The organism is Ruegeria sp. HU-ET01832 (genome assembly GCF_040371315.1).
Classification (GTDB): domain Bacteria; phylum Pseudomonadota; class Alphaproteobacteria; order Rhodobacterales; family Rhodobacteraceae; genus Ruegeria; species Ruegeria lacuscaerulensis_A.
The window spans coordinates 402255-458367 of the sequence record NZ_BAABWL010000003.1 but is presented as its reverse complement, the minus strand read 5'-3'; the positions used below and the strand labels follow the sequence as shown (position 1 = coordinate 458367).

Sequence of the window (56113 nt, the reverse complement as noted above, 5' to 3'; positions counted from 1 at the left end):
AATTGCGTTGGGGGTTGGTTCAGTCGGTGCAATCACAGATTGATTTTACAGGGGCGCATCATGCCGATTGAAGCCGTGGTCTTCGACATAGGAAATGTTTTGATCGAGTGGCAACCGGAGCGGTATTACGACAAGATCATTGGCGAGGATCGCCGTCGCGCCATGTTTGCCGAAGTGGACCTGCACGGCATGAACGATCTTGTCGATCAGGGGCATCATTTCACGGACACGATCTATGACTGGGCCGAGAAATACCCGGAATGGCGCGATGAGATCCGTATGTGGCATGACAAATGGATCGAACTGGCGGCCCCTGAAATTCCGCACTCGGTCCGGCTGCAGCGGGCGTTGCGGGCAAAAGGTGTTCCGGTCTTTGCGCTGACCAATTTTGGGGTGCAGAATTTTGACTATGCCACCACGGTTTATCCGTTTCTGAATGAATTTGACCGGCAGTATGTCTCGGGGCGGATGAAGGCGGTCAAACCTCATGCGCCGATCTATGAAATGGTCGAGGCCGATTGCGGTTTGCCACCTGCATCGCTGCTGTTTGCCGATGACCGGCTGGAAAATCTCGAAACAGCACGTGCGCGCGGCTGGCAGACGCATCATTTTGACGGACCGCAGGGTTGGGCCGAACGGCTTGTGGCCGAAGGGTTACTCGAACCCGAAGAGGCGCTCTAGCTCAGGCGGCGACTGCACTGCGGTTTTCGCGGATCGGTAGGTTGACGATGGCGCTGAACGCGCCGATGGCGACGCCGATCCACCACACCATCGTGTAATCTCCGTAAACGTCGTACATGCGCCCGCCCAGCCAGACACCCAGAAAGCTACCAAGCTGATGGCTGAAGAAGATGATGCCATAAAGCGTGCCCATATAGCGCAGCCCATAAAGATGCGCGACCAACCCCGAGGTCAGGGGCACCGTTGCCAGCCACAGCGACCCCATCACCAGCGAAAAGACGATGACCGAGATCGGTGTGATAGGAAAGATGATGAACGTCGCCGCCGCGAATGTGCGCGCGGTGTAGACCCCTGCCAGCAGGTATTTCTTGGGAAAGTGGTTGCCCGCCCAGCCGGCCAGCAAGGTGCCGCCGATATTGGCCAGACCGATCAATGAGATCGAGATGGCCCCCAGCGCAGATGTCGAGGTGATTCCGATGGAATGCAGGACGCCGCCGGGCTGAATGGGGCCGCACATCTCGGTCACGAAGGCAGGGAAATGGGCGGTGATAAAGCCCAGCTGATAACCGCAGCTGAAAAATCCCAGAAAGATCAACGCATAGGACGGATCACGAAAGGCGCGCCCGAGGATCTGACCCATGCTCTCTTCCAGTTGCGCACGTGTCGCGGGTTGCGGCGCGCGCATGAAGGGTAAGGTCAGAACAAGGGCCAGAATCGCCACGGCAAAGACGATGAATACCTGTTGCCAGGGCAGAAAGCTCAGCATCCACTCGGCAGCGGGCGCGCCCAGTACCTGTCCGAAACTGCCCGCTGCCGTGACGATGGCCAGCGACATCGAACGGTTTTCGTCTGACGAGGCCCTGCCTACGACGGCCAGAACCACGCCAAATCCGGTGCCTGCGATGCCAAACCCCACCAACCACGCATAGGTCTGATGTTCAAACGGGGTCACGGACCAGGCAGACAAGACCATCCCAGCCGCATAAGTCAGCGCACCCAGTATGATCGCGCGTCTGTCACCCACTTTTTCGGCAATCGCACCAAAAATCGGTTGGCCGATACCCCAGGCCAGGTTCTGGATGGCAATGGCCATCGAGAAATCGGTACGTAACCAGCCGAACTCCTCGGCAATGGGGATCTGAAACACGCCGAACGAGGCGCGTACGGCAAAGCTGACTGTGATGATGATGCAGCCCACGATCAGGATCGGATTAAAAAGACGCGCAGCGTGGGGCATTCAGACCTCGAATTTCCTTTTGCCAGAACGCTAGAGGTTTTTGGCTATTGGTCAAATCAGCAGATTTGCCGCTTCAGTTAAGGAAATTTGATGCGTCAGGAAAATGCCCGCTTTTCAAGCGGCAACCCGGCGGTTAAGGCTCGGGCCTATGACGGATTTGATTTCGCTGTACGAGGCCCGCGTCGCCGATGGCACTTTGACGCGAGATGACGCGCAAGAGGCTGTGCTGCCCCATTTCGAACGCATCCGCGCGGCCCTGTCCGTGCCGGTCAAGCGGGGGTTTTTCCGCAAGGCCCCGCCCGCGCCGCAGGGGCTTTATCTGTGGGGTGGTGTCGGGCGCGGTAAGTCGATGCTGATGGATATGTTCGTGGACGCGCTGGACGATATCCCGGCGCGGCGGGTGCATTTTCACGCCTTCATGCAGGAAATCCACGCCGGGATGCATAAGGCGCGGCAGGAGGGCGTCGAGGATGCGCTGGCCCCGGTCGCGCAGGAGGTGATCAAATCGGTGCGCCTGCTGGCTTTTGATGAGATGCAGATCACCGATATCACCGATGCGATGATCGTGGGGCGGTTGTTCGACCTGCTGCATGCGGGAGGCGTTGTGGTCGTCACCACGTCGAACCGGCACCCGGATGAACTATATAAGGACGGCTTGAACCGGCAGCTGTTTCTGCCCTTCATCGCGCATATCAAAGAGCAGTTGCAGGTGTGGGAGCTGGTCTCGCCCACCGATTATCGCCAGAACCGGCTGGAGGGCGTTCCGGTCTATTTCACACCGATTGGCCCCGAGGCGCGGCAGAAAGTGCGCAGCGTGTGGAATGACCTGTCGGGTGGGACGGCAGAACCGCTTGTGCTGCGGGTCAAAGGGCGTGCGGTTGAGTTACCGGCCTTCCGCAACGGCGTGGCGCGGGCTTCGTTTTATGATCTGTGCGGGCGGATGCTGGGTCCAGCGGATTATCTGGCCATTGCCGAAGAGTTGAAGGTGTTGGTGCTGGAGGATATCCCCCGCCTGTCGCGCAACAATTTCAACGAGGCCAAGCGGTTTGTGACGTTGATCGACGCGCTGTACGAGGCAAAGGTCCGGTTGATTTGCTCGGCTGCCGCAGAGCCCGAGATGCTGTATGTCGAAGGCGAAGGGACGTTTGAATTTGAACGCACCGCGTCACGCCTGCGGGAGATGCAAGATCGGGACTGGGGGGAATAGGGGGCTCTGCCCCCGTCGCGCTGCGCGCGCCTCCCCCGAGGTATTTTTAGCCAGATGAAGCTACGCGGATTTGGTTCATCCGTTTTCGCGCAGGATGTGACCGGCCAGATAGAGTGAGCCACAGATCAGGACGCGGGCCTGCGGGTCTTTGGTGGTGATGGCGTTGACGGCATCAGCGACGCTGTGTGCGGTGGTGGCTGGCAGGTTGACTTTGGCAGCAGCGGATGCGGTGTCTTCCGCGCTGAGTGTTGCGGCCTCACCGGGGATGGACACGGCGGTCAGGCTTTGGGCCTGTTGGGCCAGCGGGGCCAGATAGCCGGTGACGTCTTTAGTGTTGAGCATCCCGCAGATCATATGCGTGGGGCGTTGCGGCAGTTTCGCCAGCACATCGGCCAGAGCAATCCCGGCGGCGGCGTTGTGCCCTCCGTCCAACCACAGTTCGGCCTGGGCGGCGGCCTCGACCAGCGGACCTGTTTTCAGGCGCTGCATTCGTGCGGGCCATTCGGCACGGGTCACGGCAGCCTCATAGGCGTCATCGCCCATATTCAGGTGGCGCAGAACTGCGACTGCAGCGCCTGCATTCTGATTCTGGTGTGCGCCCAACAGGTTCGGCAGCGGCAAATCGCGCAACCCGGTTTCGTCCTGATAGATCAGGCGTCCGTTTTCCTCATGGACATGCCAGTGTTGGCCGTGGATCAGCAGCGGAGCGCCCAGACGAGCGGCGGTGTACTCGATAACCTCGAGCGCCTCATCCTGCTGCGGCCCGACGATACAGGGCACGCCGGGTTTGATGATGCCTGCCTTTTCTGCGGCAATCTTGCCAAGCGTGTTGCCAAGGAACTGTTCGTGGTCAATGGACACGGGCGTGATCACCGTCACAGCGGGCTCATGTATCACGTTGGTGGCGTCCAGACGGCCACCCAAGCCCACCTCGAGCAATGTGTAGTCCGCTTGCGTTCTGGCAAAAGCCAGCAGGGCGGCGCAGGTCGTGATTTCGAAATAGGTGATGTTTTCGCCATTATTCGAGGCGTAGCATTCGTCCAGTACCTCGGTCAGAGCGGGTTCCGAAATCAACTGTCCGGCAAGACGGATGCGTTCATGAAAACGAGCCAAATGCGGTGAGGTATAGGCATGAGCCGATAGCCCTGCCCCTTCAAGACCGGCTCGGATCATGGCCTGTGTCGAGCCCTTGCCATTGGTGCCCGCGACATGGATCACCGGTGGCAGTTTGGTCTGCGGATTGTCCAGTGCGGCCAGCAAACGCCAGACGCGGTCCAAGGTCAGGTCAATGATCTTGGGGTGCAGCGCCATCATCCGGTCAAGGATGACGTCAGAAGAGGAGGATATCATTTTTCAGCCGAGGGTGCGGCCGCTTCGGCCTCTTGGGGTGTGGGTGCAGGCAGATCGCCTTTGACCGCGGGCGGCTCGTTCATCAGCATACGGGTGATGGTGATCAGTTCGTCGCGCATTTCGGTCCGTTTGGTCACACGGTCCAGCATTCCGTGATCCAGAAGGTATTCGGCCCGCTGGAACCCTTCGGGCAGTTTTTCACGAATAGTCTGCTCGATCACGCGGGGGCCGGCGAAACAGATCAGCGCGTTGGGCTCGGAAATATGCACGTCGCCCAGCATCGCATAAGACGCGGTCACACCCCCGGTAGTCGGGTGGGTAAGGACGACGATATAAGGCAGGTTCGCTTCTTTTAGCATCTCAACCGCGACCGTGGTGCGGGGCATCTGCATCAGGCTCAGTATGCCTTCCTGCATCCGCGCTCCACCGGCTGCAGAAAACAGGATCAGCGGGCGTTTCAGCTTTACCGCCTCTTGCGCGGCAGCGATGATGGCATTGCCTACGTACATGCCCATCGAACCGCCCATGAACGAGAAGTCCTGAGCAGCGGCAATGATCGGGGTGCGGCCAATTTCGCCAGCGGCGACCAGCATCGCCTCTTTTTCGCCGGTCTTTTTCTGCGCCGCCTTCATGCGATCGGGGTATTTTTTCTGATCGCGGAACTGAAGCGGATCATCCTTTGGGGCAGGTACGTCGACTTCGGTGAAAATGCCGCCATCAAAGAGATGCGCAAAGCGGTCGCGCGGGGTGATTGCCATGTGATGGTCGCACTGGGTGCAGACATTCTGGTTTTCTGCCAATTCGCGGTGAAACAACATGGTTCCGCATTCGTCGCACTTGTGCCAGAGATTTTCTGGCACTTCCCGGCGAGAGAAAATCGAGTTGATCCGGGGGCGGACGTAGTTTGTGATCCAGTTCATATCGGAACCTTGCTGATGCGGCTTTGACGTCAAATAAGACGCTACGGAAAGAAATGCAATCAACGCCTGAGTGCAAGTCGTGCAGCGAGCCATCCGACAATCATCACAGCGAAATCGACAAGTAGCCACTGCCGCAGAACATCGGTATCCGACATGTCGTATGGCAGCACGTAAAGCGCAAGACTGCTGAGGCTATCAGGCAGCGAGATAAGCAATAACGCAATGATGTTATTAAAGAAGTGTAGCGCGATTGCGGGCCCCAATGTGCCTGCTCGGGCCGTTAGGTCCGCAGCCAAAACGCCAAACATGCAGGACCACAGCGCAATAAGACCAGCATTGGAACCTGCGGTTCCGGGTGCGTAGTGACCAGCTGCAAATAAAATGGACGGCACACCGATCCAAATAAGTGGCGACCTGAATCGCGCCGCCAAAGACTGTTGTATGTAACCGCGGAACAGGATCTCTTCGGCGCTGGTTTGAATCAGGACAGCTGCAAGCGACAAAGGTAAAAACATCAGCCATGTCGCAAGTGGTGTATTGGAGATCAATTCGGGGCCCATGTCGTAAGGTGGCAAAACGGCAACGACCGCTCCAAGCAAGAGCAATGTTCTGAAAACGCGCCAGAATTGGACAAGGGTTTCCGGAAACGGGCCCAAGACCGATCGCAAGTTTCTGTGGTGTACTTGCCGTACGGCCATTCTTACTCCGACAGTCACGAATGCAAAGCTGGCCAGCAACACAAGCAGCGCGAATGGTGTCGATCCGGTCAAAAGCCCAGCGGCCCAAGCGGAGGATCCCACCCAAGCCGCGAAAGCGAAAATCACAAGGTTCAATGCGATAACGACCGCTACGATCAACCCTAGACCCGCAAAAAGCCTCCACAATTCAGGGTTTGATCTGGCCTGTGCCACCAGTACTTCATGGGCCGCATAAGTCGGACGTGTTCGCTTGCCCATGTTCAAGTTTCCGGACCTGCAGCGTCGGTGCCTTCAAAGAAGATGGTCGAGTCCTTTTCGTTTACACGGACGGCGAGTGATGTCAGGTACCCGGCCACTGTTTGCAAAAGCTGCGTTGCGACTTTTGCGTCGCTATCAACAACAGCGCGTAGTTCTTCGGCCCCTATCCGCAAAAAAGAACAATCGCTAACAGCCACGAGGTCCAATTGGCGCGGATCGCCTGTGATGACGGACAGATCCCCAATCAATCGACCAGGTTCGACATCTGAGATCGGCCGCGCTTCTCCGCCTTCTTCGGGCCATTCCAGCCTCGCTTGACCAGAGATACACAAATAGGCGGCATCTGGAGCCTGTCCGCGTGAAAATATCACCTGACCGGCGGTTGCGTCATACCATTGTGCAGAAAAGGCCAGCAGTCTTTGGTTGCGGCCATCGACGCCCGAAAACAGCTCGGTCGAGGAAATGATCTTGAGCTTGCGGCTCAAATCGGCCGTGGCGTCCGGCTCGTCTTCAACGCGAGCTTTAGATACGCCGTCAATCCGACCGTCCTTGATTTCCACAAAAAGGTCATAGGCTTCGGGATGGTCAAACCGGTTTTCCATGAAAATCATGATTGAGTCGGGCAGCAATTCACGCAGCTTAAGACGTGTACGCAAACGGCTTTCCGAATCGTGGCTTGCCAATGCTGTGTCCAGAATCAGAACGTCGGGCCGCTTGATCCCTGCACGGGAAAAGGCCGCACGTTCCTGGAATACTGTCGGCAGATTGTTCCCGCCCAGACCCGATGGCAGGTCATAGATGATGGCCGCTGCGCGGCGGCGCAGACCCGCTTCGTTCATCGCTTCGGCGACTACATCTTCGATGTCGTCGGCGTGGGCACCCGCTGTAAGAGAAATCCGTCCGAACAATGCGTTTTCCATAACGGTCATGCGGTCGATATAGGTGTCTAGGGCGACAGGAATGAACATGCCATTCATTGAGGCGCGCAACCTTTCGGCCTGACCGCTGCGGATGGAAAGAATCTTTTCCTTATATTCATCGGGAAAGTCGGGGCCAATTTGCTCGGCAGTCAACAAAAACGGAACGGTTAGCAGCAATGCACGTTCACGTTCGTTGATGGCATCGTCGCCCTTGGCCTTACGGCGATCTTCGATGTCCAGCAGACGGTAGTACATGTCCTTTGTCATGCCCAGCCGCAGGAACAGAGGGTGATCTGTTCCATCGCGCCCGAAAGTCTGGTTCAGCGTGTGCAGAACGGCCCGGGCTATAGCCATTGCTTCGTCATCCAGATCATGTGCCCGCAGCATTGCCAGAAACCGCCCGTCACCGGCCAGAATGTCCGGAGAAATATCGCGGGACGGGGCAGCGTACAGCAGGTTGCCGCCCAACGGCACAGCCGGGTTAAACCGGTCGGGATCGAACCGGTACACATATCGGTCCAGGTTCTTTTCGCGCAGCCGCTGCGCGACGCTCTCGCGAAGCGCTACAACGTCGCGCGCCAGCGCCGGATGTTGCGCTGGATCAAACTGTGTACGCAAAGTGCGGCGGAACATGAACTCGTCGATCCCCATCGCTTCGACCAGCTCGAACCACCAGTCGCGAATCTGGTCAGCGTTTTCCAGCCCCGCTAGGCCTGGATCAATCCATTCCGCGGAAAGTGAGTCGGTTGGGTTCCCGGATCGCTCGGCTTCTATTTTCCACCGTGTTGGGGCATTCGCTTCATCATCTGATTGTTGCGGATGGGTGCGCAGCGGCATCAAGAGGTTGTCGCCCAATGTCCCGTCAAACAAGTAAGGGCGTGAATAGGCGTATCCGATACGGGCGGCAATGACGGCTTGATGCAGGCTCGCAAGGTTATGGCCTGCGATCTTGATATCGCCCTGAACTGGTAACAACTCGCGTGTCAGCACCTGTGCCAGAGCACTTCGTTCTGCTGCGCTCGACGACTTGATGGCGACCCGAGCGCCACTTGGTATCGTCAGGTCGATGTCTTCGAGGATCGTTTTGCCGTCATCGTCGCGGACAGTCACATTGTGCAACTTGATGTCGCCTGTAAGGCGCGGGATCGTTTCAGGCTCACCTACGAACAGCTCTTCCGGGATCATGTTGTCCGGCGCAAAACGCTCGGTCACGATTTCCCAGCGCAATGACATGTCCTGAACCTGATTATAGTAGGTCAGAAGATCCTTCCAAGGGCCACTCAGATCTTTATACGCGCCCAGAGCCGCAACAAGCGCGCCGACCGTGACCTCTCCGGTGATCGCAAGATAACCGCCGACCGAATAAAACAGAAAGGGCGTCATCTGAGTGATCAGATTGTTGAGGAACTTCATGAAGAACTTTTTGTTGTAAATCTTGAAGCGGATCTCGAACAAAGTCCCAAGTCGAGAACTGAACTGCGCTAGGCGATAGCGCCATCCACCGTTCGCGCGCAGATCACTGATGCCAGCTGCACTTTCGCCAATCTCCGAGCTCAGCTGTCGCACCTGCTGAATACGATCCTTGTTCAACAGGTTAATCTGGCGCTGTAGTTTTGGGATCAGCCACGCCTGCAATGGGATCAGGGCGATACTGGCAAGGCCGAACCACACACTTTGCATGAACAAAAAGGTCACGATGGTCATCATCTGGCCGAATTGGAACACTGGCTGTGCGATGGCGTCACCCATTAGCCCGCCCATCGGTTCGGCCTCAGATGTGATCATCGACACCAACTCACCCTGACTGGTAGTGGCAAAGTACGATTTTGGGAACCGCATGGTGCGGTGGATCAAGGTGAATCGCAGACGCCGCAGCATCCGCTCGGCCAGCACGCCCTTCATCGTGTTGATGCGCATCTTCATCAACCCGCTGGCGATGACCGTGGCCAGAAATGCCACACATAAGATCAGCAGGTACTGAACTTGTGTGACCGTTATTCCGAACACTGTGACGGTATCTGCCGGCGCGCCAATCGCGTCATTGATGATCTGTTTCGGCAACTCCAATGAGGCGTAGAGAAACGGAAAAGACAAGACGGTGAGCACCAACAGAATTAGCTGCTGTTTCTTGGAATATTTCCAAATGAATGAAAAAAGAGTGGGTTCCATGCCCCGGCCCTGCCTCACGGTTTTGGTACGTAGTATTCGGATGATCCACGGCAATCAGGTGCCGGACGGTACGCATTGGCCCGACCGATTGCAAGAACGGTGGACCGCCTATCAGACAACAAAGCGCCTGCCCACTAGAAAGCGTTAGCTAAAAATCAAAATTTAATCCCCGCTACACCGTTTGCGGCTTATCTTTGACCCGGTCTTTGATTAAAGAAAGGCAATTTCAGGCGATGGGACCATGGGCAAACTTCTGGATCGCTATATTCACCAACGGGTTCTTGCCCGTTGGCGCCAAGCTGCGCAGGATGCGTCGGCTACAAAAACGCTGCAGTTGAGAAAACAACGTGATGAAGCCCGCAAACTGCGCTCTCATCTGGACAGTTTGATTTCTCAAGCCGACAGTAGGTTAAGGTGGCCGTCGGTCGGGTCCGAGCAGTTTCCCAAACCTCTTGGAACGGATTGGTCCTGGCGTCCGGATTTGTGGCGTCGGCCCTTGCCCCGCCGAGGCGTCGCGTCGGCCCCGCGCAAAGCAGAGTTGGACGGTCAGGTGACATTGTTCCATGACTGCGCCCTGTGTGAGATAGCCGCGCGACAAATTAGAAATACCGGGGATAAAGACCTCGCTCCATTCGGCCTAAGCACAGAGGTATTTGCGTTCAGCGGGTCGTTCCTGTCGGTATCAGTGGAACTTCCACCTGAAGCGACCCGGAATCTGACCAAAGAGCATCTTTTCCGGGTCGATCTCGGTTTGCAGACGGAACGCGAGATAAGCGCCATGGCCCGGCTGAACATACAGCACGGACCGAACACAGATCAGGTGCTGCGCGGGTTAGAGCGATGTGATATGTCCCACGCGATCGATTTTGACCTGGCGCATCTGCCTTTGAATGAACAGCGGATTCAGAAGGTCTGGTTGGACGTGATTTTTGACCGTCCTTCTATGAACAGCGTTGTGCTGCACGATCTGACCTTCTGCCGACACCACCGAGCCGATTTGTGAGGCCCCGTCAATGAAACAGCTTTCTCTCACGCCTCTATTTCTGGAAAACGGCATTTGGCAAGCTCATCTGACCGCAGACGAAGAACCTTGCGTCAAGGTCAGATACCGAGATCAGGAAATCGTGGACACCGAACTGACAGAGGTGGATGACGGATGGCGTTTAACTGTGCCGGTCCCCAATTCAGCTTTATCGGATGGGGTGCACACATTTTTAGTTGTCGATGAAGCGACCTCTGAAAAACTAGGCGATTTCTCGATCATAGCAGGTTCACCGGTTGAAAATGATCTGCGGGTCGAGGTGGAGCTGCTGCGTGCCGAGTTAGATATGTTGAAGCAAGCGTTCCGCAGGTCACACAGCGCTTCGGACTAACCTTCTGCGAATACGTTCCCTCTTTTTCCTATCTTAAAAACCAATTTCATGCATCACTGGTTCCATTTTTTAGACTCAGGATGTTTACATGGATCGCACCAGCATAATCAAAGTCATCGCGTTGATGGTGACTGGGTTTGGCATCGGAATAGATTTTACCGGTGCATTGATCCTGGTACCGGCGATCGAAAACAGCTTTGACGCGGATATCACCAGTACTCAATGGGTTTTGAACATCTATGCTCTGTTCTTTGCGATGACGATGGTCGCCGGAGGGCGGATGGGAGATATGTTTGGCCATCGTCGTATGATGCTGAACGGCCTTGTTATTTTTCTGTTTGCGTCCCTTATGTGCTTTTTTGCGCCTAGTTTGGATTTTCTGATCGTGTCTCGGGCGTTACAGGGCATCGGTGCGGGCTGTGTCTGGCCGTGTACATTGGCCTTTGGTGCGACCAAAATATCGAAGCCTGAACATCGCGCGATGATTATGGGGATGATCCTCGCTGGCGTCACGACCGGGAACGTCATCGGACCGCTGATCAGTGGCGCGGCGGTCAGTTTTGGTGACTGGCGTTTGTTTTTCTTGGCTAACGTGGTGTTCTCAACCATTTCAATGGTCACCGCGCTGGTGCTGATGGAGCGGGAAACCCAACACAAACAGGGCGAACATTTGGATTTTGCCGGGATGGCCGTTTTGTCTTTTGCCGTTTTGCTTTTACTCTACGGGCTGGACGTTGGTGCGGATTGGGGATGGGTGTCGCCGCCGATTCTGATGCTGTTCTTCGTTAGCGCTGCTTTGTTCGTTGCCTTTCCAAAGGTCGAAAAGCGCGTGAAAGAACCGTTGCTGTTGCCTCAAATGATGCAAAATCGCGAGTTTCGGATCACGTTGGGTCTGAATATGTTCAATGTGTCGGCGGTTTTTGTAGGGTTACTTTATTTCCCTCAATACATGCAAAAGGTTCTGGGCTGGTCCGTCTTTCACTCGGCGCTGGGATTGGCGCCCCTCACCATATTGCTGGCAGTCGGATCTATTGTATCCGGTACTCTGTACAACGACTTCGGTCCCAAACGCCTGTTGCTATGGGGGTATCTGTTCGCCACGTTTGGAGCAATCAGCATCGTGGTGATGCCAACTGGGCTTGGATATTTCCAGATATTGCCAGGCATGGCCATGATCGGGCTTGGTGCAACATTAACGGTCGGGCCTTCGGGTACAGCCGCCGTCAGCGCAGTCAAGCCTGAACGCGCCGGACTTGTAGGCGGGTTGAGCTTTATGGCCCATCTCGTGTACGGGGCGATCTCGGTCGCGATTGCCACTGCCATTATGTACGTCACCAGCTTGTCCAGCCTTGCCAGACAGCTTGGCGCGGACGGGATTCAGATGTCTGAGACCGATCAGAGGGCCATAAACGGCGGCACGCTCACCACGGACTCTGCAAAAGCTGTCATGGCTAAACTCAGCTCGGCCGAAGGTGAAAAGGTTAAAGCCGCGATCGCTTCGGCGTTTGATGCTGGAATGAATATGGCGTTTGTTTTTGCCGCCCTCTCCGTCTCGGTCGGAGTAATTCTTGCCCTACGGTTGAACGAAGAAAAATTACGAAAGATCGAGGAGTAGAAAAGGGCCGCCTTTTGAGCGGCCCTTTCTTGTTATTGGGATGGGCCGTTCGGGTTGAAGGCTGACAAACCCTTGAGGATATCTATTGCGTAGGCCAACTGATAATCCTCTTCGCGCAACTCCGCTGTTGCTTCGGCTTTCTCGCGATCTTCTTCGATTTGCCGGATTTCATCTTCGCTGAGGCTGTCATTGTTCAGGCTTCCACGCAGGTCAGCTTCGGAGCGTGAGGGACGGTTGTCTTCCTCTTCTTCGGTCGCTGGCGCGGGGCGTGGCTGTTCCACGATGATATCCGGGCTGACCCCAAGTGCCTGAATCGAACGTCCTGATGGAGTGTAGTAACGCGATGTGGTCAGACGCATCGCTCCATCGCCACGCAACGGCATGACCGTTTGGACCGAGCCTTTGCCAAAGCTTTTGGTGCCGACAACGATAGCGCGGCGGTGATCCTGCAGTGCGCCGGCCACAATCTCGGAGGCCGAGGCAGAACCGCCGTTGATCAGAACCACGATCGGCTTGCCCTCAGCCAGATCGCCAGCGGTGGCGTTGAACCGTTCGCCCTCGCCCGGATCGCGACCACGGGTCGAGACGATTTCGCCTTCGTTCAGGAAGGCGTCCGAAACCTTGATGGCTTGTGTCAGCAACCCGCCAGGGTTGTTTCGAAGGTCCAGTACGACCCCGTTAACTTTGTCGATTCCACCGATCTCTTTGATCTGTTCGTCCAGACCGGCCTGCAGGTTCGGGAAGGTCTGATCATTAAACGTGGTCACTCGCAGCACAACGCTAGTGCCCTCAGTCCGCGCGCGTACGGCGGTCAGTTTGATGGTATCGCGAACAATTGTCACGTCGAATGGTTCCTGCTCGCCTTCGCGCACTACGGTGATCACGATCTCGGACCCAACTGGGCCACGCATCAGATCAACGGCCTTGTCTAGCGTCAGGCCCAGAATGCTTTCACCATCGACATGCGTGATGAAATCGCCTGCCTCGATTCCAGCTTCGTCCGCCGGAGTGCCATCTATAGGCGAGACGACTTTCACAAACCCTTCTTCTTGGGTGACTTCGATTCCCAACCCGCCAAATTCGCCTCGGGTCTGCACGCGCATCTGTTCCGCGTCATTCGGGGACAGGTAACTGGAATGCGGGTCCAACGATGTCAGCATCCCGTCAATGGCAGCTTCGATCAAATCTTCCGAGTCGACCTCTTCCACGTACTGAGCGCGAATGCGTTCAAAAATGTCGCCAAACAGATCAAGCTGTTCGTAGACACTGGCCTTGCTTTCGGCCTCTTGCGCTAGCAACGGCCCAGCAATCTGAGTTGTTGCAATTACGCCTGCCAGGGTTCCGGCCAGACCGGCCATCACAAATTTCTTCATACTCGTTTATCCATCCTTGTCGGTCCGAAACCAAGATTCCGGGTCCACGGGGCTATTATCCTGTCTTACCTCTATATAGAGCGTTTCTGACCGATCAGTTCCAGTGCCATCACCGCTTGTTGACAAAATAGCGCCTATTTCGGGTGTCTCACCGGGCATCAAGCCAACCGGAGAGCCTTCGGGGATGACCTGCCCGGTCTCACCGTAAACCTCCTGCAGGCCCGAAAACACAAACAAAAGCCCAGGTTGAGGTTCGAGAATTACCAGATTCCCTAAATCCAGCAGTGGTCCGCGGTATCGGATCGTTGCCGCTGTCGGAGATGTAACAATTGCCCGAGGCCGCGTTGCAAGCACAATACCGGGACGTGTTACGCCCGCAGCATCTGTTTCGTCCGCGTGATGCAGAATGACACCCTGAGTTGGCAGCTGTATCTGCCCTTTCTTACCAGAGACATCCGCGTTTGTGGTTGCAATCTCACCCTCGGAAATCTGAGACAACCCGCTGGCGAACCCGTCCAGAGTTTCGGTGGACGAGATCAGGATCGCTGTGCGGATCGGATCTTCGACAAAGCGGCGAGGCAAGTCGGTGCGGTCGGCGATGGCTTCGCTTAAACGGGTGCGCGCGGTTTGTACGCCAGCCAACCCCTCGACCAGTGTCTCGGATGCATTTTGCTGCAGCAAACGTAGTGTTTGTACTTCTTGCAGGTCTCGCGCAAGCGACTGCGCGCGGGCGTTCAAGCCGGGTGTGACCTCGGACAGCATCATCCCGGCGCGCGCCGACCCGAGCGGGCCGGACGGGTGCAGCATCAAAACAGGCGGGCTTGTTGTTTCTATGGTTTGTAAAACACCAAGTAGCTGCGCGACGTCCTTTTCGCGCGCCCGCAGCTCGGCGGACAGTTGCGCTTCACGTGTTGCCGCTTGTCGAAGCCCGTCACGCATGGCGGTCAATCCAGCCTCATAGGCCTGAATGGTTGCTGTCAGGGCGCGAACCCTGTCACGGGCGCTGTCTGCCTCGGTTAGGGTGATTGACGCTTGCTCCAGTTGCCGGGCTGCATTCAAGGCCGCCGTAGCAGGATCTGTCTGCGCGTAAACAGGTGATCCAAGAATGACAAAAGCAAGAGCCGCACGTAGCCTCATGACAGCAGGCTCTGCCCAGTCATTTCCGGCGGTTGGTCCAACCCCATCAGGTCTAGCAAAGTGGGGGCCAAATCGGACAGGCGTCCGTCGCGCAAAGTTGCGCCCTCAGGGCCACCAACCAGGGCCACTGGCACCGGATTCAGCGTATGCGCCGTGTGCGGTCCGCCGGTTTCGGGGTCGACCATCATCTCACAGTTGCCGTGGTCGGCGGTCACGATCATCGCACCCCCTGCCTTGTTCAGCGCCTCGATCACCTGTGCCAGCCCCTGATCCACCGCCTCACACGCCTTGATAGCTGCCTGCAGATCGCCGGTATGGCCTACCATGTCGGGGTTGGCATAGTTGGTGACGATCAGGTCGTACCCGGCCTCAATCGCCTCAACAAATTTAGCCGTCACCTCGGCCGAGGACATCTCGGGCTGCAAATCATAAGTAGCAACTTTGGGCGATTTAGGCATGAAGCGGTCCTCGCCCACTTCAGGGGTTTCCTTGCCGCCGTTCAGGAAGAAGGTGACATGGGGGTATTTCTCGGTCTCGGCCAAACGGAACTGACGCAGACCTTGTTTGGCCACCCATTCACCGAGGGTGTTCACGATGTCTCGCTTGGGGAATACAGTGGTCATATAGGCGTTGTGGCCGTCTGAATATTCCACCATTCCCAGCAAAGCCGACAGATGTGGACGCGGCCCGGTGTCGAAATCGGCAAAACCCGGCTCGCCAATCGCGCGCAGGATTTCGCGGGCGCGGTCGGCGCGGAAGTTCAGGCAGAAGAAACCGTCGCCATCCTTGATGCCCTCAAATCCGCTCAGCACCGTGGGCAGAATGAACTCATCGGTTTCGGATTGGTCATAGGCTTGTTCAACGGCTGCAAGCGCAGAAGCCGCCGCACGGCCCTCACCCTTGATCATGGCGTCATAGGCCTGACTGACCCTTTCCCACCGATTGTCGCGGTCCATGGCATAATAGCGCCCGCTAACGGTGACTATCTGCGCGCCTTCGGGTAGGCGCTCTTCCAGTTCGGCAACAAAGGGCGCGGCCGATTTCGGCGCAACGTCCCGCCCATCCGTCACCGCGTGCAACGCCACCGGCACGCCCGCATCCGTGATCGCCTTGGCTGCCGCCACGATGTGGTTCAGATGCCCATGCACGCCGCCATCCGAGGCCAGACCCATCAGATGCGCCGTGCCGCCCACCGCCTTCACCTTGGCGATGAAGGCCTGCAACGCCTGATTTTCGAAAAATGACCCATCCTCGATCGCCAGATCAATCTGCCCAAGATCCATAGCCACCACGCGGCCTGCGCCAATATTGGTATGGCCGACCTCGGAATTGCCCATCTGGCCGCTGGGAAGACCCACGTCAGGCCCGTGTGTGATCAGTTGCGCGTGCGGCCCTCGCGCCATGATCGCGTCAAATGTCGGGGTCTGCGCCAGATAGGGGGCGTTGGCCTCGGTGTCCTCGGACAAACCCCAACCATCAAGAATGCACAGGACGACAGGTTTGGGGGCGGTCATTCGGACTCTCCGGGATTGCTGCTCTTGCCTGACCTTTTACCCCTTGGCCGACGCCGGGTGAACCGCCTTTTGGCGTAGACGCGGCGAATTTAATCCTTGCCGACAATCTCCCGATACGGGCGCGCTTTGCGGCCTCGGTATTTCACCGTCAACTCCAACGGCATGTCGTTTTCGTCGTAGATGCCGACAACAACCCCCCGGCTCCGGCTTTTGGTCCGCATCTCGATCAGTTGCGCCTCGGACCGCGTCGTGCGCTGAGATTGCCTGCGGGTCCACGTAAACAGATGCTCATACATCTGCGCGACGATGTCGGCGTGGTCGGCGCTGTCGCCCAGATCGGTCAATTCCTTCGGATCGGTTTCCAGATCAAACAGCAAAGGACGATGGCCGCCCTCGCAATGGATCAGCTTCCACTTCCTGTCGGCGACCATGAACATCACCGCATCGCGGACCGAGGCATTCAGTTTCTCCGCTAGCGGCGAGGCCGAATAATCATATTCGCAAACCACCACATCCCGCGGAGTTTCCGCCTGCGTCCCATGCAGGATCGGCAACAGGGAATGCCCTTCGAGGATATGCGAGGCATCTGCGCCACCGGCCACATTCAGAAAGGTCGGGGCAAGATCGATGGATTCCACCAACGCATCACAGGCCGTGCCGCGCGTGGCGTCAGCGGCGGGTGATGGATCATAGATTATCAGCGGAACTTTGGTCGAGGCATCGTGGAAGAACGTCTTCTCCCCCATCCAGTGATCGCCCAGAAAATCGCCGTGATCCGAGGTCAGCACGATCATCGTGTTTTCCATCCGGCCGGTTTTTTCCATCCAGTCGAACAGGTGGCCCATCTGGTCATCCGCCTGTTTGATCAGACCCATATAGGCGGGGATCACCGCCTCGCGCACATCCTGCCGCGAGAATGTCTGGCCGATCTTTGTGTCCATGAAGGCGCGCAGTACCGGGTGAGCATTGTCACGCTCGGCCTTGGACCGGTTCACCGGCAGCACGTCATCGGGGCCGTACATCGAGGCATAGGGCTCGGGCACGATGTAAGGCCAATGGGGCTTGATGAAGCTCAGATGGCAGCACCAGGGGCCGTCATGAGTATCCATGAACTCGATCCCGCGCCCGGTCAGGTATGGGGTTTCGCTGTCTTCCTCGGCGATATTTGCCGCCTCAGTCGAATGCTTCAGGAACCAGCCAGACAGTACGTTGCCATCTGCGTCCAGACCAGAATTGGCAAAATCGTGCCACGGGTTGTCACTCTCATACCCTTTGGCAGAGAGGTACTTGTTGTACTCTTTCGCGCCGTCCGGATCATAATAGCCATCCGGCCCCTCGGGCAGCATCCCGTCATCGCGTTCGAACACGTCAAAACCGCATTGGGCCACACGGGCCCCAATCAGGCTGTCAGGCTCCAGACCCAGCCGGGCCATCCCCTCGGCATCCGCGCGCATATGAGTTTTGCCGACCAGCCAGCACTCCATTCCGGCCTTGCGCAGATGATCGCCCATCGTCATCTCGCCGACCTTTAGCGGGATGCCGTTCCACGAGGCACCGTGCGAATGCACAAAACGCCCGGTGTAGGTCGACATGCGTGAGCTGCCGCAAATGGGTGATTGGATATAAGCCCGGTCAAATCGCACACCCTTCGCGGCCAACCGGTCGATATTCGGAGTATGCAGATGCGGATGGCCGTAACAGCTCAGGTAATCCCAGCGGAGCTGGTCGAACATGATGAACAGAATGTTTTTGGCTTTGGCCACGGATGCGCCCCTTTGATCGTCCGGGGCTGAGGCTAACCAATTCCGCGTCAGCGGCGAAGCGGAATTTACACCTGCGCTTCGCGTTCCATCTGTTCCAGCATCTTCTTGGCGCGCTTGCACTGCAACTGATCACGCAGCGGGCTGTTCGGGTCGACATCTTTCTGACAGACCACGCATTTATCCGCACCCGAGATCGCGTTCAGACCGCCACAGCTGCCCTTGATGGTCTTGCCCATCAGCATCACGCCCAGCGACATGCCGACCATCACAAGAGCCAGCAGTATGAAAGCCAGAATAAAGGTGCTCATGATCAGTATCCGTCAGTTGCTGCCCAACGCGTCTTTGAACGCGCTGCTATGGACCGTGATATAGGCATCTTCGCCCCCTGTCACATCCCGCGAGATGAAATACACGGCAAGTTTATGCTTTTCGGCCAGTTCCAGCCCTTTTTCCTGCCCCAGCGCCAACATGGCCGTGGCCCAAGCATCGGCCATCATCGCGTTTTCCGCCAGCACTGTGACCGAGGTGGTCCGGTGCGTGATCGGGCGGCCTGTCACCGGGTCGATAATATGCGAATAGCGCACACCGTCCTGTTCGAAGAAGTTCTTGTAGTCGCCCGACGTTGCCATCCCCAGATCGTCAAGCTGAACGATCAACTGAATGGCCTGCACGCCGGTTTCAGGTTTTTCGATCCCAATCCGCCAGGCCTCGTTCTTGTCATTCTGACCCATAGTGACCAGATCGCCGCCGATCTCGACCATGTAATTCTCGATCCCGGCGTCGCGCAGCGTTTCGGCCACCGCATCAATGCCATAGCCTTTGGCGATGGCCGACAAGTTGATGCCTACACCCGCATCCGATTTGGCCAACGTCCCGGCCTCGCGGTCCAGCGTCAACAGGCGGGATTGACCGACGCTGTCTAACGCAGCCTGAATTTCGACATCCGATGGCACCGGATCTTCGGGTTTGCGCGGGCCAAAGCCCCACAGCTCGATCAGCGGGCCAAGGGTGACGTCAAACGTACCGCCCGATTTCTCGTGCACGTCACTTGCTGCATCAATCACCAGCGCGAATTCGTCCGATACCGCCACGGCATCGGTGCTGTCCGACGCAGAAAAGGTGGACACCTCGGAATTCGGATCCCAGTTGGACATCTTGGCGTTGACCTCGGCCAGAGTCTCATCGACTGCGTCTGCCAAGGATTCTTCGTCCACGTCCACGCCGATGGCGGTGATGTTAAACGTCGTTCCCATGGTTTCGCCAGACAGGCGCACGACCTCTGGTTCTTTGTCGAACAAACAGCCAGACACCAGCGCGGCAACAGCCAAAACGGGGACAAGACGCATCACAGCACCCTTTTAAGAAAACGTGCCCGGCATATGCCAGCGCCTCTGATCAGAGTCAAACCGACGTCAGAGTTTCAGCGGCATGAAGCCTAAAACCAAAAGGCCAATGCCAGCAGGCAAACCGAACAGCCAGGCTTTCTTCTGCCAACCCGGCGCTTGCTGTTTCCATGTCATGCGAAAGTTGTGCCCGCAGACCACCACTGCGAAAAAGATCAATGCCGCGACGGGCGGTGTCAAATAGAAGTCGGACAAAAGATCAGATATCCTTGGTTTTTGGCAGTTTTCTCCGGATAGGGCAATTGCACCCTATACAGGTCGCTCGGCTGCGCTAAGGTGAATAGCAAAAGAAAAGGAGATTGCCCATGGCCCCAAGCTCTTACCAGCCACCGACCCGCGGCGATAAAGCCGATACCAGCACTCGCAGCCAGTCGGTCGACTCGAACCTGTCACACTCGCAGACGACCGTGGCGAAACTTCTTGAGGGCAAGGGCGACGCGGTCTTCTCGGTGCGTCCAAACGATACGATTCACTCGGTGGTGAACACGCTGAAGGAAAAGAAAATCGGGGCGGTTCTGGTTACAGACCAAAACGGCGCACTGCAAGGCATTCTGTCGGAACGCGATATCGTGCGCCGCATGGCCGACACCCCCGGTCAGACGCTTCCTCAATCGGTCGAGGACCTGATGACGCGTGAGGTCAAAACCTGCGCACCTGATGACCCGCTGAACCAAGTTCTTAAAACCATGACCGAGGGGCGGTTTCGCCACATGCCCGTTCTTTCTGACGGTGCCTTGCGCGGTGTGATCACCATCGGCGACGTTGTGCATTTTCGTCTGAAAGAGCTAGAATACGAAGCCCTTCGCATGAAACAGATGATTGTTGGCTGATCGAATGCAGCGAAAATCCCCTTGACCTCGGCCCCGTGACAGTATCCCTGATGCAGCATCAAACGGCTATGAAACAGAGGGTTGCATGAAACGGGTTCTTGTCACCGGAACGGCCGGGTTCATCGGGTTCCATCTGGCCAAGCTCTTGCTGGCCGAAGGCTTTCGTGTGCACGGCTATGACGGGATGACCGACTATTACGACGTCACCCTCAAGCAGCGCCGCCACCAGATGCTTCTGCAAAATCCGGGCTTTTCTGCAACCGAGGACCTGCTGGAAAATCACGACCGCCTGAAACAGATCGCCGATGACTTCAAGCCCGAGGTCATCGTCCACCTCGCCGCGCAAGCCGGGGTTCGGTATAGCTTGGAAGACCCGCGCAGCTATATCAATTCGAACGTCGTGGGCACGTTCAATGTCATGGAGGTGGCCCGCGAACACAAAGTTGCGCATCTGCTGATGGCCTCGACCTCATCCGTTTACGGTGCCAATGAAGAGATGCCCTTTACCGAGGTCGAAAAAGCCGACACCCCCCTGACCATCTACGCTGCTACGAAGAAAGCGAATGAGGCGATGGGACATTCCTACGCTCATCTGTGGAACCTGCCGACGACGATGTTCCGCTTTTTCACTGTCTACGGCAGTTGGGGCCGCCCCGATCTGGCGCTCTATAAGTTTGTGGACGCCATTCTGGATGACCGCCCTATCGACATCTATAACCACGGCGACATGTACCGCGACTTCACCTATGTCGAGGATCTGGTGCGGGGTATCCGCCTGCTGATCGACGTACCGCCCGTGCGCCCGGACAGTGCGGACCAGATTGCCGAGGGCGATAGCCTGTCTCCGGCAGCGCCTTGGCGGGTGGTGAATATCGGCAATGGCGACAAGGTGCGGCTGATGGACTTCATCGAGGCCATTGAGGATGCCTTGGGCAAAAAGGCTATCCGAAACTACATGCCTATGCAGATGGGTGATGTGCCTGCGACATGGGCCGATAATGATCTGCTGCAATCCCTGACAGGGTATCGCCCGCAAACTGATTTCAAAGAGGGCATTGCCCGGTTCGTCGCGTGGTTCCGCGACTATCAAGGTAAATGACGGCGATGTTTGAAGCAGACCCCAACGCGCGCAAGATCGCGGTGATCGGACTGGGCTATGTCGGCCTGCCGCTGGCCGTGGCCTTCGGCAAAATAGGCCCTGTGATCGGCTTTGACATCAACACAGCCCGGATAACCGCCCTGCGCGCCGGTCAGGACGCAACCCATGAGGTCGAGCCCGAGGATCTGCGCGCCGCAACCGGCCTGTCTTTCACCACCGATCCGGCAGATATCGCCGGATGCGACACCTATATAGTAACCGTCCCCACCCCGATCACAGCGGGCAAGCAGCCTGACTTAACACCGCTGCTCAGCGCGTCTGAAACCGTTGGACGCGTGCTGAAACCCGGTGATATGGTTATTTACGAATCCACCGTCTACCCCGGCGCGACCGAGGAAGACTGTGTGCCAGTGTTGGAACGCGCCTCGGGCCTGGTGTTCAACCGCGATTTCTTTGCAGGCTACAGCCCTGAGCGGATCAACCCCGGCGACAAGACGCATCGGATCGCGGATATCTGCAAGGTTACGTCCGGCTCGACCCCCGAGGTGGCCGACCTTGTTGATGCGCTCTATGCGCGGATCATCTCGGCGGGCACCCACAAGGCCGAGAGCATTCGCGTCGCCGAGGCCGCAAAGGTGATCGAGAACACTCAACGCGACCTGAATATCGCATTGGTGAACGAGCTGGCGATGATCTTTGGCCGGATGGATATCGACACCGATGCAGTTCTGCGCGCCGCGGGGACCAAGTGGAACTTTTTACCCTTCCGCCCCGGTCTGGTGGGCGGGCATTGCATCGGCGTAGACCCGTATTACCTGACCCACAAGGCTGAGGCCGTGGGCCACCACCCGCAGATTATTCTGGCCGGGCGGAGGTTAAATGACAGTATGGGAGGCTATGTGGTCTCGCAACTGGTCAAGCGGATGATGCGCGAGGGGATCAATGTGGCCGCCGCCCGCGTTCTGGTAATGGGGCTGACCTTCAAGGAAAACTGTCCCGACCTGCGCAACACGCGTGTGGTGGATATGATTGACGAGTTGCAAGACTACGGCGTCGCCGTCGATGTCCACGACCCCCATGCGGATGCAGATGCCGCGCAGAAGGAATATGGGATTTCATTGACTTCGCAGCCTGAAACCGGCGCCTATGACGGCATCGTTCTGGCGGTTGCGCATCAGGAATTTCTGGCGCTCGCCCCTGCCGAGATACGCGCTTTTGGCAAGGATCAAAGCGTGTTGTTCGACGTCAAATCCTGTCTGCCGCCAGAGGCCAGCGACCTGCGGCTGTAAAAAAACCGGCGCTGTCCTGCGCCGGTTTTTCCTGTCTTATCCGCCGAAATCGTCCAGCATGATGTCTTCGCGGTCCACGCCCAGATCCAGCAGCATGTTGATGACCGACTGGTTCATGATCGGCGGTCCACACATGTAGAACTCGCAATCCTCGGGCGCAGGGTGGTTCTTGAGGTATTCCTCGAACAGAACGTTGTGGATGAAGCCGGTATAGCCTTTCCAATCGTCCTCGGGCTGCGCGTCCGACAAGGCGACATGCCATTCGAAATTGTCGAACTCTTCGGCCAGTTGGTCGAAATCCTCGACAAAGAACATCTCTTTCTTCGACCGTGCCCCGTACCAGAAGCTGATCTTGCGATCGCGGTTCTGCAACCGCTTGAGCTGATCGAAGATATGGCTGCGCATGGGGGCCATGCCTGCGCCACCGCCGATGAATACCATCTCTTTTTGGGTGTCGCGGGCGAAGAATTCACCAAACGGACCCGAGATGGTGACCTTGTCACCTGGTTTCAGGTTGAAGATATACGACGACATCTGACCCGCTGGGATACCTTCCGACCCCGGAGGCGGCGAGGCCACGCGGACGTTCAGCATGATCATGCCCTTTTCGTCCGGGTAGTTGGCCATCGAATAGGCACGCTCGATCGGTTCGGCCACGACGGATTCATATTGCCACAGATTGAACTTATCCCAATCCTCGCGATATTCCTCCTCCACGTCGAAATCGGTGTATTTCAACTGGTGCGCGGGTGCTTCGATCTGGATGTAACCGCCAGCCCGGAAGTTAACGTCCTCGCCTTCCGGCAGGTCCAGGGTCAGGGCCTTGATGAAGGTCGCCACGTTTTCATTCGAGCGAACGGTGCATTCCCATTTCTTGACGCCAAAGACCTCTTCAGGAACTTCGATATCCATGTCCTGCTTGACCGCCACCTGACAGGACAGGCGGTCGCCGCACGAAGCCTCACGCTTGGTGATATGGCTTTCCTCGGTTGGCAGGATCGAGCCACCGCCCGAATGCACCCGCACCCTACATTGCGCGCAGGTGCCACCGCCGCCACAGGCAGAGGGGACGAACAGCTTCTCGGCCGCCAGGGTTTGCAGCAGCTTGCCACCTGCCGGGACCGAGATGGTTTTCTCACCGTTGATGGTGATGTTCACGTTCCCGGTCGACACCAGCTTGGACCGCGCAGCCATGATGATGGCCACCAGCCCCAACACGATCAGGGTGAAAAGAACGACGCCTAAGCTAAAAGTTTCCATGCGTCCCTCCTTACAGTTTCACGCCCGAGAAGGACATGAAGGCCATCGCCATCAGACCCGCGGTGATGAAGGTGATCCCAAGCCCTTGCAAGCCGTCGGGAATGTCCGAGTATTTCAGCTTTTCGCGCACACCCGCCATCGCAGTGATCGCCAGCGCCCAGCCAAAGCCCGAAGACAGACCATAAGTCGTCGCCTCGGCAAAGTTATAGTCGCGTTCCACCATAAACAGCGAGCCACCAAGGATGGCGCAGTTCACCGTGATCAGCGGTAGGAATATCCCCAGCGCGTTGTAAAGCGGCGGGAAATACTTATCCAAAACCATCTCAAGGATCTGAACCATGGCTGCAATCACGCCAATATATGAGATCAGGCCAAGGAAGGTCAGGTCCACATCCGGGAAACCGGCCCAGGCCAGCGCGCCCGGTTTCAGCAGGTAGTTCAGCAGCAGGTTGTTGGCAGGCACGGTGATGGCCTGCACAACCATGACCGAGATGCCCAGACCCAGCGCGGTCGAAATCTTCTTGGACACGGCGATGAAGGTACACATCCCGAGAAAGAAGCTGAGCGCAAGGTTTTCGACAAAGATGGCCTTTACGGCCAGTGAAATCAGACCTTCCATCAGTGGGCCTCTACCTGCTGAATTTTGTATTCACGCTCTTCCACCTGGTTCGGCTTCCATGTGCGGAAGGCCCAGATGATCAGACCGATGATGAAGAACGCTGACGGAGGTAGCAGCAGCATGCCGTTGGGCACGTACCAGCCACCGTTGTTGACGGTCTCCAGAATGGTGATGCCAAACAGCGATCCGGCCCCGAACAGCTCGCGGATGAAGCCCACCAGCAGCAGGATCAGGCCGTAGCCCATACCGTTGCCCATGCCGTCGATGAACGACGCGACGGGCGGGTTCTTCATCGCAAACGCCTCAGCCCGGCCCATCACGATACAGTTGGTGATGATCAGGCCGACAAAAACCGACAGGGTTTTCGAGATCTCAAACGCATAGGCCTTAAGGATCTGGTCCACCAGGATCACCAGCGAGGCGATGATCACCATCTGCACGATAATCCGGATCGAGCCGGGAATCTGGTTGCGCAGGCACGAGATAAAGAAGGACGAGAACGAGGTCACGAAGATCACCGCCAGCGCCATCACCATCGAGACTTGCAGCGACGAGGTCACCGCCAGCGCCGAACAGATGCCCAGCACCTGAAGAGTGATCGGGTTATTGTCGACAAGCGGGTCGACCAGCATCTCTTTCTTGGTCTGAGACATCAGATTTCTCCTGCTTGCAGTTTGGCGAGGAACGGAGCGTAGCCCGCATCCCCCATCCAGAATTTCACCAGGTTATCGACACCGACCGAAGTCAGCGTGGCACCGGCCAGCGCGTCGACATAAAAGTCCGGGCCAGCGGCGGGCTGCGATTTGGCCACGGTGATCTGAAGCTCACCCGCGTCATCGCGCAGCTTTTTACCGTTCCACAGTGCCTTCCAGCGGGGGTTGTCCACCTCGGCCCCAAGGCCCGGCGTCTCACCATGCTGATAGAATTGCAGACCGAAGATATCGTTGCCGTTGTTCTCCAGCGCGATAAAGCCATAGAGCGTGGACCACAGGCCATAGCCATGCAGCGGTAGGATCACCTTGTCTAACTCGCCCGCATCATCGCGCAACAGGTAGATGACGCGGTACTTAGACTGACGCCCGATACCCGCCGGGTCATTGTCCAGCGCAACGCTGAGGTCGGGATCGCTGGCCGCAGCGATGTCATCAAACGTGGCTGCATCGAACTGATCATCTACGAATGCGCCGGTCGACAGCTCCAGCACATGCGGCTCGAACGCGGCGAATGCCTCGGAGACATCGACACCCGGCTCATAGACACCGGCGACTTGCAGAACGTTGACTTGCTTGTCCTTCAGCGCGTTGGCTTCTTGCACAGGGCGCAGGCTGACCGCTGCGGCGGATACGACCATCGAGGCCACAAGGCAGACAGCGACCGCGACGATGATCGTCTTGCCGACAGAATCCGGCGAGGCGGCCAGAAACTTGGCAATCGCGCCTTTTGGTTCTTGGGACTGCGTATCAGACATGGCGACGCGCCCTCCGTTTGATGTTGGCCTGCACGACGAAATAATCGATCAGCGGCGCAAAGACGTTTCCAAAGAGGATAGCCAGCATCATGCCTTCGGGGAAAGCGGGGTTAATGACGCGGATCATCACAACCATGACACCAATCAGCGCACCGTAGATATAGCGGCCCATGTTGGTGTGGCTGGCCGAAACCGGCTCGGTCACCATGAAAGCCAGACCAAAGGCGTAGCCGCCCAGAACGATGTGCCAGTACCAAGGCATCGCAAACATCGGGTTGGTGTCTGACCCGATCAGGTTCAGCAAGAGCGAGAAGCCGATGGTTCCCGCCAAACAGCCGAGGATCAGGCGGTAGTTGGCGATTTTTGTTGTCAGCAGGAAGGCCAGGCCGATCATACAGGCCAAGGTCGATGTTTCACCGAAACTGCCTTGAATGGTACCGAAGAACGCATTGGCCCACGTGATACCGTCGGCCGCCAGTGCCTGAACGCCCTCGGCTGCGGTGATCCCCAACGCGGTCGCGCCCGAGAGCCCATCCACCGGAGTCCAGACCGAATCCCCCGACATTTGCGCAGGATAAGCGAAATACAAGAACGCCCGCCCGACCAGTGCGGGGTTGAGAAAGTTCTTACCGGTGCCGCCAAACACCTCTTTGCCGATGACAACGCCGAAGATTATGCCCAAAGCGACCTGCCACAGCGGTGTCGATGCAGGCAAGATCAGCGTGTAGAGCATAGATGTGACAAGGAAGCCCTCGTTCACCTCATGCCCGCGCACGGTGGCAAAGATCACCTCGAAAATACCACCCGCGATCAGCGTCGTAATGTAGATCGGCAGGAAATAAAGCAACCCGTGCAGCACATTGGCAAACAGGCTGGACGGATCCAGCGAGATGCCGAACATCTGCAACAAAGCAATCCGCCAGCCCGTAGCCGCATCCGGACCAAGCGTAGCAATAGCTGAATTCGCCTGATAACCCGTATTCCACATCCCCCACAGGATACAGGGGATCGTAGCGATCACGACATAGGTCATGATCCGCTTCATATCCACGTAGGACCGTGCGTGTGGGGCTACGGTGGTGACGGTTTTCGGAGTGTAGATGAAGCTTTCGACCATCTCGTAGATGGGGAAATACTTCTCGTACTTGCCGCCCTTGGTAAAGTTCGGCTCAATCCGATCGAAGAAGCTGCGCAAACCCATGTGGATCAGCCCTCCTTTTCAATCTTGGTCAGGCAGTCGCGCAGCGCCAGCCCGTATTCATATTTCGCCGGACAGGCAAAGCCCACAAGGCCCAAATCCTCTTCGTCCAACTCCAGCGCACCCAGCGCCTGTGCCGTGTCCGTGTCCATGACAAGCAATGCGCGCAGCAGCTGCGTGGGCAGATAATCCTGCGGCATCAGCTCTTCGAACACGCCCGTCGGCACCATCGCACGACGGCCGCCATTCAGGTTTGAAGTGAACGCATACAGCTTTTTCGCAAAGGCCGAGCCCAATACCGGCTGTACGGCGAATTTCGACGGCATTGGAAGAATCCAACCCATCGTGTGTTGATCGTGATCTTCACGGATGATCGAAATCTGCCGCGCAAAGCGCCCCAGATAGGCGGTTGGACCTTCGGCCTGCGCGCCCGACAGGATCGAGCCCGAGATAATCCGGGGCGTCCCGTCCACATCAACCTCATCTCGGGTCAGATCGTCGGTCGACGCGCCCATGACCGTGCGGATCAAGCGCGGCTGTCGCGCGCTCGGACCGGTTAGAGCGATCACGATATTGGGGTCCAGATGGCCGGTCTGCATCAGGCGACCAATGGCGATGACGTCCTGATACCCGATGGTCCAGACCTGCTTGTCCCCCGCCAGCGGCTCGAGGAAATGGATATGCGTCCCCGCCAGCCCCGACGGGTGCGGACCTGCAAATGCTGCGGCTTCAACTCCCGGCACGTCGGTGCCCGGTACCGAGTCACCCTCTTTGTGGCACAGATAGGTCTTACCTTCGGTCAGGTTCGCGATCGCCGCCAGACCCGCAGCGAACGCATCCCCTGCATCAGCGATAATCACTGCTGCATCACCCGCCAGAGGCTCACTGTCCATCGCAGTCACGAAAATCGCCGCGGGTGCGCTTCCGGGTTCAGGCATCTTGGAGTAAGGCCGGGTGCGGAACGCCGTCCACAAACCCGCTGCGCATAGTTTCTCGGTGATCCCTGCCGCGCTGTTGCCATTGCCCACGCCCGAGAAATCAATGCCCGTGTCATTGGGGTCCGAGACCTCGATCACCACGCTCTGCAGCACGCGTCGCGCGCCCCGGTTAATGGCTGCGACCTTTCCGGTCATAGGCGCGACCATCATCGCATCGGGCGCGTCTTTGTGACTAAACAGCGGCGTGCCGCGCTGGACGTCGTCACCCTCTTGCACCAGCATCTTGGGTTTCAGGCCAATATAGTCGCCGCCCAGAACCCCGACGGTCGAAAACTCGGGCCCCGGATGAATCGTCTGATCCGGCGCACCCTGCACCGGCAGCTCGAACCCTTTTTTCAGTTTGAAAGTTTGCATGTCGCTACGGTCTTCCAAGCCTCTTTCCCGTTCTGCCGTGTCTTTTTGCCGGGTGTCCGCCAAAAATCACTGCAGAGATAAACGCCAGCATCCGGCAATACATAAGCTAAGACTGCCTATGATGCGTGACTATGTCATAATCACGGTCCCTTTACGCGGGGAAACGATCAAACGCAAACCCGTTACCGCCCAAAGTGACCCGAGAATGTCACTTTCGTTTGAGAGAGCCTAATAAAATGCATATCGCACCCTGTGCGTGACCGTTGTAAGCACGCTTTATGGAACACACAAATGATCTTGAGATTTTTCTGGTTGCAACACCCGGCCTAGAAGCACCCCTGTATGCTGAGGCTGTTGAAAATCGGTTTCAAAACGCCAAAATCGTCCCCGGCGGTGTGAGCTGCCTTGGGTCATGGTCCGAAGTCTGGCGCGCCAATCTGTGTTTGCGCGGCGCGAATAAGGTTCTGGTTCGTCTGGGCAGTTTTCCGGCTGTGCATCTGGCGCAACTGGACAAGCGTGCGCGAAAATTTCCGTGGTCCGAATTTCTGCGGCCCGATGTTGCCGTCAAAGTCGAGGCGACCAGCCGGAAGTCCCGGATTTACCACGCAGGTGCTGCTCGGCAGAGGATCGAACGCGCGCTTGCGGAAACCTTGGGCGTCGAGATCTCGGCGGAAGCTGGTTTGCGTGTGCTGTTGCGTATTGAAAAGGACATCTGCACTTTGTCTGTAGACACCTCCGGTGATCCTTTACACAAACGCGGCCATAAACCTGCCGTTGCCAAGGCGCCAATGCGGGAAACGATGGCCGCAATGTTCTTGCGTGAATGTGGATTTGATGGGTCCGAGCCTGTTTTGGATCCGATGTGTGGTTCCGGGACGTTCGTCATCGAAGCAGCTGAGATCGCTTTGGGCCTTCACCCGGGCCGCTCGCGAAAGTTCGCTTTCGAAGACTTAAAAAACTTCGATCAAGATAGCTGGAACGAGATGCGAAACGCCACCTCCGTCAAAGAGACCCAAGTGGTGTTCCGAGGCTCGGACCGCAACAGCGGCGCGGTTCAAGCGGCCAGCACCAACGCGGACCGTGCCGGGGTGTCGACCGTTACGGATTTCCAAGCTCGGGCTGTGGGCGATATCAAACCAGGTCACGAAACAGGTGGATTGGTGATCGTTAATCCGCCCTATGGCGCTCGAATCGGGGACGAGAAACGTCTCAAGTCGCTCTATGGTTCATTTGGCAAGGTTATGATGTCTAGATTCAGGGGGTGGCGTGCAGGGATCATCACCAGCTCTCCGTCCCTCGCACGCGCGACCCGCCTGCCCTTGCTGCCTGCAGGCCCTGTTGTCGATCATGGCGGTACCAAAATCCGTTTATATAGAACAGAGACGTTGCGCTGAGAACCTTGGCTCGGGGACTGGTACTATATGATCCGTGTGTTCGAATACCTCTTGCACATCCAAAAGCCGAGGTATAGATCACGCGCCACGGTCGGAGTGTAGCTCAGCCTGGTAGAGCACTGTCTTCGGGAGGCAGGGGTCGTGAGTTCGAATCTCGCCACTCCGACCAATAATTCCAGATACTTAGTCCGTTTTGTCATGACCCTTGTTAAGGGTCTGTCCGGATTTGATCCGGATTATGCGGCTTTTGATGCGGGTTTCGGTGAGTCCAGCCACCTCAGAAACCGAAAGGCCGCTGACCGGGCTGGCACCCGTGTCAACGGCCAAATCGAAAAGTTTGCACTGAATGGATTCCAAATCGCGGACGTGATCGCAATCGCTGGAGGGGCCGATGTCTGAGGTTCTCCCTTTCTGCAAGATCAAGCTGCAATACCTTCTGGAAATGGTCACCGACCACGAGCTGGACGACAACGCCTTGCGCGTGGCGCTCTACTTAGCGCTTGCCCATGCCGATCATGAAACCGGCGAGAGCCGTCCGTCATTTGAGACCATTGGCACGGCTATCGGCAAACACGCCAAGTCGGTCAAGCGAGCGCTGAACAAGGTCGAGGCGGCGAGTTACATGACCGTCGAACGCGGGACCAATAAGGGCAATTCCTCTCGCTACCGTCCGACCGAAGCGGCCATGAAACGAGCCACCGAACGCCGCCGGGAGGGGGACAAGGTTGTCCCGCTAAGCCGTGCCAAAGGGGGACAATCCTGTCCGCAAAGCGGGACAGAACTGTCCGGCAAAGGGGGACAGGATCGCCCCCCGAACAGAGAACAAGAACTTAGAATAGAACGAGGGCGCGCGTCCGCGCCGGATTTGCCCGATGAAGGGCAATCCGGCGGAACACGCTCAAAACGAGCCCCGGATGGCCAGCACCTGGTCTTCGTCCCGAGGGGCATCTGCTTTGTCCGGGACTGGAACGAGAGGCTGGCCAGGGAAGGTATGACCACGCTGGAACGCAGCCTTCCCCTGTCACCGCATGAACATCATCTGGGCTTCTGGCTTCCAGCGAGAACACCGGCCCCGTTGGGCAGCGCTGAGTGGCAGTACCAGCTCCAATTGCTCAGAGATTTGATCCGCGAGACGTCAGAAAACGCGGAGCACTGCCATGCGGTCTGAGCAAACAGCAAGGCGACCCGTGTCATACGCTGGCGCGGATGACACGGGACCTTGCGAGAGGCGGCAAGCCTCCCCTTCGAACCCCACCGGCGAGGGAAAAGCCCGCGCAAAAGAGCCGCTGACGGAGACCTTCGTCTTCCGTTGCACGGCGACCGAGAAGGCCGATCTGCGCTCCAAGGCCGAGGCTGCTGGCCTGCCCGCCGCGACGCTCCTGCGCGAGGCGCTTGGCCTTACCGAGGCGCGCCGCCGCAAGCCCGTGCCGCGCGTCGATCCGGCCCTGGTGCTGGCGGTCGGGCGCGTCGGTGGCAACCTCAACCAGATCGCGAGATGGCTGAACCGCGCCATGCTGGTGGGTCGCACCGACCTCGACAGCCTGACCGTCGCGCGCCGCCTGCTGGTGATCGAACGGCAGCTCGACCAGCTTCTTGAAAAGGCGCGGCGGTGTTGAACAAGTTCTTCCCCAACGGCAAGGGCGCGGGCGCGGGACCGGTCGGCTACCTCGTGGCCGAGCGCGTGCTGGCCTATGACGGCAATCGCGACCTGATCCGCGATGCCGATGACCACCCCCTGACCGTGGTGCGCGATCCCTTGCCCGAGGTGCTGCGCGGCGACCCAAGCCGCACCGAGGCGCTGATCGACGCCAGCCCCCACCAGTGGACTTACCGTGCGGGCGTGATCAGCTTTGCAGCCGAGGACGCCCCCAGCGAGGCGCAGCAGGCCGAGGTCATGGACGCCTTCGAGCAGCTGGCCTTCGCTGGGTTGGACGGTGAGCAATATGACATGCTCTGGGTCCGCCACAGCCACGAGGACCGCGTTGAGCTGCATTTCTGCATCCCGCGCCTGGAGCTGACCACCGGGCGTAGCCTGAACATCGCTCCGCCAGGCTACCAAGACGCCTATGACAGCCTGCGCGACCTGATGAACCAACGCCACGGCTGGGCCGATCCGATGGAACTGGAGCGCGCCCAAGAGGTGCGTGACACCATCGAAGCTCCGAACCGCGCCCAAGGCCGCGACGAACTGCATGCGTGGATCCTCGATCAGATTTCCATGGGTCTGATCGAGGATCGTGCAAGCATGATCGAGGCGCTCACCGACGCGGGCTTCGACCTACCTCGTGCGGGCAAATCCTACCTGACCGCCCAAGACCCCGAGTCCGGCGAACGTTGGCGCCTGAAAGGAGAGATTTTTCATGAAGACTGGCAAGCCGACCCGGCTGAGCGAGAAACTGAACGCGGAGCTGGACACGATACGCCAGGACTACGCCGCCTCGATGGCATCCCAGCTGGAGAGCTTCAGAACCGATTTGACAGCCATTGTGAGCGACGCGCGGCGTACCATCGAGAGCGATACGCGCCACTTCCTGAACGAGAGCAGGAGCTTGTTCGAGACACGGACCGAGCAGATCAGGCGCTGGCTGACGATCTCTCCTTTGGTGATCTCAGGGCTGATCGTGACGGGGATCGCCTCGATGATGGCCGCAAGCTGGTTTTGGATGGTTCTGCTGACACGTTCGGAGCTGACGGAACTGGGCCTGACGCGGATCGACTAGGGGGAACAGACCTGGCTGACGCTGGACCCCGACCAGACCGAGCTGAAGACCTGCACGCTGGCCGGGGCACCGGTCATTTGCATCAAGATCGAGGAGAGATGAATGACAACGCCCCTGACAGCCTTGGAACGCGACTTGCTCGCCTGCGTCGAGCGGTTGGTGACGGCCTGCGAAACCTCAGCGCAGGAATTGAGCGGGTTAGAGGCGCGCTCGACGAAGAGGCTGCAAGCCCAGTTGGATGGTATCGCGGCCTGCGCGACGTTGCTCATACGCTCGCAGATCGCGTCAATGCAGGCGTTGCGTGGATTGCTGAGCGAAGAGGCCACCTACAACGCGCTGGACGCGCAGTTGAGCGAGAGCTTGACCTTAGCGAAAGCCGCCGAAGAGAGGCTGAAACAGAGCTGAAGGAATTGCAGATCGAACGAGGCCGCAACCATGGCCTGGAACTTTAGCGAGGAAGGGAATCCAATGAGTTTTGCACACGACCACTTCACCATGAGCTACCATCAGGCCTGCGGCTATGGCATCGACTATCGCGGTTTTGAAAAGGTGGCCTGCCTTCCAGAAGGGGTTTCGCTTGTTGCCGTAGCGGGTGTCTGGGGCGACTACCAGAACATCCGCTGCTTGTTTGTGGACGTCGCTGGAAATGGCTACATGCGAAATATCCGTTGGTGGGGCGATAAAGGTTATCCGATCAAGGAGTTGGATATTGATGCGAAGGAAATTGCCGTTGGACAGCAATTTTTCCTCGTGGAAACTGCGTGATTGCTGCTCAACCTTCCCAGCACATCAACGAGTTTGAGCGGCTCCGGTTTTGAATGTGCTCCTTCAGGATTGCCATACTATGGTATTGCATATTTATAATTTGTGCCATACTATGGTATTACGATAAAGTCCAATATGCAAAACCATAGGTTGGCAGATGTCCGTCACACGCGCAAAACGAAGGCAAGCCGAAGACAAGATCAATCAGGCTAGACAGATGGCTCAGGCCTTCGCCAAGCCACTTGGGGGCTGGATCGCGACCTTCCAGGAAGCCATCGGCATGAGCGCACCGGCGCTAGCGGAGCGGCTCGGCGTGTCCAGGAACAGTGTCTACAGCTCTATTCAGAAGGAAAAAGCTGGAACAATCTCCCTTAACCAGCTGGACAAGATGGCTGAGGCGATGGGCGGCAAACTGGTCTACGCGATCATTCCGCGCAAAGGAGCGGTCGAGGAGATCGTCATGGCTCAGGCTCGCAAGAAGGCCAAACGCATCATACAACGCACCCGCGCGCACATGGCTTTGGAGGAGCAGATCGAAGGCCTGCGTAGCCAGGAAGAGATGATCGAAGAGCTTGCGAGAGAAATCGCACGTGAGATGCCGAGGGATTTCTGGAAGTGACCTTGGAACTGCACGAACCCACCGGCGCAACACCACTGACACCGGACGAGTTGCTTGGCCTCAAGGCCAAGCACATCACCTCGCGCGGAGAGTTGAACGAGCTGGAGGGAGAGAACATCATCGAGGGGCTGACCTGGTTAGATCGGCGACGCAAGTCCTACGACATCCTTACCGACGATGCTGCCCGTGAGGTTCACAAGCGATTGTTCGGCCAGGTCTGGGATTGGGCTGGCATCTACCGTCTGACCGAGAAGAACATCGGCGTGCAAGTCTGGCACATTTCGACCGAGATACGCACCTGCCTCGACGATGCCCGATACTGGCGCGAGAACGGCACCTACGAGCCGCTCGAAGCCATTGCACGTTTCCACCACAAGCTGGTCTGGGTACATCCCTTTGCAAACGGCAACGGACGCTGGGCAAGGATCATGGCGGATGCCTACCTAGCCACGATTGATCAGGACATATTCCTCGACTGGTCAGGCAGTGGGACACTGACTGCGGACAGTGACCACCGCACACGTTACATCGCGGCACTTCGGGCTGCTGATGGGTTTGATTTTGAGCCATTGATTGAGTTTGTGGGGTCGCTTAAGGCTGGGGGCGATATAGTACGCTAGCGCCGGAACGGCCATTCATGGTGTGCGCAGAGAAGGTCAGTTGCGAGCCCAGTTCTACCGATGCTGCAATGCGCAGGAATGTCTGGTCACAGATTTTGCAAGGACGGTGTTGATTGAGCGTTTTGCATGGTTGGATCTTGGGCAGTCCTGGAGTTGTTTGTTTTCGAACATTGCAGAACTAAAAACCATCAATAGAAAGCACAGCGACTCCGACGAAATCGGGGGAAACACAGTCCCACGCGGTACAAGCGAAAGGCTTCAATCATTGATTTCTCTGACAAAAAAAATGCCCCCAGACTTGGAGGCGAGAGTGAAAGGAGGAGCGACTATTAGGGATGCATTATTGTGGATTTACAACCAAAGTGCCTGACTTCATGGCGTCGATCAGCTTGTTGACTTCATCCACAACGTCTACCGGGATATCTGGGTGGAACGACCCGATCCGCATGGCCAGTTCATTGCCCATATCCGCCCGGTAGAGTGCACCTTCCAGTTTTCCAGCAGCTGCCAGTTCCAGGTAGGACCGCATGTTGCCTCGGACATCCAAAATAGCGGACTGCAGGATTTCCGGCCATTCGTTGATCGCATCACGATAGATGCCGATGCCATAGACACCTTTTTCCTGAACGGCCTGCATAGAGCCCAGCGTCGCGCTGTCCATTGTCGGCCAGACGACATCGGCGCCTTGGGAAATTTGGTTCAAGGCAGCTTCTTTGCCCTTGGCGATGTCATCCCAGTCGCCGGTCCAGGTTACCAGAACTCTGACGTCTGGATTGGCCGCTTTGGCCCCTGCTTCATAGCCAGCAACGGTGTCGGTCGTGAATTTGAACTGTTGCGCTGCGATTATGCCAATGGTGCCTGTGTCTGACATGGAGCCCGCGACGTAGCCCATCAGATAAGCGATTTGGCTGAAATAGAAATCCGCGTTGGCAATGTTGTCTTTGGTGCCCAGCCCGTTGTTCACCATGAACATGGTTTCCGGGAAGCGTGCTGCGACACGTTCCACTGCGTCCTGGAATTCTCCGCCGTGACCGATCACAAGGTCATACCCCCGGCGTGCGTAGTCACTCAGAACTTCGATTTGTTCCGGCTGATGCACACTTTCGGAAAATGCGGCTTCAAAGCCGAGCGCTTCACCTGCCTTAGTAAGACCTTCGAATCCGGCTTGGTTCCAGCCATTATCAGAAATCGATCCGGGCATAACGATCGCAGCGCGTTCGATCCCCTCAGCGGCCGCAGGCCCGGCCAACATCAGTGCCGCAAGCCCCGCCAATAGTTTGGACTTCAATTGCATTGTTGTTCTCCCATATTGGATATGTGTTGTCAGGGTGACGGGAGGATCGCGACGTGAAAAACGATGGTTTCTCACGTCACGGCTGAGATTTATCGATGCTCTCGGTCGTAGGGCAGTCCGACGCTTGCAGGTGCGCTGGCCTTGGCGCCGAGGACCACGAGTGCGATGAGCGATGCGAGGTAAGGCAAGATCAGGAAGAGCTGATAGGGAATTTCTGGCGAGGTGAATTGCAGTTTGAATTGCACCGCATCACAGAAGCCGAAGAAAAGCGCCGCGCAGATCGCGCCGATGGGCGACCAACGTCCTAAGATGATAGCTGCAAGCGCAATGAAGCCTTTGCCCGCGCTCATGCCTTCCGCAAACACATAGACTTGCGATAAGACCAGATGCACCCCTGCCAGTGCCGCGAGGGCACCACTGACTACGATTACGAGATATTGCATGCGAAAGACAGGAACCCCGGCCAAGTCCGCGGCCTTCGGGTTTTCGCCAACGGCGCGAAGATCCAGACCCTTGTGGGATTTCATCAGCCAGAACCAGGCGGCTATTGCCAATCCGATCAATAGGTAGAACAGCGGATCCTGGGAAAACAGGGACGGGCCAACGACGGGAAGATCTGACAAGAAGGGAATATCGATCTGCGAGAATCCGTTTACCCGCGCCCCTCCGGCCTGAGCACCAAATATCTGACGGGACAGAAAAGCTGTGAGTCCGGCCAGCAGCAGGTTGAGCGCGATACCGCCAACCAGCTGGTTGATGCGCAGCCGGATCGACATGTACCCAAGCAGCAGGCCTGAGATCAGGCCGCAAATTATCCCGCATCCGAGCCCGATCATGGCAGAGCCCGTTGCGAAAGAACCAGCAGCGGCGCCAAGCGCTCCGGCGAGGATCTGACCTTCGAGGCCGATGTTGTACAGCCCGCCACGTTCCGCAATCACCCCGCCAAGGGCAGCAAAAGCAATTGGCGTACCCAATCGGGCGGTTCCGGCAAGCACGTCGCCCAGCAAAACAAGATCAATCATAGCCTATGCCTCTTTCTTTTGGCGTTGTGTTTGGCGGCGCGGCCGCAGGTTTTTTGCCAGGGGTTTCAGAATGGATGTTAACCTGGTTCGCGGTGTCACGAGGGCGGCGGCGACCAGAACCACAACGAGCCCCTCGACCACTTCGATGACGGAACTGTCGACCCCGACGGCGCGTTGCATCGTTCCTGCACCAGCAGAAAGCCCAGCAAGGAACAGCGCGGTCAAAGGCGCGACGATTGGGTTAAGAGCCGCAAGGAAGGCGACGACAATTCCGTCATAGCCGTAGCCATCGCTAAACAGGTGGAACAGGCGGTACTTCAACCCGATCACCTCGATTGCACCGGCCGTGCCTGCAAGGCTGCCGCCAATCAACATGGCGCGAATGATGGTCTTTTTCTGGTCCACGCCGGCATAGGCCGCAGCGCGCGCATTGCGCCCCACTAGGTCTAGGTGGAAGCCCGATGGCGTGAAGCGCAGCCAGAAATACAAGATAACCGTCATTGCCAGCCCAAATACAATGCCCACATGGGTATCAGATCGCGGCATCAGAATAGGCAGACGATAGGCTTCTGAGACTTCTTCGGAATAAGGATATGGCGCACCTTCTGCCAATAGCGGCCCAGCCACGGCGTAGCTGACGATGTAGATCGCAATGAAATTCATCAGCAGTGTAACAATGACCTCATTCGTGCCCCGATAGGCTTTGAGATACGCAGGAATTGCCGCCCAGAACGCCCCACCTGCGGCGGCGGCGATAAATATCAGCGGCACGCCCAATAGACCGGGCAGATCGGGGATCGCCAAAGCAAAGACGGCGCCGAACAACCCACCAATATAGATCTGCCCCTCGCCACCGATGTTGAACACACCGGCACGCATCGGAATGATCACGGCCAGCCCCGCTAGAAGCATCGGCGAGGCTTTTACCAAAGTATTGGAGAAACCCCAGTAATTCAGGAAGGATTCCAGAAACAGAACCTTATAGGCCTCAAACGGGTTGTGCCCGTCGAGCAGGATCAGCACGCCGCCAACGCTCAGCGCTATAAGTAAAGCAATCGCAATCCGGCGTTGCATGGTAAATCTGTTCATTGTACCTCCTCCGGCGCTGCGGTCATCAAGAGCCCGATGTCTTGAAGAGTTGTGTTTTCTGGATCGACAACACCCGTGATCCGGCCAAAGGCCATCACGGCGACGCGGTCAGAGATGTCGAGCACATGTTCAAGTTCAGTGGAGATATAGAGAACCCCCACGCCGCTTTGGGCGACGGCACGGATCTGGTTCTGAACAAAGTCCGTTGCGCCGACATCAAGCCCTTTTGTCGGCTGTACGACGACCAAGAGATTGCGCGCCCGGGCCACTTCACGAGCCAGAACGATCTTTTGTTGATTGCCACCGGATAGAGTCGAGGCGTTCAATTTTGGGTCAGGGGGCCTAATGTCAAAGGCCGCGACCACGTCGCTTGCGATCTCGTGCATCGCGCGCCGGGAAATCAGACCTCCAGACATGAACCTGTCATCACCAATGGATCGAAAAGCAAGATTTTCTTCGACACTGAGCGACAGGACCAAACCCTCGGCATGGCGGTCCTCGGGCACGAAGCCTATGCCATCTGCAATGCGCGAAGCGATGGAGGCGCTTGATATCTCGGTGCCATTAAGATGGATGGCGCCGCTGGTTTGCCTTTTGAGGCCGGTGATCACCTCGCTCAACTCCGTCTGGCCGTTGCCGTCGATCCCGGCGATTCCAAGGATTTCGCCAGCCTTCACGGTGAGGTTCAGATCCTGCAGGATTTCCGCGCCGCCTGGATCGATCAGGCAGACATCAGAGACAACCAGAGCGTCCGGTGTTGAGCTGGTGTCGTTGCGCGCCTTTTTGGCCTTGGGCATCCTGACCGTTTCGCTGGTCGGTTTTTCTCCCATCATAAGCGCTGACATCTGGGCCGTGGGCGTGGTCGCAACCGGAAGAACACCCTCGACACGCCCATGGCGCATTACCATGACGCGATCGGCAATTTCGCGGATTTCATCGAGCTTGTGGCTGATGAAAAAGACGAGGCAGCCGTTGGCGACCAGCTTGCGCACCCCTTTGAGAAACGGCGCGACTTCGGTCGGGGCAAGAACGCTGGTGGGTTCATCCAGGATCAGGATCGATACATCGCGAAACAGCGCCTTAAGGATCTCCACCCTTTGCTTCATGCCCACAGGCATTTCCGTGACGCGGATGTCGAAATCCACGTTAAAGTCAAAGTCGCTGCAAAGCTGTCGAATGCGCGCCCGCGCTTCGGCACCCCTCTTTGTGCTGGGCAAGCCGATCAGAATGTTCTCTTCGGCGTTCATCGCGCCGACCAGGCTGAAATGCTGGTGGATCATGCCGATCCCATGCTCAATAGCTTTTGCTGGGCTGGTCACCGAAACAGGTTTTCCGCCCACTTTTATTTCACCGCTATCGGGCTGATACAGACCGATCAGAACACTCGCGAACGTGGTTTTCCCCGCTCCGTTCTCGCCCAAAATCGCAATGCACTCGCCCTTCGAGGCCAGCAGATTGACGTTGTGCAATGCACGAACTGCGCCAAACGACTTGCCGATGCCGGTGACTTTCAAAAATGGATCCAAGACAACCTCCCAACTTTCACACAAATTCAAGAGAGAATGCCCTATCTTCTCAAATTAGATGTTTTCACCTCACAGCTGAGAATTTCGCCCACATGAGAACTGGTAATCGGGTTAGAGTAGAGCGACGAACTAGCATCGCACCAGGAGAGCAAAGCCGCGCGTCATGGCGAAGATACCGTCGTTGAAAAGCATTCAGGCCTTCGAAGCGGCCTGCCGACATCTGAGTTTCAAGGATGCCGCCGATGAGTTATGCGTCACTCCGACTGCCATTTCCCATCAGATCAAATCTCTGGAGGATCAACTTGGGGTGCCCCTGTTTCACCGGCTGACCCGCGCCTTGAAACTTACGGAGGATGGGGCCAACTACGCGCCCCACATCATTGAGGCCTTCAAGAACATCGAAGCTGCCTCTCTCGCGCTGGAGGAAGACGACCTGGCGGGCACATTGACAATCTCAACCACCGGGTCTTTTGCCGCCAACTGGCTTAGCCCACGGCTGCGAGGCTTTTACGAGAAATACCCGGAGATTTCGGTAAGGGTTCTGTCAAGCGATCAGCTGGTGGATTTCAAGTCCAGCGATGTGGATGTGGCCATTCGGTATGGCTTTGGCGATTATCCTGACAGCAATGTGGCTTGGGTCTTGAATGACTGGGTAGCCCCTGTCTGCAGCGTTGAAAAGGCGAAGTCACTGAGCTCTCCCGAAGATGTTCTGAAGTCTCGTCTGATCGAATACCAATGGAGCGGGTTTTCCGATGCGGATCCGAGTTGGGAGCGCTGGATGGACGCGGCTGGCTTGCAGACTGGTGATGTCGAGCCCTATGTTACCTATTCCGAGGAACACATCTGCTTGCTAACGGCAAGCGATGGTCATGGTGTGGCCCTGGTCAGCCTTTTGGCCGCCGCGCGTTTTCTGGAACGCAATATGCTGGTCGCCCCCTTTGACACTGCATTGAAGAACAAGAGCTATTTTCTCGTCTGCCCGGAAACTTACGCCAATCGTGCACGCGTTCGTGTGTTCCGGGAATGGCTTTTGGACCAAGCAGATGAGTTTCGCGACAGCGCTGTCGGTCAAAGATTTTTTGAAGATTAGCGCGTCCGCAACGATCTAATCCGTCGCTTGAATTTTTGTCATTTCTAAATTGCCGAGAAGCATGCGTTTCTAAACCCCTAATCAGGAGTTTTTGCGCATGCAAAGTTTTGACCCTTCCCAACCCGATCGTTTCAATCAAACTCTGGACAGCACGGTCTCTGCCGACGGCGTCCCGGTCATTGCAAAACGGTATACAGTGCCAGCACGTTGCGGTGTCGCGGTGCATTTGACAGCCGGGCAGACATTGACCATCACCAATCCGACCGGCTGGCAAGTCTGCGATTTCTGGGCGTTCAATGCGGCAGAGCTGCAAGAATATTTGTCTATGCCGCATGTGCATACGGATCTTCTGTCTGTTTTCCCAAAGGTCGGTGACAGGTTGGTCAGCAATCTGCGCAATCCTCTTCTGACGCTGACCCAAGACACATCACCGGGTGTTCATGACACAACGGTCGCCGCTTGCGATGCCAACCGGTACAAGCAATTAGGCGTCACTGATTACCACGACAATTGCGCCGACAACTTGAGGCAGGCCTTGCTTGCTATCGGGAAAAAAGCACCGCATGTGCCAGCTCCCTTCAATCTGTGGATGAACGTCCCAGTTCATCCTGATGGCAGCCTTGCCTGGGCTGCGCCAGTGTCAAAGGCGGGGGATAACATGACATTCAAAGCTGAGATGCCAGTCTACGCCGTGATGTCGGCCTGCCCGCAAGATATCACTCCAGTCAACGGAGACGAAGGCAAACCCAGCGCGCTGGAATTTGTTGTTCATGACGGATGATGGCGGCGACATATTTTCTGCCCGTTGGATCATCGAAGATGCCTTCCACAGTCACAACGACTTCGCTCTTTATGTTCTAGACGGCAGAATAGGTGGCTTGGCGCCTCAGGCAGTATTAAAGTCACGTTATCCCAGTGCAAGGGTGCACTCAGACACAAACACGGCGATCCTGCCCGGGTTTGTGAATGCGCATCACCATTGCTATGGGGTGAACCTGATCAACCAAGGGATACGGGATGACCTCTTAGAGCCTTGGATTTTCGCCTCCGCTGGAGCAGCTGACGTTGCGCCGCGCCTCGCCACCGAATACGCGGCAATCCGCTTGCTGAAGAATGGGGTAACGGCTGTTGTGGATGCCTGCACCGCGGGTCAGACAGCGGCCATTGCCGAAGCGAAGATAAGGGGCAAAATCGCCGTATATAATGGGCTTGGCCTTTCCTGTGCCATCGCGCCGGGCGAGAGATGGCACAACCAGCTTGTGCATCCATATGGGCAAAGCCAGTCGTTTCTGACCACCTTGCCCGAAGTTCTGCGATGCAAACTGCAACGCCAGCACGTTGCGCGCGCACGTATTGAACCGCAAAACTTTGTACGACTTCTGTCCCGGATGCATGGCGAATACGCGGCTTCTGAATGCGCTGATGTATGGTTTGGCCCCACGGCACCGCATTGGACGGGCCAAGAGACCCTGCGCGACATCGCCAGGGAAGTTCGCGAAAGCGGCCAGCGCATACACACCCATGCCGAGGAGTCTCGGCTGCAACACCTGTCGGCTACAGCCTGGAGTATTCAGGGTGCCATCGCAGAATTGGGCGAAGCTGGCCTGCTCACTGACGGCTTGTCCTTGGCGCATATGGTCTGGGCGAACGAAAAAGATCTGGCGCGAGTGGCCGAGGTACACGCGCATATTGTCTGCAATCCCAGCTCCAATTTGCGGCTGCGGTCCGGCATTGCACCCGCGGCATTGATGAAGCGGATGGGCATTAACCTCGCACTGGGGATGGATGGGACCAGCCTGGCAGGCGATGACGATATGTTCGCCGAAATGCGTCTGGCGCAAAGCCTTTATTGGTCAAGTGATCGGGCGAACCCTAGCCTGACCGCGAAGGATGTTTTCGACATGGCCACTTTAGGTGGCGCGCGTTTGATGGGTATGGATCACAGCATCGGAAGCCTGTCCGTCGGCAAACGCGCCGACTTTGTGATCCTGCGCCTGGACCGTCTTGAAGGTCCCTGGTTAAACCCTGGCATTGATCCGGTTGAGCTGTTGGTCAGCTCGGCAAAATCCACGGATATCCATAGCGTCTTCACCGGCGGACAACTGGCCGTTTCGCACGGCGAAGCCAAAAAGTGCGACGAAAAGACAATTCTTCAAAACATCACCGACTGCATGCAGCGCGCCGCTGATCAAAGGCTGAGCGACAGTGAATATGCCGCCGTCAAATCCGCATTGCAGCGCTGGTATGACGATTGGCTGACGAACAACGCCCCGCAATTGTGACAGAGGAGCAAAACCATGCAGAAGAAAATAATCTGGCCAAACGGCGCGCGATGCGCCTGTGCGATCACCTTTGATATCGATGCGGACAGCCTGATCCATATCGCAAAGCCGGTCGACGGGCATGATCGCCTCTATCCGATCTCCATGGGGCGCTACGGGCCGACGGTTGCCATCCCTCGGATTCTAGAAACTTACAAACGTCTCGGGCTGAAACAGTCCTTCTTCGCCCCAGGATGGGTCGTGGAGCAATATCCAGATGCTATGCAAGCCATCCTGAAAGATGGTCATGAAATCGGTCATCATGGCTATTTGCACGAAGACCCGACAAACCACAGCCCGTCCGAACAAGCCTATTGGTTTGAACGCGCGCTGGAGTCGCATAAGCGGGTTTTGGGCAATGTGCCAAAAGGTTATCGCGCACCGGTTTATAATGTGACGCAAGCCGTCATCGACCTGCTGAACAAGCATGAATTCGACTATGACAGTTCGCTGATGGCGGATGATGTGCCATATCTCATGCGATCCGGCGGGCGGACTTTGGTCGAGCTTCCACCGCATTGGGGGACCGACGACTGGCCGCAATTCGCCCATTTTGAGGAGATTGGCTACATGATGCCCGTCGCCGGGCCACGCGCCGGGCTGACCCCATTTTGGGAGGAATTCGAAGCCCAATACGAAGAAGGTGGCTTCTGGATCGGTATTTGGCATCCCTTCCTGACCGGGCGTTTGGCGCGGTGGCGGCAGGTGGAAGAATGGATGGAAACCATCTTGAACAGGGGTGACGTCTGGTTCGCCACTCTCGGAGAGATTGCGCAGCACGTGCGCGCGCAATATGAGGCAGACCGGCAAAGCGTACGGGTTGAAGAACTGCCTTATTATAAGGCTCCGGTCCTGACGACATGAATATCCTTCAACGGGCGCGCGACTTCCTGGCTTCGCTCGATACGCAGCGCGAGGTATTCCTTAGCGTTGCGCCAGATAGACTGTTGCAGGATGCCCGATCTGCCGCCGCGCGGCAGGCCGCAGGGAGTCTGCTTGGCCCGTTGGACGGCCAGTTTCTTGCGGTGAAGGCCAATATCGACGTGCAAGCGCTCCGAAGCCATGCGGGATCTTTGGCCATCGATCCTCAACCAGCAGACAACGACGCCCCAATCGTGGCCAGGCTCCGTTCTGCGGGCGCGATCATTATGGGCCATGTGAACATGTCGGAGTTCGCCTTCTCCGGGCTCGGAGTTAATCCGCATTTCGGTACCCCTCTGAATGCGTTGGATAGCACAATGGTACCCGGAGGATCCTCGAGCGGGTCGGCGTCAGCCGTTGCCTTAGGCTTGGCCGACATCGCCTTGGGCACAGACACCTCCGGCTCCGTGCGCATTCCGGCCGCCTGTCAGGGCCTTGTGGGGTTTCGCCCAACTATGGGCCGCTATGAAAGCGCCGGGATTTTACCACTGGCGCCTTCTCTGGATATGCCAGGCTCACTCGCTTTTAACGTCAGTCAGATTTGCGCTGTAGATCGCGTTTTGTCGGATTGCAAAGAAACCGGGCACGCCTGCCGTCATATTCTGTGCCTGAGGGAAGACGCCCTGGTGGGATTTACCCCGGAAATTAATGCTATGTACGAACAGGCCCAGCAGCATTTGTCCGAGTATGGCGTCGAATTGGAAAGGGTTGATATCCGAAGTTTTACTCGTGTCACGGAGGTCTTCCAAACCTATGGAACGCTGGTGAGTGCCGAAGCCTTTCGTCTTCTGTCAAATCTGGTCGGAGATCAGCAGGCCAGACTGGACCCAAATGTGCAGGATCGCCTTACTCAGGCGGCTTCAATCCTTGACACAGATCTGCAGGCATTGCTGGAAATCCGGCGGGCACTCATCTCAGACTTTGGCAGGGAACTGGCAGGGAAGATGCTGCTTTACCCGACATTGCCGTCGTACCCGCCGTCTGTTCAAGCCGTGACCCGCGATAAAGGGGTCTTTGCACGGGAAAACGCCCGTATCCTGTCGGTATCGATGAAAGCCGCTTTCCTCAATGCGCCAACAATTTCCATTCCATTTGGAGAACGGAGACCGGGGGTTAGCCTATCCTTGAGCGGCGGCGCAAACAGGGACGCGGATGTACTAGCGACGGCGTCTTATCTGGAGAAGATTTTTTTAGCGATTAGAGATGGCTGAGGTCAGTTCACTCTATTCAGAATTCTCTTCATTTGTACCTACGCGTCTCTGGCTTCACCTTTGAATGGTTCATTGCAAACTGACTAGGTGACAAGATGACCACAATACTGAGAATTGACGCCAGCGTGCGCCGCACCGATAACCCTGTTGCGGCCTATAACTCCATTTCCCGCGCTTTGGCGGACAGTTTCGTGGAAGAATGGAAAACGGTTGATCCGGACGTCGAAATTATTGTGCGTGACGTCGGAATGACCCCGCCGGATTTCATTTCCAACGATTGGATCGCGTCCGTCTTTACAGCAGAAGAGGAACGCACGCCTGAACAGAGCGCTTTGATCAGCTTGTCTGATACGCTGATCGACGAGATCGACCGCTCCGACATCCTTTTGATTTCGACGCCCATGTACAACTACGGCATGCCCGCAGCCCTGAAGGCTTGGTTTGATCAGATCATCCGGATCAACAAGACATTTACGTTTGACTTGGCGCGCGGTGACTTCCCTCTGGAACCGATCATGTCCGGAAAAACACTGGTGCTGCTGACATCGGCTGGCGAATTCGGCTTTGAGAACGGTGGGATTCGCAATGACTCGGGCCACCTTTCTGCGCATATCAGCACATTGCGCAAGTACCTGGGCGCAGAACGCATGTTCGAAGCTGCGGCCGAGTATCAGGAATTTGCCGATGAGCGTCACAAAGCTTCGGTTGCCTCAGCTCAGGCCCAGGCACGTCATATTGCGCGTGAGCTTGCCTAACCGTTAGCAGACCGGCAACTGGAGATGTCTATGGCCACGAATACAATTCCCGGGGACGCGTCACCGGAGCGTTGCTTGGTCGACTGATCGAAAAACCTGACGCGCATTACTTTTTGTGTGTACCAGTCAGTTTCATGGGCGACGTGCAGGCTGACCTGGAAAGCCAAGGCGTTCCCGCCGAGCAGATCCACACCGAAAGTTTCGGTTCCGCCATGTGATCTCCATAGACAAAGATCCGCAATCGGAAATTAGAACGAGAGGAGTAACAATATGCGCGAGTCATATGATGTGATCATTATTGGTGGGGGCAATGCAGGGTTCGGTGTTTCATCCGTGGCACATGAAGCCGGAAAATCCATTGCCTTTATCGAAGCGCGCGATTTTGGCGGGACCTGCCCCAACCGCGGCTGCACGCCAAAAAAAGTTCTTGTGGCAGCTGCCCATGCAATGCACGAGATCGAACAAGCGCCCATCCACGGGATCGAAGTCAGCAAGCCAAAGCTCAATTGGGCGAAACTGATCGAGCGAGAGAAGAATCTGATTGGTTTCATCCCTGAAGCCATGCAGGCGCTGGCCGAAAAACGCGGGGATGTCTTTCGAGGCACTGCGCGTTTTGTCGGGCCGAACGAGGTTGAGGTCGACGGTCAGATTATACATGGCAAGGACATCGTTATCGCAACAGGATCGAAGCCAAGGCCTCTGCCTATTCCCGGCAGCGAGCACATGATCACGTCCGACGAGGTTCTGTCCGATGCGACACTACCGAAAGAAGTTGTCTTCATTGGCGGCGGCGTCATTGCCATGGAGTTCGGTCACGTCTTCGCACGAGCCGGTGTGCGGGTGATAATCCTTGAAGCGTTGCCACAGTTGCTGCCACGTATGGACAGCGACGCCGTCTCGGCTCTGCAAGCGGAAACCGAACGGCTGGGCGTAGCGGTCAAAACCGGAGTATCGGTGACGGCAATCGAGAAGACTGCCGACGGGTTGCGCGTTGAATTCGAACATGACGGGAGAAATCAAAGTCTTTTGGCCGAGCGCGTCGTCAACGGCGCAGGCCGCGTCGCCAATATCGACGGGCTTAACCTCGATGCCGCCGGTGTCGAGCATGACGGACTGCGCATTCTGATCGACGATACGATGCGGTCCACCTCCAACTCTTCAGTCTGGGTTGCGGGCGATGCTGTCACCAGCTCCGCTCAACTTTCTCCCATCGCAACGTATGAGGGTCAGATTGTCGGCCACAACATCGTGCACGGACCAACAAAAAGGCCGGATTACAGCGTGATCCCCAGCGCCGTCTACACCGTTCCAGCGCTCAGCACCGTTGGCCTGAACGAAGCCGAAGCGCGGGAAAAGGGTCTCGATGTCTCAGTTGCGGTTTCTGATATGTCCGGTTGGTTTTCCACCAAGACCTATGCGGAAACGGCAGCCTGGTCCAAGGTTTTAGTCGACAAGAGTACCGATCAAGTTCTGGGTGCTCATATTCTGGGCCATCACGGTGACGAACTGATCCATCTCTTTGCCATGGCCATGCGTCACAGCATCTCTGCCAGCGATCTCAAGTCCTCGCTTTATGCGTTTCCGACATTCGCTGCGGATATGAAATCTTTGATTTAGAGCAGCTTGATACGAGCTGCGCTTTCCCAAAGGAGAGCTGCCGGGAACGATAAAGTCTGTCTGATTACAGCTGTCGGAGACGGAACCGGAGCATCGGTTGCCCGCAGGTTTGCACGGGACTGATACCGTATTGCCTTGCTGGCCCAGAACGCGGTTAAGTCGATGTCATCAGCCATGAACGCCCGCGCGTCGATTACCTGAGAGCCGAAGGTATTGGTTACTCTCAATTGTGCGCCTTGGACAAGACGAAACGCGCGGCCCGTTAAGGTCTTCAGCATAGTTGCCTCTGCCATCAGAACAGAAAAGCGCCAGTTGTTGGCAGGAGGACTGCATATACGCTTGTGGAGGCGGTAATGAACAGGCGATTGCGTTTCGACCCGCCAAAGCAAACATTCGAGACCTCTTCTGGGACGAAAATCTTGCCCAGCAGTGTGCCATCCGGGTGGTAACAATGAACGCCGTCCTGTGCGCTCGTCCAGATACGGCCTTGGTTATCGAGCCGAAATCCGTCAAAGACGCCTTCTTCGCATTCAGCAAAGACATCCCCGCCTGAGAGCTTGCCGTCTGCACCCACGGAGAACGCGCGGATATGATGCTCTCCGCTTGCGTAACGCGTGCCACCACTGTCAGCAATATACAGCGTTTGCTCGTCTAGCGAAAATGCAAGTCCATTTGGACAGGCGAAGTCAGTAGTCACTTGTGTGACATCGCCGGTGGCCGGATCGAGACGATAGACATGTTCACCGTCAAGCTCTGGGTCTGCCTGAAACCCTTCGTAGTCAGACTCGATCCCGTAGGCCGGGTCACTGAACCAGATCGTGTCATCTGATCGCACCACAACATCGTTGGGGCTGTTGAACCGCTTTCCCTCGAAATGACTGGCCAGAGTCGTAACCGACCCATCATGCTCAATCCGGGTGACACTGCGCGTCCCATGCTCGCAAGCCACGATCCGCCCTTGCCGGTCGAGCGTTGAGCCATTCGTGTAGCATCGGAGGCCTGAGCGGATGTCTCCGACTGCTCCGGTTAGTTCGTCCCAGCGGAGCCGTCGATCATTAGGAATGTCGCTCCAAATCAGGCATCTGAACGCCGGAGAATACACCGGTCCTTCTGTCCATTTGCCGCCTGTCCAGATTTGATCGATCGGCTCATCCAGTTTGATGCTGCGTTTGAACCGATCATCACGGATTTCGTAAGTGTCTGTCTTGATCATTGGCAATACCGGCTGGGGTTGCTACAAATTGCATAGCAATATAGGTTGCTACAGAAAGTATAGCAAGTGACTAAGATACCGATACCAGGTCAGCCTGTTCGTGGCTCAAAAAGCGGCGCGCCCATTATGGCTCTGTTCGACCTGCTTGGACGGCATTGGGCTATGGGAGTCCTTTGGACGTTGAGCGAGGCTGGCCCATGCACATTCCGAAAGCTGCAAGAAGAATGCGAAACAATCTCACCTGCGGCACTCAACACCCGACTGAAAGAGCTTCAAGCGGCGGGATTTGTTCATCGCGTTGCCGAAGGATATGCGTCGACTGATCTGGGACAACACCTCTATGATCATCTCTGCCCACTCGGCAACTTCAGTAAGGAATGGGCGAAACACTTACACGCTCAGGAATAGGAGAGCGGACGTTCAGAATCTTCGATTGAAGGTTCGGTTTGTCCGCGCCTTACCCGTTCGCTGAGGCTGACGCGGACGGCAGCGATTTCCGGTAGCTCGCATTCGTGCATCGCGCGGCGGATTCACCGACCGAGCCCGCTTTACCGGATGCTGCGCCGAGCACGAAGGTCAGCTTTTTATACTGACCTGTTCAGGACAACATACAAGGACTTATGCGACTTCAGCCCAAATTTTGTCGAGATACGAAGCCAACCTACAATATCTAGAAATAATATATCGCTGTGGGCAATATCGTACTTGCGTATCGCGCTCGGCGACTCTATATTGATTGGCGTGATGAACCTTTCGTATGCAGAACCCGACGAGTCCTGGGGCCAGAGGCCCTGTGAAGGCTTAGTGCCTTCGTCTCTCACCTGCGTCTCGGCACGGGGGCTGGCCGCGCGCCGCACCCATCCGGGGTTGGGTGCGGCATGTAAAGGGTCAAACGCTGCTGATCTGCTTCCTCATTCCTACGGGGGCCATTTTGGGCCGGAATCGAGGAGTAAAAGACATGCGAAAGAAAGACGTTCAGCACCAGCGGCGGCATCGCAAGAAACCTTCAAAACGGCGGTTCGTTTGGACCGCTCTGGTCACAATTGCTCGCTTGGTGAGCATGGACTGGGACTTCTGGGAATGATCTCGGAGGTATTGCGGGTTGGCGGCGGTGACCCTTTCACAGCCCAAGGGCTGTCTCATGCCTGAAACAAAAAAACCAATGATCAATGAGGCTCTAACGCTTGCTCGTCTCTATTGGGGCTATTCTCAAGTTGAATTGGCCGAGATGCTTGGCATGTCGCAGGCCATGGTGTCGGAAATTGAACGTGGTTCAAAGGCGGTCACTATCGAAACTCTGAACCGGTACAGCGAAGTGTTGGGAGTGAGAAAATCTCAGCTCATGTTTTTTGCCGAAGAGATCGAAAGCGAAGTCCCGGTTCGGCGGGGACGACTGATCGTAGCTCGAAAAGCGCTTGATCTCCTCGAAAAGCTAAAACCTGCGGAGTTCGACATTGCCAAGACGACGAACTCGTAAGTCATATGAACGCTACGACCTGACGCGTTCGCCCTTTGCGCAAAAGCCAACGCAGAGAGATGTCGCGAAACTCGTCAAGGAAACCAGAGACGATCTGCGAAAGTTTGCCACTCCCCGGTTTAAGGAAGAATTCCTGGTACGACGAGATATCGTGTCCGGCGGAAAGACACGCAAACTCGTCTATCCCGTAGCTGACCTTCGGGCGGTCCACGAGCGTCTAAAGTTCCATTTCAACAAGATTATTCAGCCCAGCTATCTAATGAGCCCACGCAAGGATCGCTCGCAACGTGATAACGCCGCCGTCCACTTGGACGCTCAGCAATATCTCACCCTCGATATCAAACAATTCTACCCCTCGACGTCCTTAGGTATCAGAACCTTCCAGCACATAGTCCGCGCCGAACTTCTGCCGGATACTGCGCAGATCACTTTCGTCTGGTCCTACGGAATGGGTGGATTGGCGGGACAGTACGTTGAGGTCCTGGTAGCCCCCCAGCTCAACAATGATGTCTTCGCCAATGCCAATAGCCAATAAATCGCGGGCGTCCGTATTGCTAAGGTTTTGAAACGGCAGAACCGCAACGGTCGGACCTGTAGGCTCTGTCAACAAAGCAGCTTCATCAAAGGTCATGGCATCAAGCGGCTCGTGATCAAAGCCGATCCACCACGTTAACAAGCTCATAACGCCCAGACCTACTAAAACCGATGCACCGGCCATCAATGGAAGTTTGTTTGATCGCCATTTGGATATGGGCGCACTGTCGGTTATGACACGGAAAACCCGAACCGGTTTGGCGATGTTTTTCAGGTTTTTCAGACCCAGATCCTCAAATCCGGCATCCACCTTGCCCGCTGCCTGCTGTGCGACACTCTCAGAAACAGCGACACCGCCTGGATCAGCCAGACTTTCAATGCGGGAGGCAACATTCACCCCGTCACCATAGAGGTCCCCATCAGCGATTATGACATCACCGAGGTTTATCCCGATCCGAAGCTGCAACCGCGACCCGTTGGCAAGTGTCGGAGCAGCCTCAGTCATTGCCCGCTGTATCTCGACGCCACAGGCTACGGCATCGACCACCGAAGTGAATTCTACAAGAGCACCATCCCCCATTAACTTGACGAGGCGCCCGTGGCTTTTTGCAATTGCGGGATCAAAAATCTCTGAACGCAGAGTTTTGAGGGCGGACAATACCCCTGCCTCGTCGCTTCCCATCAACGACGAATACCCAACGACATCGGCAGCCATGATCGCGGCGAGTCGGCGCTGCATAGGACCTTCCTGATCGCATTCTAACGGATGTCACGAAATCTCGACAATGCACGCCCGTCAGGTAACCCAACTAATTTGGTTGTCATGGCATAAACTAAATGTCAGCTTCACCTCGACGGCTCCTACTATTTGCGCCCGCAACGAAAGTCAGCCTTCCGCCTCTCTGGTATAATCGAAGTCCTGGAAACAGCCTTTGGATGCGACAGGGATGCGTTCTGGATCCAACGAGATTTTGAGGTTCAATGCTCCCATGGATATAGCGTTAGGGAACTTCTTCATTGGGCAGAAAGTGCCTGCCAAATGTTGCCTTCAAGGTGGAAACGCTTCTAGAGGCGTGTAACCAAGGTCACGCATTCAGAGGCCCGTGTAGCAGCGGTATGGAGCCAATTCCTCGCATATTTGTCGAAGATGTGACTTTCGTCCTGTATGATCACGTAGCCTCACTGGCTGCCTTGGGCTTTATGAACTGTCAACGCGTAGCCATATTTAAACTGCTGAGAATTTTTTCGTTCCTGGTCCGCATCCAGTATCTCATCGATCTCAAGACTCCAGTCCGGCACCACACGGCTGTCGCAATAAGCACTGTATTTCAACGGTTTCCCTTAACGAGTGTCTGTTGCCAGCCGTAGGACCGGGCTGTCCTTGGCATGACTTCGGAACAGACGTTCCCAACTCGTAGAGAGGCCGCCCTGCGCGGCCTTTCGCGTTTCTGGACAGGGCGTCCTTGTAAGTTTGGGCACATGGCTGAGCGGTACGTCAGCAACCGCCAATGTGTGTAATGCAGAGAAAGCGGCGGAGCGAGATCGGAAAAGACGAGCAGTTGATTCATCATGTCATATGCATCGGTCTGTGCAGAACCGGTCTCGCCAAGCACTAAAGCGGCGGCCTGCCCATCCGAGGTGGTCAGTTGCTCCAAGGTAACCTTAAAACAACACCTTGATGTCCAGTTCTCGGACGGCATCCCGATGGGATCGGTTTGGTCAATGGGAGATGGACCACATTATACATCTTTCATCTGCCCGGTCTTTGGAACACCTCATCGAACTCTGCCACTACTGCAATCTTCAACCACATTGGATGCGGGACAACCTAGCAAAGCGCGGAATGTAAACCTCGCCCGTGCGGGATTTCATCTGTCTTGTTCCAGTAAGCTCACAATAACCTAACGCGAATAAAACCCATCACGTAGTTCTTGCCTTAAGCGCAGACGCTCGGGGTACTCTTTCAGGAATAGTTCGGGTGGTTTGCCCTCCCAAACTTGCGCATAAACTCGCATCTTGTTACCGCCATAAATCTTCGCAAGGTCCTCATTGGAATAACCCCTCGCCCAAAGGTCATCGGTAATCGCCGCAAGAATTTTGGCAAGTTCACCGTTGCCAGTGGCCCCTTTGTTGAACGCATCGATCATGTAGCCGCCGTCGTCGTACATGCTCGCGTTTGCAGTTGCGAACTGTACGACTAGTTCAGTCGAGAACATATCATCGGTTGCGATTCCAACATGGTCGACCCCGACAAGCTGGACATAATAGTCGATCATATCAGCGGCCTGCTTGGGCGAGATGTCCTCAGGCCAAACACCGTCCATCATCCATTCGGTGAAGGTCGGGGAAATGTAACCACCTGATTTGGCCGCACGTAACGCTTCGTCGTCCGGAATGGCTCGATAACAACCGCGTAGCGTGGCGTTAGGTTCATTCGCATAAAGCCCAGCTGGGACAGAGTGCGTATAGACATATGGCACGCCGGGATAGTTTTCATCCATGTAGTCCATGGCGTCGTTGGCCGTTTTTGAACCCGTGTGGCTTAGGTCGAGCAGGATGCCGAACCGTACCATTTCATCGATGACTGACTTCCCCCAAGGCGTCAGGCCAATGTCGCGGCCGTTATAGGCCGCCAACTGCCCAGAACCAGTGCGGAAAATGTCATTGTAGGCAAGGATCATGCTTTTGACCCCCATATCCTTGAGCACTGCCATCTTCCTTAGATCGCCGTCCAGAATCGTGGCCGTTTGGCTGTTCCAAATGACCGCCGTTTTTCCCTGTATATGGGCAGCCTCAATATCGCGGGTTTCATTCACGATGAGGTAGTTTTCCGGTTGCTGGGCCATGGCAGCGCGAAAGTGATAATGCTGATCAAGAAAGGTATCGAAAGACATATCCGCAGCGGCCAGCGTCATCTCGTGTCCCGTAATGCCGTTGTCCCGAGCACGTGCGAAGTAAGTGTGAAGCTGCTCGTCTTCGGTCCAACCGGTGCCATAGGGGCTGGCCAACATGCCAATGACAATTGTGTCCTGAACAAACTGCTTCGCCTCTTCTGACGCCGCCCATGTCTTGCTTTCCTCGCTAGCGTGTAATGCGCAACCAAAAGTGATCGCTATGGCGCTTGCGGCCAACAGGGTCCTCATAACAGAGCCTCCTCAGCTGTTTTGTTTTGCCACCGCATGAGACCCTCTCAGAAAACGATCCGGGTTCTGAGGCCGAACAGTGTGATGTTGTCCTGAGTGGGGTTCAGCAGCGGGTTGGAAATGAACTGCAGTGATGGCGTGATCTGCAGCCCGGGCGAGATTGAAAACCGGTAGAATGCTTCGAGCGTGAATTGGTCACCGTCTACGCCTCTTGCCTCGGCCCAGTTCAGGCCTAGCCCGGCCAAATCGGTATTGCGACCATAGTAGCCCAGACCTGCAGAGACGGACCGGTCATAAAGCGCTGCGGTCCCCTTTGAGGCCCCAGCCCGAAAGAACGGCATCCACTTGTTGTCAACAAACCATGCCGCGGAAAACGCTGCGCCGTAATCTTCCGCTCGACTGCCATCGTCAGCCGCATCCGCATGCCAGAGGGTCAGATGGATATTGTCGAAGTAGATGCGATCAAAGCCGGAGGTGTAACCAAGTTCGAGTGATTTGAAGAGATTGCCGTCGCTAAACACATCAAAGTCTGGATCGGACGGGTCGGCGTTTGCGTCTGATACGCTGGCAACGGCGTAGAGGTTCTCGCTCAGCTTTACCCCACCGGCAATTCCAAGGCCTTGGTTGGGCGTGTTAATTGTCGGATTGGTATTGAAAGACAGATTTTGGAAACCACTGTAGGGGCTTACCAACCCATAGATATCCACAAAGTCTGTTACATCAATCTGCCCGACTTGCAGCGTCCACGAACCGTTCTCGGCCCTTTGGGTCCAGAACAGGTTAGTCAATAGCAGACCATTGTCGTTGAAGGCTGTTCCCGTGATTGAAAGGGCTCCGCCATCCAGCCCGAGAAACTGCGGAGCAACGTCCGTATAACTGTGCCGGTCTTCGATCTTGAATGTCAGGGAACCCCTTTCAGTGGCCTGCCAACTGCCGTAGAAACGAGCGATGCCGCTGGCCGCTTCGCCGATTCCCAGATCCGCATTCGTGGATTGGCCCAATGCCAAGTAGTCTATGTTGAACCGAAACCCACCCTCAGCCAGCCGGTCTTTCCACTGAAACCAACCCGGTGCGATGTTGCGCGGAAAATCGGAACGGTATTGTGGGTCGGTCAGCCCATCTCCGGTCTCTAGATCAGCTTCGACCGAAGATGGACCGGATAATCCCTGAGCCGACGCTGCGCCAGCAAAGGCAATGCTCAATGCGACAACCAAAAGTCTTATCATTCGGGCGCCCTTGCCCCGCCGGTCTTGCGATTTCCCGCCGCCCGGATGCGATCAGCGGCACGCTGCTTCCATTCCAGCCTATCTGCTTCAGTTTCCAGAGTTTCGACGCGTTCCGTCTCTAGCTGGAAGGTCGCATTCATCGGCATGAGACCATCCACAACCATCATATTATGAACGGAAGGGTCGATAGTCAGCTTACCGGTCAGCCGAACGGGTTCGTGGACATAGCTGGGCGTCCAGTCCCCGTTCAGCCGCACGCGGATCATCTGGTTCGGCGGAGGTGGAGGCATATGACTGCACATCCCTCGTTCGGGCACCAAATACGCGACAGGCCGCCCTTCCGGATCACTCGGAGCAGGAATGGCAAAGCCCGCCAGTGTGATTGTTTGACCGTCGAATTGTGGATTTCCGTTGGTCCCAGCCTTTCTCCGACGTTCCGTTACCACCTCCCGCTGATCGAGTAGCCAGTCGATATCAATTCCATCAGCTGCCAAGGCATCCTCGGTCTCGGTCAAAAGCGCTTGCCACTTTTGCCTCTCTTCTTCACTGCCATCATCCTGCTGCAGCTTGCCACGCAATCGCACGACGTAGAGGACATCGTCGAATTGTTCGGGGTTGAGATCACGGTAGGGGTCTTCAAAGATCTGCGAGGATGGGTCCGGCAGGTCTGCCCAGTCCAACGCGGTATCGGGCGTCGCCATGGCAGACTGTCCACACCAAACCAACCCTGCCAATGCTACGGTGCGAAACACATAGTGCATAGATGCTCTCCGGCTCTTTAGAGGTGTCAATCCAGTGTGTTTTTGTAGATGACGCCGTCCTT

The 56113-nt window shown here is 56.6% G+C and carries 54 protein-coding genes and 1 tRNA gene (1 of these 55 running past the window's edge); 26 read left to right on the top strand and 29 right to left on the bottom strand.

From position 1 onward, the window contains the following. The first annotated feature begins 60 nt into the window (after positions 1 to 60). Positions 61 to 681 carry an HAD family hydrolase gene (locus ABWV79_RS12120; RefSeq protein ID WP_353392204.1) on the top strand — a complete coding sequence of 207 codons (621 nt, stop codon included), beginning with the start codon at positions 61 to 63 and terminating at the stop codon, positions 679 to 681. A 1-nt stretch (position 682) separates the two neighbouring features. On the opposite strand, the gene ABWV79_RS12115 is transcribed toward ABWV79_RS12120, so the two are convergent. Continuing rightward, positions 683 to 1918 (bottom strand): MFS transporter, encoded by a 1236-nt coding sequence (locus ABWV79_RS12115; RefSeq protein WP_353392203.1) that lies wholly within the window; start codon positions 1916 to 1918, stop codon positions 683 to 685. 148 nt (positions 1919 to 2066) lie between these two features. Here ABWV79_RS12115 and zapE point away from each other — a divergent pair, with 148 nt between their 5' ends. Further along, complete coding sequence (gene zapE / locus ABWV79_RS12110; RefSeq protein ID WP_353392201.1) at positions 2067 to 3125, top strand: cell division protein ZapE; 1059 nt, start codon at positions 2067 to 2069, stop codon at positions 3123 to 3125. 75 nt (positions 3126 to 3200) lie between these two features. Here zapE and ABWV79_RS12105 read toward each other — a convergent pair whose 3' ends face one another. The 4 genes from ABWV79_RS12105 to ABWV79_RS12090 are packed head-to-tail and all read right to left on the bottom strand — an operon-like array spanning position 3201 to position 9440. Continuing rightward, a complete protein-coding gene (locus ABWV79_RS12105; protein WP_353392199.1) occupies positions 3201 to 4475 on the bottom strand; it encodes a bifunctional folylpolyglutamate synthase/dihydrofolate synthase in 1275 nt (424 codons plus the stop codon). Next, entirely contained in the window at positions 4472 to 5395 is a 924-nt protein-coding gene (accD, locus tag ABWV79_RS12100; protein WP_353392197.1) for an acetyl-CoA carboxylase, carboxyltransferase subunit beta, read from the bottom strand. The genes ABWV79_RS12105 and accD overlap by 4 nt, the downstream gene beginning before the upstream one ends. 59 nt (positions 5396 to 5454) lie before the next feature. Then, complete coding sequence (locus tag ABWV79_RS12095) at positions 5455 to 6351, bottom strand: CPBP family intramembrane glutamic endopeptidase (RefSeq protein WP_353392196.1); 897 nt, start codon at positions 6349 to 6351, stop codon at positions 5455 to 5457. Positions 6352 to 6353: 2 nt separating this feature from the next. Further along, positions 6354 to 9440, bottom strand: a complete 3087-nt coding sequence (locus tag ABWV79_RS12090; RefSeq protein WP_353392195.1) for an ABC transporter transmembrane domain-containing protein — start codon at positions 9438 to 9440, stop codon at positions 6354 to 6356. Between the two features lie 241 nt (positions 9441 to 9681). On the opposite strand from ABWV79_RS12090, the gene ABWV79_RS12085 reads away from it, so the two are divergent. From ABWV79_RS12085 to ABWV79_RS12075, 3 genes are all read left to right on the top strand, one after another. Further along, positions 9682 to 10443, top strand: coding sequence for a DUF6478 family protein (locus ABWV79_RS12085; RefSeq protein ID WP_170356544.1), 762 nt, complete (start codon positions 9682 to 9684; stop codon positions 10441 to 10443). Positions 10444 to 10453: 10 nt separating this feature from the next. After that, positions 10454 to 10813 carry a hypothetical protein gene (locus tag ABWV79_RS12080; RefSeq protein ID WP_353392193.1) on the top strand — a complete coding sequence of 120 codons (360 nt, stop codon included), beginning with the start codon at positions 10454 to 10456 and terminating at the stop codon, positions 10811 to 10813. Positions 10814 to 10901: 88 nt separating this feature from the next. Next, on the top strand, positions 10902 to 12428 hold the full coding sequence (locus ABWV79_RS12075) for an MFS transporter (protein ID WP_353392191.1): 1527 nt from the start codon (positions 10902 to 10904) through the stop codon (positions 12426 to 12428). Between the two features lie 32 nt (positions 12429 to 12460). Here the strand turns inward: ABWV79_RS12075 and ABWV79_RS12070 are convergent, their stop codons facing one another. The 7 genes from ABWV79_RS12070 to ABWV79_RS12040 form a co-directional block, all read right to left on the bottom strand. Continuing rightward, entirely contained in the window at positions 12461 to 13801 is a 1341-nt protein-coding gene (locus tag ABWV79_RS12070) for a S41 family peptidase (protein WP_353392190.1), read from the bottom strand. Positions 13802 to 13807: 6 nt separating this feature from the next. Next, positions 13808 to 14938 carry a murein hydrolase activator EnvC family protein gene (locus ABWV79_RS12065; RefSeq protein WP_353392188.1) on the bottom strand — a complete coding sequence of 377 codons (1131 nt, stop codon included), beginning with the start codon at positions 14936 to 14938 and terminating at the stop codon, positions 13808 to 13810. Further along, positions 14935 to 16452, bottom strand: coding sequence for a 2,3-bisphosphoglycerate-independent phosphoglycerate mutase (gene gpmI / locus ABWV79_RS12060; protein WP_353392187.1), 1518 nt, complete (start codon positions 16450 to 16452; stop codon positions 14935 to 14937). The genes ABWV79_RS12065 and gpmI overlap by 4 nt, the downstream gene beginning before the upstream one ends. 89 nt (positions 16453 to 16541) lie before the next feature. Further along, the gene (locus tag ABWV79_RS12055) at positions 16542 to 18215 is read right to left on the bottom strand and encodes a sulfatase-like hydrolase/transferase (RefSeq protein ID WP_353392186.1); all 1674 of its coding nucleotides are present in this window, start codon (positions 18213 to 18215) and stop codon (positions 16542 to 16544) included. A 65-nt stretch (positions 18216 to 18280) separates the two neighbouring features. After that, the gene (nqrM, locus tag ABWV79_RS12050) at positions 18281 to 18523 is read right to left on the bottom strand and encodes a (Na+)-NQR maturation NqrM (RefSeq protein ID WP_170356551.1); all 243 of its coding nucleotides are present in this window, start codon (positions 18521 to 18523) and stop codon (positions 18281 to 18283) included. Positions 18524 to 18535: 12 nt separating this feature from the next. Continuing rightward, positions 18536 to 19561 carry an FAD:protein FMN transferase gene (locus ABWV79_RS12045; RefSeq protein WP_353392185.1) on the bottom strand — a complete coding sequence of 342 codons (1026 nt, stop codon included), beginning with the start codon at positions 19559 to 19561 and terminating at the stop codon, positions 18536 to 18538. A 66-nt stretch (positions 19562 to 19627) separates the two neighbouring features. Next, the gene (locus ABWV79_RS12040) at positions 19628 to 19813 is read right to left on the bottom strand and encodes a hypothetical protein (RefSeq protein ID WP_170356553.1); all 186 of its coding nucleotides are present in this window, start codon (positions 19811 to 19813) and stop codon (positions 19628 to 19630) included. Positions 19814 to 19923: 110 nt separating this feature from the next. On the opposite strand from ABWV79_RS12040, the gene ABWV79_RS12035 reads away from it, so the two are divergent. From ABWV79_RS12035 to tviB, 3 genes are all read left to right on the top strand, one after another. Next, positions 19924 to 20448, top strand: coding sequence for a CBS domain-containing protein (locus ABWV79_RS12035; RefSeq protein ID WP_170356554.1), 525 nt, complete (start codon positions 19924 to 19926; stop codon positions 20446 to 20448). An 85-nt stretch (positions 20449 to 20533) separates the two neighbouring features. Next, positions 20534 to 21547 (top strand): GDP-mannose 4,6-dehydratase, encoded by a 1014-nt coding sequence (locus ABWV79_RS12030; protein ID WP_353392184.1) that lies wholly within the window; start codon positions 20534 to 20536, stop codon positions 21545 to 21547. Positions 21548 to 21552: 5 nt separating this feature from the next. Continuing rightward, positions 21553 to 22836 carry a Vi polysaccharide biosynthesis UDP-N-acetylglucosamine C-6 dehydrogenase TviB gene (gene tviB / locus ABWV79_RS12025; RefSeq protein WP_353392183.1) on the top strand — a complete coding sequence of 428 codons (1284 nt, stop codon included), beginning with the start codon at positions 21553 to 21555 and terminating at the stop codon, positions 22834 to 22836. A gap of 36 nt (positions 22837 to 22872) precedes the next feature. On the opposite strand, the gene nqrF is transcribed toward tviB, so the two are convergent. From nqrF to ABWV79_RS11995, 6 genes are read right to left on the bottom strand one after another with little or no spacing between them, the layout of a single operon-like run. Beyond that, positions 22873 to 24096, bottom strand: a complete 1224-nt coding sequence (gene nqrF, locus ABWV79_RS12020; RefSeq protein ID WP_170356557.1) for an NADH:ubiquinone reductase (Na(+)-transporting) subunit F — start codon at positions 24094 to 24096, stop codon at positions 22873 to 22875. Between the two features lie 10 nt (positions 24097 to 24106). Then, positions 24107 to 24715 carry an NADH:ubiquinone reductase (Na(+)-transporting) subunit E gene (gene nqrE, locus ABWV79_RS12015; protein ID WP_039526851.1) on the bottom strand — a complete coding sequence of 203 codons (609 nt, stop codon included), beginning with the start codon at positions 24713 to 24715 and terminating at the stop codon, positions 24107 to 24109. Further along, the gene (locus ABWV79_RS12010) at positions 24715 to 25368 is read right to left on the bottom strand and encodes an NADH:ubiquinone reductase (Na(+)-transporting) subunit D (protein ID WP_117873115.1); all 654 of its coding nucleotides are present in this window, start codon (positions 25366 to 25368) and stop codon (positions 24715 to 24717) included. Before ABWV79_RS12010 ends, nqrE begins: the two co-directional genes overlap by 1 nt. Further along, positions 25368 to 26183: a Na(+)-translocating NADH-quinone reductase subunit C gene (locus ABWV79_RS12005; RefSeq protein ID WP_353392181.1), complete on the bottom strand. Its 816-nt coding sequence runs from the start codon at positions 26181 to 26183 to the stop codon at positions 25368 to 25370. The genes ABWV79_RS12010 and ABWV79_RS12005 overlap by 1 nt, the downstream gene beginning before the upstream one ends. After that, positions 26176 to 27384: an NADH:ubiquinone reductase (Na(+)-transporting) subunit B gene (locus ABWV79_RS12000; protein ID WP_353392180.1), complete on the bottom strand. Its 1209-nt coding sequence runs from the start codon at positions 27382 to 27384 to the stop codon at positions 26176 to 26178. The genes ABWV79_RS12005 and ABWV79_RS12000 overlap by 8 nt, the downstream gene beginning before the upstream one ends. Positions 27385 to 27389: 5 nt before the next feature. Beyond that, positions 27390 to 28733, bottom strand: a complete 1344-nt coding sequence (locus ABWV79_RS11995; RefSeq protein WP_353392388.1) for a Na(+)-translocating NADH-quinone reductase subunit A — start codon at positions 28731 to 28733, stop codon at positions 27390 to 27392. 278 nt (positions 28734 to 29011) lie between these two features. On the opposite strand from ABWV79_RS11995, the gene ABWV79_RS11990 reads away from it, so the two are divergent. From ABWV79_RS11990 to ABWV79_RS11950, 9 genes are all read left to right on the top strand, one after another. Then, positions 29012 to 30127, top strand: coding sequence for a THUMP domain-containing class I SAM-dependent RNA methyltransferase (locus ABWV79_RS11990; protein ID WP_353392179.1), 1116 nt, complete (start codon positions 29012 to 29014; stop codon positions 30125 to 30127). A gap of 92 nt (positions 30128 to 30219) precedes the next feature. Further along, positions 30220 to 30296: transfer RNA gene (locus tag ABWV79_RS11985), tRNA-Pro, on the top strand. Next, positions 30269 to 30526, top strand: coding sequence for a hypothetical protein (locus tag ABWV79_RS11980; protein WP_353392178.1), 258 nt, complete (start codon positions 30269 to 30271; stop codon positions 30524 to 30526). The genes ABWV79_RS11985 and ABWV79_RS11980 overlap by 28 nt, the downstream gene beginning before the upstream one ends. Then, positions 30519 to 31295 carry a helix-turn-helix domain-containing protein gene (locus tag ABWV79_RS11975; RefSeq protein ID WP_353392177.1) on the top strand — a complete coding sequence of 259 codons (777 nt, stop codon included), beginning with the start codon at positions 30519 to 30521 and terminating at the stop codon, positions 31293 to 31295. The genes ABWV79_RS11980 and ABWV79_RS11975 overlap by 8 nt, the downstream gene beginning before the upstream one ends. Continuing rightward, the gene (locus ABWV79_RS11970; RefSeq protein WP_353392176.1) at positions 31285 to 31743 is read left to right on the top strand and encodes a plasmid mobilization protein; all 459 of its coding nucleotides are present in this window, start codon (positions 31285 to 31287) and stop codon (positions 31741 to 31743) included. The genes ABWV79_RS11975 and ABWV79_RS11970 overlap by 11 nt, the downstream gene beginning before the upstream one ends. Then, positions 31737 to 33299, top strand: a complete 1563-nt coding sequence (locus tag ABWV79_RS11965) for a relaxase family protein (protein WP_353392174.1) — start codon at positions 31737 to 31739, stop codon at positions 33297 to 33299. Before ABWV79_RS11970 ends, ABWV79_RS11965 begins: the two co-directional genes overlap by 7 nt. Further along, positions 33283 to 33612, top strand: coding sequence for a hypothetical protein (locus ABWV79_RS11960; RefSeq protein ID WP_353392172.1), 330 nt, complete (start codon positions 33283 to 33285; stop codon positions 33610 to 33612). The genes ABWV79_RS11965 and ABWV79_RS11960 overlap by 17 nt, the downstream gene beginning before the upstream one ends. A gap of 157 nt (positions 33613 to 33769) precedes the next feature. Beyond that, positions 33770 to 34231 (top strand): mobile mystery protein A, encoded by a 462-nt coding sequence (locus ABWV79_RS11955; protein ID WP_170815858.1) that lies wholly within the window; start codon positions 33770 to 33772, stop codon positions 34229 to 34231. Further along, positions 34228 to 34851 (top strand): mobile mystery protein B, encoded by a 624-nt coding sequence (locus ABWV79_RS11950; RefSeq protein WP_353392171.1) that lies wholly within the window; start codon positions 34228 to 34230, stop codon positions 34849 to 34851. The genes ABWV79_RS11955 and ABWV79_RS11950 overlap by 4 nt, the downstream gene beginning before the upstream one ends. Positions 34852 to 35191: 340 nt before the next feature. Here the strand turns inward: ABWV79_RS11950 and ABWV79_RS11945 are convergent, their stop codons facing one another. The 4 genes from ABWV79_RS11945 to ABWV79_RS11930 form a co-directional block, all read right to left on the bottom strand. Next, a complete protein-coding gene (locus tag ABWV79_RS11945) occupies positions 35192 to 36145 on the bottom strand; it encodes a BMP family protein (RefSeq protein WP_353392170.1) in 954 nt (317 codons plus the stop codon). Between the two features lie 89 nt (positions 36146 to 36234). Continuing rightward, the gene (locus ABWV79_RS11940; RefSeq protein ID WP_353392168.1) at positions 36235 to 37167 is read right to left on the bottom strand and encodes an ABC transporter permease; all 933 of its coding nucleotides are present in this window, start codon (positions 37165 to 37167) and stop codon (positions 36235 to 36237) included. Positions 37168 to 37170: 3 nt separating this feature from the next. After that, on the bottom strand, positions 37171 to 38256 hold the full coding sequence (locus ABWV79_RS11935) for an ABC transporter permease (protein ID WP_353392167.1): 1086 nt from the start codon (positions 38254 to 38256) through the stop codon (positions 37171 to 37173). After that, positions 38253 to 39782, bottom strand: a complete 1530-nt coding sequence (locus ABWV79_RS11930) for an ABC transporter ATP-binding protein (protein ID WP_353392165.1) — start codon at positions 39780 to 39782, stop codon at positions 38253 to 38255. The genes ABWV79_RS11935 and ABWV79_RS11930 overlap by 4 nt, the downstream gene beginning before the upstream one ends. A gap of 163 nt (positions 39783 to 39945) precedes the next feature. On the opposite strand from ABWV79_RS11930, the gene gcvA reads away from it, so the two are divergent. The 7 genes from gcvA to ABWV79_RS11895 all read left to right on the top strand — a co-directional run bounded on the left by gcvA (position 39946) and on the right by ABWV79_RS11895 (position 47697). After that, the gene (gene gcvA, locus ABWV79_RS11925) at positions 39946 to 40872 is read left to right on the top strand and encodes a transcriptional regulator GcvA (protein WP_353392164.1); all 927 of its coding nucleotides are present in this window, start codon (positions 39946 to 39948) and stop codon (positions 40870 to 40872) included. A gap of 97 nt (positions 40873 to 40969) precedes the next feature. Next, entirely contained in the window at positions 40970 to 41653 is a 684-nt protein-coding gene (locus ABWV79_RS11920) for a DUF1989 domain-containing protein (protein WP_353392161.1), read from the top strand. Then, positions 41643 to 43154: an amidohydrolase family protein gene (locus tag ABWV79_RS11915; protein WP_353392159.1), complete on the top strand. Its 1512-nt coding sequence runs from the start codon at positions 41643 to 41645 to the stop codon at positions 43152 to 43154. Before ABWV79_RS11920 ends, ABWV79_RS11915 begins: the two co-directional genes overlap by 11 nt. 15 nt (positions 43155 to 43169) lie before the next feature. Next, positions 43170 to 44057 (top strand): polysaccharide deacetylase family protein, encoded by an 888-nt coding sequence (locus ABWV79_RS11910; protein WP_353392157.1) that lies wholly within the window; start codon positions 43170 to 43172, stop codon positions 44055 to 44057. Continuing rightward, a complete protein-coding gene (locus tag ABWV79_RS11905) occupies positions 44054 to 45325 on the top strand; it encodes an amidase family protein (RefSeq protein ID WP_353392155.1) in 1272 nt (423 codons plus the stop codon). Before ABWV79_RS11910 ends, ABWV79_RS11905 begins: the two co-directional genes overlap by 4 nt. A 95-nt stretch (positions 45326 to 45420) precedes the next feature. Beyond that, positions 45421 to 46080 (top strand): FMN-dependent NADH-azoreductase, encoded by a 660-nt coding sequence (locus ABWV79_RS11900; protein WP_353392153.1) that lies wholly within the window; start codon positions 45421 to 45423, stop codon positions 46078 to 46080. 270 nt (positions 46081 to 46350) lie between these two features. Beyond that, the gene (locus tag ABWV79_RS11895; RefSeq protein ID WP_353392151.1) at positions 46351 to 47697 is read left to right on the top strand and encodes a dihydrolipoyl dehydrogenase family protein; all 1347 of its coding nucleotides are present in this window, start codon (positions 46351 to 46353) and stop codon (positions 47695 to 47697) included. Here ABWV79_RS11895 and ABWV79_RS11890 read toward each other — a convergent pair. Further along, complete coding sequence (locus tag ABWV79_RS11890; RefSeq protein ID WP_353392148.1) at positions 47694 to 47975, bottom strand: DUF1989 domain-containing protein; 282 nt, start codon at positions 47973 to 47975, stop codon at positions 47694 to 47696. The genes ABWV79_RS11895 and ABWV79_RS11890 overlap by 4 nt on opposite strands. A 14-nt stretch (positions 47976 to 47989) precedes the next feature. Beyond that, on the bottom strand, positions 47990 to 48910 hold the full coding sequence (locus ABWV79_RS11885; RefSeq protein WP_353392146.1) for an SMP-30/gluconolactonase/LRE family protein: 921 nt from the start codon (positions 48908 to 48910) through the stop codon (positions 47990 to 47992). Positions 48911 to 49036: 126 nt separating this feature from the next. Here ABWV79_RS11885 and ABWV79_RS11880 point away from each other — a divergent pair, with 126 nt between their 5' ends. Together ABWV79_RS11880 and ABWV79_RS11875 are read left to right on the top strand one after the other, a co-directional pair. Further along, positions 49037 to 49318 (top strand): winged helix-turn-helix transcriptional regulator, encoded by a 282-nt coding sequence (locus tag ABWV79_RS11880; protein WP_353392144.1) that lies wholly within the window; start codon positions 49037 to 49039, stop codon positions 49316 to 49318. Between the two features lie 733 nt (positions 49319 to 50051). Continuing rightward, positions 50052 to 50387 (top strand): helix-turn-helix domain-containing protein, encoded by a 336-nt coding sequence (locus ABWV79_RS11875; RefSeq protein ID WP_353392142.1) that lies wholly within the window; start codon positions 50052 to 50054, stop codon positions 50385 to 50387. Positions 50388 to 50751: 364 nt separating this feature from the next. Here the strand turns inward: ABWV79_RS11875 and ABWV79_RS11870 are convergent, their stop codons facing one another. The 5 genes from ABWV79_RS11870 to ABWV79_RS11845 form a co-directional block, all read right to left on the bottom strand. After that, on the bottom strand, positions 50752 to 51660 hold the full coding sequence (locus ABWV79_RS11870) for an adenylate/guanylate cyclase domain-containing protein (protein WP_353392140.1): 909 nt from the start codon (positions 51658 to 51660) through the stop codon (positions 50752 to 50754). A 1162-nt stretch (positions 51661 to 52822) separates the two neighbouring features. After that, positions 52823 to 54064, bottom strand: coding sequence for a membrane dipeptidase (locus ABWV79_RS11860; protein WP_353392137.1), 1242 nt, complete (start codon positions 54062 to 54064; stop codon positions 52823 to 52825). 47 nt (positions 54065 to 54111) lie between these two features. Beyond that, complete coding sequence (locus tag ABWV79_RS11855) at positions 54112 to 55290, bottom strand: carbohydrate porin (RefSeq protein WP_353392136.1); 1179 nt, start codon at positions 55288 to 55290, stop codon at positions 54112 to 54114. Beyond that, positions 55287 to 56051 carry a DUF3299 domain-containing protein gene (locus ABWV79_RS11850; RefSeq protein ID WP_353392134.1) on the bottom strand — a complete coding sequence of 255 codons (765 nt, stop codon included), beginning with the start codon at positions 56049 to 56051 and terminating at the stop codon, positions 55287 to 55289. The genes ABWV79_RS11855 and ABWV79_RS11850 overlap by 4 nt, the downstream gene beginning before the upstream one ends. A 26-nt stretch (positions 56052 to 56077) precedes the next feature. Next, positions 56078 to 56113, bottom strand: the 3' end of a protein-coding gene (locus ABWV79_RS11845; RefSeq protein WP_353392133.1) for an amidohydrolase family protein. 1362 nt of this gene lie beyond the right edge of the window; 36 of the gene's 1398 nt are visible here — the last part of the coding sequence; its start codon lies off the right edge, out of view; it ends in the stop codon at positions 56078 to 56080.

What these genes read in the sequence shown, in the direction of transcription:
- ABWV79_RS12120 (WP_353392204.1), top strand. Translation starts at nt 61, where the DNA reads ATGCCGATTGAAGCCGTGGTCTTCGACATAGGAAATGTTTTGATCGAG.
- ABWV79_RS12115 (WP_353392203.1), bottom strand. Translation starts at nt 1,918, where the DNA reads ATGCCCCACGCTGCGCGTCTTTTTAATCCGATCCTGATCGTGGGCTGC.
- zapE (WP_353392201.1), top strand. Translation starts at nt 2,067, where the DNA reads ATGACGGATTTGATTTCGCTGTACGAGGCCCGCGTCGCCGATGGCACT.
- ABWV79_RS12105 (WP_353392199.1), bottom strand. Translation starts at nt 4,475, where the DNA reads ATGATATCCTCCTCTTCTGACGTCATCCTTGACCGGATGATGGCGCTG.
- accD (WP_353392197.1), bottom strand. Translation starts at nt 5,395, where the DNA reads ATGAACTGGATCACAAACTACGTCCGCCCCCGGATCAACTCGATTTTC.
- ABWV79_RS12095 (WP_353392196.1), bottom strand. Translation starts at nt 6,351, where the DNA reads ATGGGCAAGCGAACACGTCCGACTTATGCGGCCCATGAAGTACTGGTG.
- ABWV79_RS12090 (WP_353392195.1), bottom strand. Translation starts at nt 9,440, where the DNA reads ATGGAACCCACTCTTTTTTCATTCATTTGGAAATATTCCAAGAAACAG.
- ABWV79_RS12085 (WP_170356544.1), top strand. Translation starts at nt 9,682, where the DNA reads ATGGGCAAACTTCTGGATCGCTATATTCACCAACGGGTTCTTGCCCGT.
- ABWV79_RS12080 (WP_353392193.1), top strand. Translation starts at nt 10,454, where the DNA reads ATGAAACAGCTTTCTCTCACGCCTCTATTTCTGGAAAACGGCATTTGG.
- ABWV79_RS12075 (WP_353392191.1), top strand. Translation starts at nt 10,902, where the DNA reads ATGGATCGCACCAGCATAATCAAAGTCATCGCGTTGATGGTGACTGGG.
- ABWV79_RS12070 (WP_353392190.1), bottom strand. Translation starts at nt 13,801, where the DNA reads ATGAAGAAATTTGTGATGGCCGGTCTGGCCGGAACCCTGGCAGGCGTA.
- ABWV79_RS12065 (WP_353392188.1), bottom strand. Translation starts at nt 14,938, where the DNA reads ATGAGGCTACGTGCGGCTCTTGCTTTTGTCATTCTTGGATCACCTGTT.
- gpmI (WP_353392187.1), bottom strand. Translation starts at nt 16,452, where the DNA reads ATGACCGCCCCCAAACCTGTCGTCCTGTGCATTCTTGATGGTTGGGGT.
- nqrM (WP_170356551.1), bottom strand. Translation starts at nt 18,523, where the DNA reads ATGAGCACCTTTATTCTGGCTTTCATACTGCTGGCTCTTGTGATGGTC.
- ABWV79_RS12045 (WP_353392185.1), bottom strand. Translation starts at nt 19,561, where the DNA reads ATGCGTCTTGTCCCCGTTTTGGCTGTTGCCGCGCTGGTGTCTGGCTGT.
- ABWV79_RS12035 (WP_170356554.1), top strand. Translation starts at nt 19,924, where the DNA reads ATGGCCCCAAGCTCTTACCAGCCACCGACCCGCGGCGATAAAGCCGAT.
- ABWV79_RS12030 (WP_353392184.1), top strand. Translation starts at nt 20,534, where the DNA reads ATGAAACGGGTTCTTGTCACCGGAACGGCCGGGTTCATCGGGTTCCAT.
- tviB (WP_353392183.1), top strand. Translation starts at nt 21,553, where the DNA reads ATGTTTGAAGCAGACCCCAACGCGCGCAAGATCGCGGTGATCGGACTG.
- nqrF (WP_170356557.1), bottom strand. Translation starts at nt 24,096, where the DNA reads ATGGAAACTTTTAGCTTAGGCGTCGTTCTTTTCACCCTGATCGTGTTG.
- nqrE (WP_039526851.1), bottom strand. Translation starts at nt 24,715, where the DNA reads ATGGAAGGTCTGATTTCACTGGCCGTAAAGGCCATCTTTGTCGAAAAC.
- ABWV79_RS12010 (WP_117873115.1), bottom strand. Translation starts at nt 25,368, where the DNA reads ATGTCTCAGACCAAGAAAGAGATGCTGGTCGACCCGCTTGTCGACAAT.
- ABWV79_RS12005 (WP_353392181.1), bottom strand. Translation starts at nt 26,183, where the DNA reads ATGTCTGATACGCAGTCCCAAGAACCAAAAGGCGCGATTGCCAAGTTT.
- ABWV79_RS12000 (WP_353392180.1), bottom strand. Translation starts at nt 27,384, where the DNA reads ATGGGTTTGCGCAGCTTCTTCGATCGGATTGAGCCGAACTTTACCAAG.
- ABWV79_RS11995 (WP_353392388.1), bottom strand. Translation starts at nt 28,733, where the DNA reads ATGCAAACTTTCAAACTGAAAAAAGGGTTCGAGCTGCCGGTGCAGGGT.
- ABWV79_RS11990 (WP_353392179.1), top strand. Translation starts at nt 29,012, where the DNA reads ATGGAACACACAAATGATCTTGAGATTTTTCTGGTTGCAACACCCGGC.
- ABWV79_RS11975 (WP_353392177.1), top strand. Translation starts at nt 30,519, where the DNA reads ATGTCTGAGGTTCTCCCTTTCTGCAAGATCAAGCTGCAATACCTTCTG.
- ABWV79_RS11970 (WP_353392176.1), top strand. Translation starts at nt 31,285, where the DNA reads ATGCGGTCTGAGCAAACAGCAAGGCGACCCGTGTCATACGCTGGCGCG.
- ABWV79_RS11960 (WP_353392172.1), top strand. Translation starts at nt 33,283, where the DNA reads ATGGCCTGGAACTTTAGCGAGGAAGGGAATCCAATGAGTTTTGCACAC.
- ABWV79_RS11955 (WP_170815858.1), top strand. Translation starts at nt 33,770, where the DNA reads ATGTCCGTCACACGCGCAAAACGAAGGCAAGCCGAAGACAAGATCAAT.
- ABWV79_RS11945 (WP_353392170.1), bottom strand. Translation starts at nt 36,145, where the DNA reads ATGCAATTGAAGTCCAAACTATTGGCGGGGCTTGCGGCACTGATGTTG.
- ABWV79_RS11940 (WP_353392168.1), bottom strand. Translation starts at nt 37,167, where the DNA reads ATGATTGATCTTGTTTTGCTGGGCGACGTGCTTGCCGGAACCGCCCGA.
- ABWV79_RS11935 (WP_353392167.1), bottom strand. Translation starts at nt 38,256, where the DNA reads ATGAACAGATTTACCATGCAACGCCGGATTGCGATTGCTTTACTTATA.
- gcvA (WP_353392164.1), top strand. Translation starts at nt 39,946, where the DNA reads ATGGCGAAGATACCGTCGTTGAAAAGCATTCAGGCCTTCGAAGCGGCC.
- ABWV79_RS11920 (WP_353392161.1), top strand. Translation starts at nt 40,970, where the DNA reads ATGCAAAGTTTTGACCCTTCCCAACCCGATCGTTTCAATCAAACTCTG.
- ABWV79_RS11915 (WP_353392159.1), top strand. Translation starts at nt 41,643, where the DNA reads ATGACGGATGATGGCGGCGACATATTTTCTGCCCGTTGGATCATCGAA.
- ABWV79_RS11910 (WP_353392157.1), top strand. Translation starts at nt 43,170, where the DNA reads ATGCAGAAGAAAATAATCTGGCCAAACGGCGCGCGATGCGCCTGTGCG.
- ABWV79_RS11905 (WP_353392155.1), top strand. Translation starts at nt 44,054, where the DNA reads ATGAATATCCTTCAACGGGCGCGCGACTTCCTGGCTTCGCTCGATACG.
- ABWV79_RS11900 (WP_353392153.1), top strand. Translation starts at nt 45,421, where the DNA reads ATGACCACAATACTGAGAATTGACGCCAGCGTGCGCCGCACCGATAAC.
- ABWV79_RS11895 (WP_353392151.1), top strand. Translation starts at nt 46,351, where the DNA reads ATGCGCGAGTCATATGATGTGATCATTATTGGTGGGGGCAATGCAGGG.
- ABWV79_RS11890 (WP_353392148.1), bottom strand. Translation starts at nt 47,975, where the DNA reads ATGCTGAAGACCTTAACGGGCCGCGCGTTTCGTCTTGTCCAAGGCGCA.
- ABWV79_RS11885 (WP_353392146.1), bottom strand. Translation starts at nt 48,910, where the DNA reads ATGATCAAGACAGACACTTACGAAATCCGTGATGATCGGTTCAAACGC.
- ABWV79_RS11880 (WP_353392144.1), top strand. Translation starts at nt 49,037, where the DNA reads ATGGCTCTGTTCGACCTGCTTGGACGGCATTGGGCTATGGGAGTCCTT.
- ABWV79_RS11875 (WP_353392142.1), top strand. Translation starts at nt 50,052, where the DNA reads ATGCCTGAAACAAAAAAACCAATGATCAATGAGGCTCTAACGCTTGCT.
- ABWV79_RS11870 (WP_353392140.1), bottom strand. Translation starts at nt 51,660, where the DNA reads ATGCAGCGCCGACTCGCCGCGATCATGGCTGCCGATGTCGTTGGGTAT.
- ABWV79_RS11860 (WP_353392137.1), bottom strand. Translation starts at nt 54,064, where the DNA reads ATGAGGACCCTGTTGGCCGCAAGCGCCATAGCGATCACTTTTGGTTGC.
- ABWV79_RS11855 (WP_353392136.1), bottom strand. Translation starts at nt 55,290, where the DNA reads ATGATAAGACTTTTGGTTGTCGCATTGAGCATTGCCTTTGCTGGCGCA.
- ABWV79_RS11850 (WP_353392134.1), bottom strand. Translation starts at nt 56,051, where the DNA reads ATGCACTATGTGTTTCGCACCGTAGCATTGGCAGGGTTGGTTTGGTGT.